This window comes from Pseudomonas sp. NPDC089569 (genome assembly GCF_050280625.1).
Taxonomy (GTDB): domain Bacteria; phylum Pseudomonadota; class Gammaproteobacteria; order Pseudomonadales; family Pseudomonadaceae; genus Aquipseudomonas.
Genome location: NZ_JBNNVQ010000035.1, coordinates 1 through 43,882, shown reverse-complemented (window position 1 = coordinate 43,882; position 43,882 = coordinate 1). Strand labels below are relative to the sequence as shown.

Annotated in this window: 44 protein-coding genes and 1 tRNA gene; 24 read left to right on the top strand and 21 right to left on the bottom strand. The window is 59.6% G+C overall.

Annotation, left to right across the window (positions count from 1 at the left end; genetic code table 11):
- The coding region (locus tag ACQKP2_RS16010; RefSeq protein WP_427577752.1) for a phage infection protein at positions 1–506 on the bottom strand (506 nt) is incomplete at its 3' end.
- Between the two features lie 337 nt (positions 507–843).
- Between ACQKP2_RS16010 and ACQKP2_RS16005 the strand changes: the two genes are divergently transcribed.
- The gene (locus ACQKP2_RS16005; protein ID WP_427577750.1) at positions 844–1,467 is read left to right on the top strand and encodes a glutathione S-transferase; all 624 of its coding nucleotides are present in this window, start codon (positions 844–846) and stop codon (positions 1,465–1,467) included.
- 66 nt (positions 1,468–1,533) lie between these two features.
- Here the strand turns inward: ACQKP2_RS16005 and ACQKP2_RS16000 are convergent, their stop codons facing one another.
- A complete protein-coding gene (locus tag ACQKP2_RS16000) occupies positions 1,534–1,974 on the bottom strand; it encodes a CBS domain-containing protein (protein WP_007944798.1) in 441 nt (146 codons plus the stop codon).
- A gap of 203 nt (positions 1,975–2,177) precedes the next feature.
- Here ACQKP2_RS16000 and ACQKP2_RS15995 point away from each other — a divergent pair, with 203 nt between their 5' ends.
- Entirely contained in the window at positions 2,178–4,538 is a 2,361-nt protein-coding gene (locus ACQKP2_RS15995; protein WP_427577748.1) for a DNA polymerase II, read from the top strand.
- Here ACQKP2_RS15995 and ACQKP2_RS15990 read toward each other — a convergent pair.
- A complete protein-coding gene (locus tag ACQKP2_RS15990; protein WP_427577747.1) occupies positions 4,503–4,973 on the bottom strand; it encodes a DUF1810 domain-containing protein in 471 nt (156 codons plus the stop codon). The genes ACQKP2_RS15995 and ACQKP2_RS15990 overlap by 36 nt on opposite strands.
- Positions 4,974–5,000: 27 nt before the next feature.
- Complete coding sequence (locus tag ACQKP2_RS15985; RefSeq protein WP_427577745.1) at positions 5,001–5,822, bottom strand: aldo/keto reductase; 822 nt, start codon at positions 5,820–5,822, stop codon at positions 5,001–5,003.
- 252 nt (positions 5,823–6,074) lie between these two features.
- Between ACQKP2_RS15985 and ACQKP2_RS15980 the strand changes: the two genes are divergently transcribed.
- The 3 genes from ACQKP2_RS15980 to ACQKP2_RS15970 all read left to right on the top strand — a co-directional run bounded on the left by ACQKP2_RS15980 (position 6,075) and on the right by ACQKP2_RS15970 (position 8,616).
- Positions 6,075–6,812: a hypothetical protein gene (locus ACQKP2_RS15980; protein WP_427577743.1), complete on the top strand. Its 738-nt coding sequence runs from the start codon at positions 6,075–6,077 to the stop codon at positions 6,810–6,812.
- Between the two features lie 201 nt (positions 6,813–7,013).
- Positions 7,014–7,799: a sulfite exporter TauE/SafE family protein gene (locus ACQKP2_RS15975; protein ID WP_427577742.1), complete on the top strand. Its 786-nt coding sequence runs from the start codon at positions 7,014–7,016 to the stop codon at positions 7,797–7,799.
- A 238-nt stretch (positions 7,800–8,037) separates the two neighbouring features.
- Positions 8,038–8,616, top strand: a complete 579-nt coding sequence (locus ACQKP2_RS15970; protein WP_427577740.1) for a DUF4174 domain-containing protein — start codon at positions 8,038–8,040, stop codon at positions 8,614–8,616.
- A 37-nt stretch (positions 8,617–8,653) separates the two neighbouring features.
- On the opposite strand, the gene ACQKP2_RS15965 is transcribed toward ACQKP2_RS15970, so the two are convergent.
- The 6 genes from ACQKP2_RS15965 to ACQKP2_RS15940 all read right to left on the bottom strand — a co-directional run bounded on the left by ACQKP2_RS15965 (position 8,654) and on the right by ACQKP2_RS15940 (position 19,305).
- Complete coding sequence (locus ACQKP2_RS15965; protein WP_427577739.1) at positions 8,654–10,675, bottom strand: autotransporter outer membrane beta-barrel domain-containing protein; 2,022 nt, start codon at positions 10,673–10,675, stop codon at positions 8,654–8,656.
- Between the two features lie 227 nt (positions 10,676–10,902).
- Positions 10,903–14,472 (bottom strand): ATP-binding protein, encoded by a 3,570-nt coding sequence (locus ACQKP2_RS15960; protein ID WP_427577738.1) that lies wholly within the window; start codon positions 14,470–14,472, stop codon positions 10,903–10,905.
- Positions 14,473–14,475: 3 nt separating this feature from the next.
- Positions 14,476–15,099, bottom strand: coding sequence for a response regulator (locus ACQKP2_RS15955; protein ID WP_427577736.1), 624 nt, complete (start codon positions 15,097–15,099; stop codon positions 14,476–14,478).
- A 155-nt stretch (positions 15,100–15,254) separates the two neighbouring features.
- Entirely contained in the window at positions 15,255–16,427 is a 1,173-nt protein-coding gene (gene ampC, locus ACQKP2_RS15950) for a class C beta-lactamase (protein WP_427577734.1), read from the bottom strand.
- Between the two features lie 172 nt (positions 16,428–16,599).
- The gene (gene gudD, locus ACQKP2_RS15945; protein WP_427577733.1) at positions 16,600–17,943 is read right to left on the bottom strand and encodes a glucarate dehydratase; all 1,344 of its coding nucleotides are present in this window, start codon (positions 17,941–17,943) and stop codon (positions 16,600–16,602) included.
- 36 nt (positions 17,944–17,979) lie between these two features.
- Positions 17,980–19,305, bottom strand: coding sequence for an MFS transporter (locus ACQKP2_RS15940; RefSeq protein WP_427577774.1), 1,326 nt, complete (start codon positions 19,303–19,305; stop codon positions 17,980–17,982).
- Between the two features lie 300 nt (positions 19,306–19,605).
- On the opposite strand from ACQKP2_RS15940, the gene ACQKP2_RS15935 reads away from it, so the two are divergent.
- Entirely contained in the window at positions 19,606–20,316 is a 711-nt protein-coding gene (locus ACQKP2_RS15935) for a FadR/GntR family transcriptional regulator (protein WP_427577772.1), read from the top strand.
- A 129-nt stretch (positions 20,317–20,445) separates the two neighbouring features.
- Here ACQKP2_RS15935 and ACQKP2_RS15930 read toward each other — a convergent pair whose 3' ends face one another.
- Positions 20,446–21,354 carry a DMT family transporter gene (locus ACQKP2_RS15930; RefSeq protein ID WP_427577732.1) on the bottom strand — a complete coding sequence of 303 codons (909 nt, stop codon included), beginning with the start codon at positions 21,352–21,354 and terminating at the stop codon, positions 20,446–20,448.
- A 95-nt stretch (positions 21,355–21,449) separates the two neighbouring features.
- Here ACQKP2_RS15930 and ACQKP2_RS15925 point away from each other — a divergent pair, with 95 nt between their 5' ends.
- On the top strand, positions 21,450–22,313 hold the full coding sequence (locus tag ACQKP2_RS15925) for a LysR family transcriptional regulator (protein WP_427577730.1): 864 nt from the start codon (positions 21,450–21,452) through the stop codon (positions 22,311–22,313).
- A 220-nt stretch (positions 22,314–22,533) separates the two neighbouring features.
- Here ACQKP2_RS15925 and yegQ read toward each other — a convergent pair whose 3' ends face one another.
- A complete protein-coding gene (yegQ, locus tag ACQKP2_RS15920; protein ID WP_427577729.1) occupies positions 22,534–23,859 on the bottom strand; it encodes a tRNA 5-hydroxyuridine modification protein YegQ in 1,326 nt (441 codons plus the stop codon).
- A 161-nt stretch (positions 23,860–24,020) separates the two neighbouring features.
- Between yegQ and ACQKP2_RS15915 the strand changes: the two genes are divergently transcribed.
- Complete coding sequence (locus ACQKP2_RS15915) at positions 24,021–25,082, top strand: AI-2E family transporter (protein ID WP_427577728.1); 1,062 nt, start codon at positions 24,021–24,023, stop codon at positions 25,080–25,082.
- Here ACQKP2_RS15915 and ACQKP2_RS15910 read toward each other — a convergent pair.
- From ACQKP2_RS15910 to ACQKP2_RS15900, 3 genes are all read right to left on the bottom strand, one after another.
- Entirely contained in the window at positions 25,079–25,270 is a 192-nt protein-coding gene (locus ACQKP2_RS15910) for a hypothetical protein (RefSeq protein ID WP_427577726.1), read from the bottom strand. The genes ACQKP2_RS15915 and ACQKP2_RS15910 overlap by 4 nt on opposite strands.
- A 115-nt stretch (positions 25,271–25,385) precedes the next feature.
- A complete protein-coding gene (locus ACQKP2_RS15905; RefSeq protein ID WP_427577725.1) occupies positions 25,386–25,580 on the bottom strand; it encodes a hypothetical protein in 195 nt (64 codons plus the stop codon).
- A 225-nt stretch (positions 25,581–25,805) separates the two neighbouring features.
- Positions 25,806–26,174 carry a hypothetical protein gene (locus ACQKP2_RS15900; RefSeq protein WP_427577723.1) on the bottom strand — a complete coding sequence of 123 codons (369 nt, stop codon included), beginning with the start codon at positions 26,172–26,174 and terminating at the stop codon, positions 25,806–25,808.
- A 244-nt stretch (positions 26,175–26,418) separates the two neighbouring features.
- Between ACQKP2_RS15900 and ACQKP2_RS15895 the strand changes: the two genes are divergently transcribed.
- Together ACQKP2_RS15895 and ACQKP2_RS15890 are read left to right on the top strand one after the other, a co-directional pair.
- Entirely contained in the window at positions 26,419–27,237 is an 819-nt protein-coding gene (locus ACQKP2_RS15895; protein ID WP_427577722.1) for a shikimate 5-dehydrogenase, read from the top strand.
- A 10-nt stretch (positions 27,238–27,247) separates the two neighbouring features.
- Entirely contained in the window at positions 27,248–27,766 is a 519-nt protein-coding gene (locus ACQKP2_RS15890; protein ID WP_427577721.1) for a cupin domain-containing protein, read from the top strand.
- A gap of 123 nt (positions 27,767–27,889) precedes the next feature.
- Here the strand turns inward: ACQKP2_RS15890 and ACQKP2_RS15885 are convergent, their stop codons facing one another.
- Complete coding sequence (locus ACQKP2_RS15885) at positions 27,890–28,537, bottom strand: YceH family protein (RefSeq protein WP_427577720.1); 648 nt, start codon at positions 28,535–28,537, stop codon at positions 27,890–27,892.
- Between the two features lie 306 nt (positions 28,538–28,843).
- On the opposite strand from ACQKP2_RS15885, the gene ACQKP2_RS15880 reads away from it, so the two are divergent.
- The 7 genes from ACQKP2_RS15880 to ACQKP2_RS15850 all read left to right on the top strand — a co-directional run bounded on the left by ACQKP2_RS15880 (position 28,844) and on the right by ACQKP2_RS15850 (position 34,783).
- Positions 28,844–29,821, top strand: coding sequence for an NAD-dependent epimerase/dehydratase family protein (locus tag ACQKP2_RS15880; RefSeq protein WP_427577718.1), 978 nt, complete (start codon positions 28,844–28,846; stop codon positions 29,819–29,821).
- Between the two features lie 45 nt (positions 29,822–29,866).
- Positions 29,867–30,607, top strand: a complete 741-nt coding sequence (locus ACQKP2_RS15875) for a glycosyltransferase family 2 protein (protein WP_427577717.1) — start codon at positions 29,867–29,869, stop codon at positions 30,605–30,607.
- Entirely contained in the window at positions 30,604–30,882 is a 279-nt protein-coding gene (locus ACQKP2_RS15870; protein ID WP_427577715.1) for a lipid-A-disaccharide synthase N-terminal domain-containing protein, read from the top strand. Before ACQKP2_RS15875 ends, ACQKP2_RS15870 begins: the two co-directional genes overlap by 4 nt.
- Before the next feature lie 3 nt (positions 30,883–30,885).
- Complete coding sequence (locus ACQKP2_RS15865; protein ID WP_427577713.1) at positions 30,886–32,400, top strand: ArnT family glycosyltransferase; 1,515 nt, start codon at positions 30,886–30,888, stop codon at positions 32,398–32,400.
- Between the two features lie 8 nt (positions 32,401–32,408).
- Positions 32,409–32,723 carry an SdiA-regulated domain-containing protein gene (locus ACQKP2_RS15860; RefSeq protein ID WP_427577712.1) on the top strand — a complete coding sequence of 105 codons (315 nt, stop codon included), beginning with the start codon at positions 32,409–32,411 and terminating at the stop codon, positions 32,721–32,723.
- A complete protein-coding gene (locus tag ACQKP2_RS15855; RefSeq protein WP_427577710.1) occupies positions 32,723–34,141 on the top strand; it encodes an ArnT family glycosyltransferase in 1,419 nt (472 codons plus the stop codon). The genes ACQKP2_RS15860 and ACQKP2_RS15855 overlap by 1 nt, the downstream gene beginning before the upstream one ends.
- 132 nt (positions 34,142–34,273) lie before the next feature.
- Positions 34,274–34,783 (top strand): DUF1993 domain-containing protein, encoded by a 510-nt coding sequence (locus tag ACQKP2_RS15850; RefSeq protein WP_427577709.1) that lies wholly within the window; start codon positions 34,274–34,276, stop codon positions 34,781–34,783.
- 189 nt (positions 34,784–34,972) lie between these two features.
- On the opposite strand, the gene sstT is transcribed toward ACQKP2_RS15850, so the two are convergent.
- Positions 34,973–36,205: a serine/threonine transporter SstT gene (gene sstT, locus ACQKP2_RS15845; RefSeq protein WP_427577707.1), complete on the bottom strand. Its 1,233-nt coding sequence runs from the start codon at positions 36,203–36,205 to the stop codon at positions 34,973–34,975.
- A 340-nt stretch (positions 36,206–36,545) separates the two neighbouring features.
- On the opposite strand from sstT, the gene ACQKP2_RS15840 reads away from it, so the two are divergent.
- The gene (locus tag ACQKP2_RS15840; RefSeq protein WP_427577706.1) at positions 36,546–37,700 is read left to right on the top strand and encodes an MFS transporter; all 1,155 of its coding nucleotides are present in this window, start codon (positions 36,546–36,548) and stop codon (positions 37,698–37,700) included.
- Between the two features lie 3 nt (positions 37,701–37,703).
- On the opposite strand, the gene nhaR is transcribed toward ACQKP2_RS15840, so the two are convergent.
- Positions 37,704–38,603 carry a transcriptional activator NhaR gene (nhaR, locus tag ACQKP2_RS15835; protein ID WP_427577705.1) on the bottom strand — a complete coding sequence of 300 codons (900 nt, stop codon included), beginning with the start codon at positions 38,601–38,603 and terminating at the stop codon, positions 37,704–37,706.
- 134 nt (positions 38,604–38,737) lie between these two features.
- On the opposite strand from nhaR, the gene ACQKP2_RS15830 reads away from it, so the two are divergent.
- A complete protein-coding gene (locus tag ACQKP2_RS15830; protein ID WP_427577704.1) occupies positions 38,738–38,980 on the top strand; it encodes a hypothetical protein in 243 nt (80 codons plus the stop codon).
- Positions 38,981–39,009: 29 nt separating this feature from the next.
- Entirely contained in the window at positions 39,010–39,759 is a 750-nt protein-coding gene (locus tag ACQKP2_RS15825; RefSeq protein WP_427577703.1) for a TerC family protein, read from the top strand.
- Between the two features lie 69 nt (positions 39,760–39,828).
- Here ACQKP2_RS15825 and ACQKP2_RS15820 read toward each other — a convergent pair whose 3' ends face one another.
- On the bottom strand, positions 39,829–39,996 hold the full coding sequence (locus tag ACQKP2_RS15820) for a hypothetical protein (protein ID WP_427577701.1): 168 nt from the start codon (positions 39,994–39,996) through the stop codon (positions 39,829–39,831).
- Between the two features lie 167 nt (positions 39,997–40,163).
- Between ACQKP2_RS15820 and ACQKP2_RS15815 the strand changes: the two genes are divergently transcribed.
- The 3 genes from ACQKP2_RS15815 (at position 40,164) to ACQKP2_RS15805 (ending at position 41,438) form a co-directional block, all read left to right on the top strand.
- Entirely contained in the window at positions 40,164–40,892 is a 729-nt protein-coding gene (locus ACQKP2_RS15815; protein ID WP_427577700.1) for a peptidase C39 family protein, read from the top strand.
- Between the two features lie 90 nt (positions 40,893–40,982).
- Positions 40,983–41,189 (top strand): DUF6021 family protein, encoded by a 207-nt coding sequence (locus ACQKP2_RS15810; protein WP_427577698.1) that lies wholly within the window; start codon positions 40,983–40,985, stop codon positions 41,187–41,189.
- Positions 41,190–41,222: 33 nt separating this feature from the next.
- Positions 41,223–41,438, top strand: a complete 216-nt coding sequence (locus ACQKP2_RS15805) for a hypothetical protein (RefSeq protein ID WP_427577696.1) — start codon at positions 41,223–41,225, stop codon at positions 41,436–41,438.
- Between the two features lie 53 nt (positions 41,439–41,491).
- Here ACQKP2_RS15805 and pbpG read toward each other — a convergent pair whose 3' ends face one another.
- Both pbpG and folD read right to left on the bottom strand, forming a co-directional pair.
- The gene (gene pbpG / locus ACQKP2_RS15800) at positions 41,492–42,430 is read right to left on the bottom strand and encodes a D-alanyl-D-alanine endopeptidase (RefSeq protein ID WP_427577695.1); all 939 of its coding nucleotides are present in this window, start codon (positions 42,428–42,430) and stop codon (positions 41,492–41,494) included.
- Positions 42,431–42,667: 237 nt separating this feature from the next.
- Positions 42,668–43,522, bottom strand: coding sequence for a bifunctional methylenetetrahydrofolate dehydrogenase/methenyltetrahydrofolate cyclohydrolase FolD (gene folD, locus ACQKP2_RS15795; RefSeq protein ID WP_427577694.1), 855 nt, complete (start codon positions 43,520–43,522; stop codon positions 42,668–42,670).
- Positions 43,523–43,797: 275 nt separating this feature from the next.
- Between folD and ACQKP2_RS15790 the strand changes: the two genes are divergently transcribed.
- Positions 43,798–43,874 (top strand) — tRNA-Arg (locus ACQKP2_RS15790).
- The last annotated feature ends 8 nt before the right edge of the window (positions 43,875–43,882 follow it).

Here is a 43,882-nt window from a genome sequence, read left to right as displayed (position 1 = left end):
TTGCCTTGCAGACGGTCGGAGCCATCGGCGGCAACGGTGTTGCCTTGCAGACGGTCGGAGCCATCGGCGGCAACGGTGTTGCCTTGCAGACGGTCGGAGCCATCGGCGGCAACGGTGTTGCCTTGCAGACGGTCGAAGCCATCGGCGGCAACGGTGTTGCCTTGCAGACGGTCGGAGCCATCGGCGGCAACGGTGTTGCCTTGCAGGCGGTCGGAGCCATCGGCAGCGACGGTGTTGCCTTGCAGGCGATCCGAGCCATCAGCGGCGACGGTGTTGCCTTGCAGGCGGTCCGAACCATCGGCAGCGACGCGGTTTTCGATCAGGCGGTCGGAGCCACCTTCAGCGACACGGTTCTGGATCAGACGATCCGAACCCCCTTCAGCCACACGGCTTTCGATCAGACGATCCGAGCCGCCTTCGGCGACTACGGGTTGAGCAGAGGTCGCGGCAAAAGCGTTAACTGCGAAGACCGAGAAAGCGATGCTGAGGAGGGTTTGGCGTTTCATGATCGTGTGCTCCAGGGTGTTATCGGTTGGTATGGAGCAGATGTTACGCCGTGCGTTTTTTAAGAGAACTTCATTGAGTCAATGGTGACTATCGACGTGGTCAATGGTGCGCTTTTCTTCTGTAGGAGCGAGCACGCTCGCGATGGACGACAGGACACCGCGGGGTGTCAGGCCGCCAGCGTTATCGTTGACGATCATCGCAAGCGTGCTCGCTCCTACAGGGGGGATGTGCACATCGATGCAATTGATGATGCAGTCGTCGGATGGTCGCGGCCTGATCGATGCCGGCTTCTACACTGATTAGCTGGCGCGGGTCGTGGCCAGTCAGGAGGTGTTTATGTATCAACTTTATGGCCATCGCAATTCGGGCGCGGCGGCGATAGAGGCGGCGCTGGAGCTTTGTGAAATCCCCTATCGCTTCATTGATGTCGAGTTATCCGCCGAGGCGGCCCAGGCACTGGAGAAACTCAACCCGCTCAAGCAGATCCCGACGTTGCAGTTACCGGATGGTGGCGTGCTTACCGAGAGCGCGGCAATCCTGATTCACCTCGGGCTGACATTTCCCCGGTCGAAGCTGTTGCCGTATGAAGCCGCCAATCGCGACCAGGTCATTCGCGGGCTGGCGTATATCGTGAGCAATTGTTATGCGGCCATTGGCATCATCGATTACCCCGAGCGCTGGCTGGCCGAGGCGGATGAAGCGTCGAGGCATAACCTCATGACCGGCGCCCGCCAGCGCCTGCACTGGAGTTGGGAAGTGTTTGCCGACCAGTTTTCCGCCGTGCTGTATCTGGGGGACGAGAAACCGGGAGCACTGGATGTGCTGGCGGCGGTGATCACGCGCTGGGCCGGAAGTCGCGAACATCTGCGCCGGACCCGGCCCGGTTTTTATACCTGGCTGGAACGAATCGACCGTCATCCGGCATTGGCTCCGGTCTTCGCCCGACACTGGCCCGCCTGACCGCCACAAAACCCAATGTGGGAGCGAGCCTGCTCGCTCCCACAGGGGCAAATGCAATGCGCAGAGTTATTCGCCGCGGATGTACTGCTCCAGCTGTCGAATCAGCTCGGCCTGTTCGGCAATGGCTTCCTTGACCAGGTCACCGATGGACAGCAAGCCGATCAACTTGCCGTTTTCCACCACCGGCAAGTGGCGCAGGCGCCTGTCCGACATGATGCCCAGGCATGTGTCGACGGTCTGGTGGGTGTCCACGGTGATCACCGGCGATACCATGATGTCACGTACCGGTGTTCCCACCGAAGAGCGTCCGTGCAGCACCAGTTTGCGCGCATAGTCGCGTTCACTGATGATGCCCAGCACCTCGTCGTTTTCCACGACCAGCAAGGCGCCGACGTTCTTTTCGGCCATTTTCATCAGCGCTTCGAGCACCATGTGATCAGGTTTGATCTGGTGCACTTCCTGGTTCTTCTGATCTTTCAACTTGAGCAGTTGCGCGACGGTTTTCATGGCGGTGTCCCGGAGGGGTTGTCGTTGTTCTTGAAGAATCGTAGACCCAGGCGCGCAGGGCAAGAGTGAAAGCGGCAGATAACACGCAAAAAACGTCATTCGGCGGTTTTTCACGCGTAAACCCCACAGGTTTTTGTTGCGCCTGCCAATGCATGCAATGACGAGTAGAATCATCGCCCTGAATCAGATTCGAGGTTGAAGTGGTGGAGTTACCGCAGGGTTTTGTCCTGACCCGGCATTGGCGCGATACCCCGGCGGGCACGGAAGTCGAGTTCTGGCTGGCGACCGACAGCGGCCCCCGGCGTGTCCGTCTGCCTCATCAGCCCTCGGTTGCGTTCATTGTGGCCAGTCAGCGCGAGCAGGCCGAGGCACATCTGCACGACGAAAAGAACGTCGAACTGCGCCCCTTGGCCCTGCTGGATTTCGAGCATCGCCCGGTGCTGGGCCTGTATTGCCGGCAGCACGGGCAATTGATGCGCCTGGAAACCGCCTTGCGCCGTTCTGGCGTCGAGGTGTACGAAGCCGATGTGCGCCCACCGGAGCGTTACCTGATGGAGCGCTTCATCACGGCCCCGGTGCGTTTCGGCGGTACGCCCGATGCGCAAGGCCTGTTGATCGATGCACAAATGAAACCCGACCCCGACTACCGGCCCAACCTGCGGCTGGTATCCCTGGACATCGAAACCACCGCCCAGGGCGAGTTGTATTCCATTGCCCTGGAAGGCTGCGGTGAGCGCCAGGTGTACATGCTGGGGCCGGCCAATGGTGACGACAGTGAAGTGGATTTCCTGCTCCAATACTGTGAGTCGCGCACTCAGTTGCTCAAGCAGTTGAACGAATGGTTTGCCAGGCACGATCCGGACGCGATCATCGGCTGGAACCTGGTGCAGTTCGACCTTAGGGTGTTGCACGAACACGCCCGTCGTTTGGGCGTGCCGCTGAAACTGGGGCGAGGCGGCGAGGAAATGCAGTGGCGTGAGCATGGCAACGGCAACCATTACTTTGCCAGCGCCGCCGGCCGGTTGATCATCGACGGCATCGAGGCCCTGCGGTCGGCGACCTGGAGCTTCCCGTCGTTCAGCCTGGAAAACGTCGCGCAAACGCTGCTGGGTGAAGGCAAATCCATCGACAACCCGTACCAGCGCATGGACGAGATCAATCGCATGTTCGCCGAGGACAAACCGGCCCTGGCCAGGTACAACCTCAAGGACTGCGAACTCGTCACCCGTATTTTTGCCAGGACCGATCTGCTCAAGTTCCTGTTGGAGCGGGCCAGTGTCACCGGTTTGCCGGCGGACCGCATGGGCGGTTCGGTGGCGGCGTTCACTCATCTGTACATGCCATTGATGCATCGCCAGGGTTTCGTTGCGCCGAACCTGGGCGGACGCCCGCCGCAAGCCAGTCCCGGCGGTTTTGTCATGGACTCGCAGCCCGGCCTGTACGAGTCGGTGCTGGTGTTCGATTACAAAAGCCTCTATCCCTCGATTATCCGTACCTTCCTCATCGATCCGGTCGGGTTGATCGAAGGGCTCAAACATCCTGAAGACGCCGATTCGGTGCCGGGGTTTCGCGGTGCGCGGTTTTCCCGTACCCGGCATTGCCTGCCCGCCATTGTCGCGCGGGTCGCCCAGGGGCGCGAAACCGCCAAGCGCGAGCACAATGCGCCGCTGTCTCAGGCGCTGAAAATCATCATGAACGCGTTCTACGGTGTGCTCGGTTCGAGTGGTTGCCGCTTCTTCGATACGCGCCTGGCATCATCGATTACCTTGCGTGGCCACGAGATCATGCTGCGCACCCGCCAGCTGATCGAAGCCCGAGGGCACACGGTGATTTACGGCGACACCGACTCGACCTTCGTCTGGCTGCGCCGCGCTCACGGCCAACAGGAAGCCGCGCAGATCGGCCAGGCGCTGGTGGATTATGTCAACCAGTGGTGGCGCGAGCATGTACGGCGCGAATACGGTCTGGAGAGCGCACTGGAGTTGCAGTTCGAGACTCATTACAAGCGCTTCCTGATGCCGACCATTCGCGGCGCCGAGGAGGGCAGCAAGAAGCGTTATGCGGGGCTGGTCACGCGCGCCGACGGCACTGACGAAATGGTCTACAAGGGCCTGGAAACCGTGCGAACCGACTGGTCGCCGCTGGCGAGGCAATTCCAGCAGGAGCTGTACCTGCGCATTTTCAATCGCAAACCTTATCAGGACTATGTCCGCGATTATGTGCGCAAGACCCTGTCCGGCGAGTTCGACGATCGCCTGGTCTACCGCAAGCGCTTGCGCCGCACCCTCGACGACTACCAGCGCAACGTTCCGCCCCATGTGCGGGCAGCGCGTATCGCAGACGAGTTCAACGACCGCCAGGGTCGCCCTCGGCAGTACCAGAACGGTGGCTGGATCAGCTATGTCATGACGGTCGCAGGTCCCGAGCCGCTGGAGATCCGCAGCGCGCCGATCGATTACGACCACTACATCACGCGGCAACTGCAACCGGTGGCGGACGCGATCCTGCCCTTTGTCGACGACGATTTCTCAACCCTGGTGGGGGGGCAACTGGGATTGTTTTGAGTCCAGCAGCGATAGCGTCCAGTCGTCCAGGATGCCATGGAAGTATTGATTCAGGGCTTGATGAAACGGGCTGTCATCGGCGGCGACCTGGGCAAACAGGGTCATCGACGAATGAAATTTCAGGTCATCGGGATGGCCGAAAATCGCCGCTACCGAACGCTGCCGGATGTTCAACACTTCCAGCGTGCAGGTGCGCAACCTGGCGCCCAGCAGGGGGTGGTCAAGGTAGGCTTGCGCTTCTTCCCGGGAACGGATGGCAAAACGTCGGGACATTTCGCTGCCACCCAGCCCGGCAAACTGCGGAAAGACAAACCACATCCAGTGACTGCGTTTGTGGCCGGCGTTCAGTTCGGCCTGGACCCGGTCGAACACCGGGTCTTGCGCCTGGATAAAGCGTTGCAGGTTAAAGGCGTCCGGTTGATCGGTGCTTCTCATGACGAAGCCCTCTGACACCGCGATGGCTCAGACCATGGCCAACCGCTGCTTGCGTTTGGGCGCGTGAAACGCTTGGTCCAGCGCCTCCAGATCCCCGGCGTCAAGCTGCAGTGCGCCAGCTTGGGCGTTGAGTCGCACGTGTTCGGGGCGGACCGCCTTGGGGATGGCGATCACGCCGTTCTGGCGCACCAGCCAGGCCAGTGACACCTGTGCAGGCGTTACGCCATGGCGGCTGGCCACTTGCTTGAGCACGGCATTGGCCAGCATCTGCCCGCCCTGGCCGATCGGGCAGTAGGCCATGACCGGCATGGATTGCTGCTGGCACCAGGGCAATAAATCAAATTCTATCCCGCGTTCCTCCAGGTTGTAGAGCACCTGATTGGTGGCGCAAGCCGGTTCGTTCAGTTCCTGCAAGTCATCGAGGTCGAGATTGGACACACCCCAACGGCCGATTTTGCCCGCCTGGCGCAGGCGTTCGAAGGCTTCGACGGTTTCTTCCAGTGGAAACTGGCCGCGCCAGTGCAGCAAGTACAGGTCTATGTGGTCAGTGGCGAGCCTTCGCAGACTGCGTTCGCAGGCCTGGGGGATGCCTTGGCGGCTGGCGTTGTGCGGATAAACCTTGCTGACCAGGAAAACCTTGTCGCGCTGGCCGGCGATGGCCTGGGCGACGATTTCCTCGGCGCCGCCTTCGGCGTACATTTCGGCGGTGTCGATCAAGGTCATGCCCATTTCGATGCCCAGGCGCAGGGCCGTGACTTCTTCCTGGCGGCGGGTACGGTCTTCGCCCATTTGCCAGGTACCTTGGCCGATAACGGGCACTTGGGTGCCGGCCAGGTGCAGGGTCTGCATGCTTGTATCCTTCTCTTGAACGGGTTGGCTTCAGGATAGACCCTTGGCCCGGACTTGGTGGCCTTTGAGGCCCCGATTCACCGGTGGGAGCGAGCCTGCTGGCGATGGCGGTCTTGTCGTCAAGGCATCCCCGCAATGCCTGCCAATGATCGATTGCCTGTCATCCACACTGCACTTTTCCACAATGCCCGGCTCTATGGATTGCCGTTGCGACGAATCCCGTCGCACAGGAATGTGCCGGCACGATGGCTTATGGTCCGAGAATTACCCTGCCTGATGATCCGATTGCGCCTGTTGGCAGGCCTGTTGCTGTTCTGCGTCAGCGGTTGCAGCCAGCAACCGGGCAATGACCTGTTCAGCCAGTTGCGCGAGGGCAAGCCCCAGGAGTTTTTGCAAACCAGTGTCGATCGCATGGCCACGCTGACCATGCGCGACAATCTCGATAGCCTGTATCTGCTGATGAGCAAGCTGTACCTGCGCAACCCCGAGGAACTGAAAAAATCAGGCTTCCTTGACGCGCGCAGTGCCGGCAAGCAGGTGCGCGTGGCCATCGAACAGCAAACGCCATTGCCCACCCTGGGCGGCAAAAAGGACCTGGCGGCGTTGCGCTTTGCCATGAGCCCGGAGTTTCTCGGCGACCGGGTAGGGGCGTTCATCTATGCCATCGGCAGCATGCTGGTCACCGCCCATGGCAATCGCCTGACGTTCTACATGACGGACACGCTGAACCCGACGTTCGTCAGCCATGCCGCGCGTAACATCGAAATCGCCACCTGGATTTTGAGCCAGCGACAAAACAAGGACGGCCAGCCCTTGCTGTTTTCCAACGAAATCACGGAAGAGGGCAGCAACCTGAGTTTTGCCGTGGAGTTCGGCAAGATCGTCGCGCGCCTGGACTTGTTGACCCAGATGCTCGACGAGCGCTACCGGCGTATCGGCCTGAACTATGCGCAAAGCCTGTTGTTCCTGAATTTCCTGCCAGTGCAATAAGAAATCCCTGTAGGAGCGAGCATGCTCGCGATGAACGTCCAGGCACCGCGGGGTGTCAGGCCGCCAGCGTTATCGTTTACGACCATCGCGAGCCTGCTCGCTCCTACAGGTATAAAGATAGATCGCATCGATATAACTGGTTATAAGAAAAATCGCTATGCTGCGGGCCATATTTTCCCTGCGGTCTATGTGGGCGTATCCATGGATTTAGTGAACATCGGGTTGGTCGTAGCCGGTCTGGTCGTCGGCTTCATTGTCGGCATGACGGGCGTGGGTGGTGGATCGTTGATGACCCCCATCCTGCTGGCGTTCGGTATCAACCCGGCAACCGCGGTGGGGACCGATCTGCTCTACGCGGCCATCACCAAGTCCAGTGGTGTGCTGGTCCACAAAAAGAACAACAACATCGACTGGTCGATTACCGGTTGGCTGACCCTCGGCAGCGTGCCGGCGGTGGCATTGACGTTGTGGTTCCTGAGCACGTTGCACTCCGCTCCCGAGGCCATGAACGCGATCATCAAGCAGGCGCTGGGCGTCGTGCTGTTTGCCACGGCCCTGGCTATCCTGTTCAAGAAACGCCTGCTCGACTTCGCCCACAAGCGCGCCGGCGGCAACTACCAGCCCAGCGGTGTGCGCCTGAATGTGATGACGGTCATCACCGGTCTGGTGCTGGGCACCATGGTTGCTCTGACCTCCATTGGCGCTGGCGCCTTGGGCACCGTGGCGTTGTTCATTCTCTATCCGCTGTTGCCGACCCGCCGCCTGGTGGGCACGGAAATCGCCCACGCGGTGCCGTTGACCCTGGTCGCAGGCCTCGGCCATGCGAGCATGGGCAACATGGACTGGCACGTGCTGGGTTACTTGCTGGTCGGTTCCCTGCCGGGGATCTATCTGGGCAGCCACCTGACAGGTCGTATCTCGGATGAGTTGTTGCGTCCTTGCCTGGCAACCATGCTGGTATTGATCGGTTACAAGCTGGTGTTCTGATTCGGCATCCGCGCCAGTGTCCCCTTGCGGGTGAAGATGTCCATCCGGTTCATCGACATTCACCCGCCGTCCTCCCGCATGATCATTTATCTCCTTCCATTTCTGCCTGCCCGGATCTGTTGCGCAATGTCCGCCCTGACCTAAGCTTTGCTCAAGGCGGATTACATTTGCGAAGCGTCACCGGAACGAACGCCGCAATGCGCAATCATTAGAGCGTGGATATCAAAAGGAGATGCGCATGCTCATCAGGTCACTGACCCTGGCTACCTTGCTGGCGATTGCCGGCCCCTTGTTCGCCAACGATGGCGATTCACCATTGGACATCGATAAGGGCAGGGCCCGACCGCTGATCGTGATTGCGCCGAGTACTGTTGATCCTGTGTGGGTAGGTCTTAAAAAGTCACTGGAAGATCCCGCCAACAAACAGGGCGTAGCCCAGCGCAATATCAAGGTGTACAGCGTGCTGAACATGTTCGGGCAGCTCGATGGCAAGGATCTTGGCCAACAGGACACCATGGCCCTGATCCGAGCGCTGAAACTGGGTGCAGGCGCGCTGCCCAAGGTGATTCTGATCGGCAAGGACGGCGAGAAGAAGCTTGAAGGCTCGGGGGAAGAATCGAAGTCGATCGATCTGAAGAAAATCTTCGAGACCGTGGATGCATTGCCAGCAGCCGAGCAGGAGTTCACGGCTACGGTTGTGACACCCGTGCCTGAAGCCGAACCGGCCACCAGCGCCAAGGCCACCAAAGGTGCCAAAGGTGCCAAGCCAGGCAAACCGGCCAAACCCGCCAAACCACCTGAAATGCCGGATGATTGAATGTGGCGGGTCATTTGTGTCGAGAGTGCGCCCGGGGTTACCAGTTGTAGCGATACCCGACCGTCACGGCCCAGGGTTGCTCGATTTCGCTTCCCCTGGTGTAACCGGCTTCGGCATACAGACTGTGGTGGGTGGCGGTCTTGAGTGCGACACCGCCGGCAAATTCAACCCGCGAACCCGGTAGACGACTGTCCAGTTTTGTCCCGCTGACCTTTACATGGCTTTTGCCTGCATGTTCGGTGACCCAACCGGCCTTGACGTACGGTTTGATGGCCAGGCCATTGTCCAGCGCAAGGTCGCGACCGACGATGCCGCCGACTCGGCTCTGCACCGAGTTCATCGAATCCTGCTTGACCTCCAGACCATTGTCGGCGGTGTAGCGTGCGCCACTGATGTGCGTTATCTGCACCCCCACCTGTGGTTCGGCAAACCAGCCTCTGTCCAGTTCGATACGCTTGCCCAGCTGTACATCGGCACTCACAGCGTGGCTCTTGAAGCTAGCCTTGGCTTTCTTGCCGACGTTGCTGGTGATGTTGATGTCATTGTCCAGACGGCTGTATTTCAACGCGCCGTCGACGTACAGCCCGCCACGTTCCTGGTAACTGGCATAAGTGCCCAGCGTGGTGCTGTCGATGGTGCCTTTGCTGGAGGCGTCGAAGGACTGTCGGGCCTTGCCCTGACCGAACAGGGCGCCGACATACAGGGTGCCGTCGACAAGGGGAATGGCCTTGTCCGCGCCGATTTCCATGCCGTTTACCTGCTGCTCGAAGGCGCGGCTGGTGCCGGTGTCCAGGTGCTGCTCGGTACCATAACCACGGGTCCATACACCACCCTGATCCTTGCCCGAACGCAGTTCAGCGAAGTGGCCGGTGGTGGCGTTCATCTGGGCATTGATCAAGGCGGCACCGGCTGCCTGACTGGCGACTGCCGCATTGGCGCCCTTGCTCAGGATTTCCGGCTGCGGGCGGTGAGTAGGCCGGGCCGGTCGTTCGGGCTCAGCAGGATCCGCAGGAAAAACCGGTTGGACCGATTCATCCTTCGGCACTGGATCCTTGTTATCGTCCGGCTGCTCGATCGATTCGGCGGTCTCGCCTGCGTTCGTCAAATACCAGTCTTCACCGACCTGTTGCAATTGATAACGAAAGGCACCGGCATCCACGGTCCCGCCATGCAGCGTGAAATCACCGCTGCCACCATTGCCGGCCACCAGCGTCAGTGGCCGTGCGTCTGCAATGGCTTTGCCCGAGTCGGCCACCACCAGCGTATGGTGGCCACTGATCGGACCTCGCACGTCAAGCAAATCGCCTTGTTGCCCGGCCAGGTCAGTGTTCATGAAGAACGTACCGTTGCCGCTCAGCGGACCTTTGATCAGCAACGTATGGAATCCGTTGATGGCCGGATCGGCGAAGCCGACCTGACCGCTGACCTGGGTGGAGAAACCCAGGATCGCATCCCCCTTGAGCTGCAGGAGACCACCCTCATTGATGGTGGTGTTGGCGGCTTCGGCACGATCAGCCATCACCATGCGTCCGCCCTGGTTGACCGTGGTGTCATGCACCGTGGTGCCTGCGTCGATTTCGAACTGGCCGCCCTGATCGACCACGGTGCGGGTGGCGGTTGCAGAGTCGAAAATCGACAATAGTCCACCGCTGTTGACCCGGGTGAGGTCTGTGCTGCCATTTTGGTAAACGGTCATCTGCGCGTTATCGATCCGGGTGTTCACGGCGCTACCGTCCATGTACACGTACATGGCGCCAGCCTTGAGCTGCGTGTCGTTTGCCACGCCGTTTTGCGCGACGTCCAGAAAGCCGGCATTGACAGTGGTGCCGTTTGCCGTGGCGCTGCCCTTGACGACCATTTGGCCGGTATTGAGAACGCTGTCAACGGCGCTTGAGTTGTCATCGATTTCCAGCCAGCCGTCTTTACCGTTGATCGTGGTGCCGATTGCGGCTCCAGTGTTCCAGACCTGCAGGTGCCCTTTGTTTACCGTGGCGTTAATGACGACGCCACCTTCGCCGACGTGTATGAAGTTGCCATCCTTGACCTCGACATTTTCCATGAGCGTGGTCAAGCATTCGGACCCGCCACAGGCTTGAGCCGCCACTTGCTCGGGTACACACCCGAGCATCAACACCGCACTCGATATCGAAGCACGAGGAAACCGCATCACAAACGTAAACATGGACATCCGCCGACTGCATGGAAAGAAGCCGCGGATTTTCAGGATTGAGGGGATAGAGGTAACGCAGGCGTTTCCCAAGCATTTGTAGGAAGGGTCCTACAAAATCAGCTATGGAGGCTGGCCCGGATACTGTTCTGCAGGTGATGCATGTGCAGGATGAACGTATCGAACAGGCGGTTCAGTTCATCCGCCGGAACCGCTTGCTGGCACGCCTGCTCGAGCTGTTCGCACGCATTGATCAACGGCATGGCCTGGATGATTCGGGCACTGCCGAGGATTTTGTGGCAGCAGCGTCCGGCGGCCTCGAGGTCACCGGCGTCATACCGCGCTTGCAGTGCCTCAAGATCTTCCTGATTAGTGCGCAGCACAGTGGCCAGCAGTTGCCGGGTCATTGCCGCATCGCCCGCCGTAATGTCCCATACCTTGGCGATATCGAAGCATGCAGGCGAGGTGTTGCGGTTGCTTTCCACATTCGCCAGGTAACGTTCGAGCTCGTTGCGGGTGACCGGTTTGAACAGGCAGTCGTTCATGCCCGCCTCGATGCATCGCTGAATCTCCTGAGGCTGGGCGTTGGCGGTCAAGCCCACGACATGCGTCGCCGGGCGTGCGTCCCGTCCTTCGAATTCACGCAGTTGCCGGGTCATCTCCTCGCCGTTCATGCGTGGCATGTTGCAGTCGGTGATGACGTAGTCGAACACCTGATCCTCGTAGCGTCGCAAGCCCGTCATGCCGTCTTCGGCACAGGTGACGAGCATGCCCAGGGACTCCAGTTGTCGCTGCAGCACCACGCGGTTGAATTCGTGATCCTCGACAATCAGGATGCGCCGCACCGGCAAGGCCACGGTGACACCGGTATGCGCCGTCGGTGTAGTCTCATCGTCTGCAACTTCGGTCACGGACATGTCCAGGGCAAAGCACGAGCCTTGCCCCGGCGTGCTGGTGCAAGACAATCGTCCGCCCATCAGTTCGGTCAATTGCCGACAGATTGCCAGTCCCAGGCCGGTGCCGACCTGCATGTCGCTATGGTTGGAGGCGAATTGCGTGTAGGGCTCAAACAAACGCGAACGCTGCTGTTCGTCCATGCCAATGCCAGTGTCCCGGACCCGAAGGTGCAGCTGCAGGCAATCCCGATCCGACTCCAGCGCCAGTTCCACGGTCACGGTACCTTGCGTGGTGAACTTGATGGCATTGCTGATCAGGTTGGAGACGATTTGCCGGAACCGCAGTGAGTCCAGCGCCACCGCGATATCGTTACCCGTGTGCACGAACTCCAGGGCGACGTTCTTTTGCCGGGCCAGGCTGGCGAAGCTCTGGATCACGGTATTGATCAGGCGTTCGGGGTAACAGATACCGGTGCGCAGCTCAAACTTGCCGGACTCGATCTTCGCCAGATCGAGAATTTCACCGATCAACTCCATCATGCCGCCGGCGGATTTTTGCGCGATGTCGAGCAGTGGCGGGTCGGAGCATTTGTCCTGCAACAGTTCGAGCACGCCAATCAAGGCACTCATTGGTGTACGGATTTCATGGCTCATGACCGCCAGGAAATGGCTTTTTCCCTGACTGGCCGCTTCGGCCTGATCCTTGGCCTGGTGCAGGGCATGTTGCAGGTTCTGTTGTTCGGTCAGGTCGATCCAGCCGCCGATGACCCCGGTCATGCTGCCGTCGGAGTCGCGGTAGGGCAGGGCCCAGTGGTGGATGTGGTAGGGCTTGCCCTTGACCGCCATGGTGAAGTTGGAAAAGGACGGCTCGCCGCTGTCGAGGGTGGCGCGATGGATGCGTTTATAGCTCTGCGCGTCCTCCAGCGGCAGGATGTCGGCTTCGATCAACCCCTTGTTCAGGACCTGTTCGAGTTCGACGTCCATCACCTGCAAATAGGCGCGGTTGCAGGTCAACAGCAATCCCTGGCGATCGCGTACATAGATCGGGTTCGGCGTGCCGTCCACCAGCACCTTCATGAACACCAGTTGGTCGTTCAAGGCTTTCTGAGCCTTCAGACGTTCGGTAATTTGCCGGCGTAGCCCGACGTTCCAAGCCAGGATCACCGCCAGCACCGCCATCAGCCCAAGCATGGTCCGGTAAAACCAGGTTTTATAGGCATTCCAGCCGCCCTGGCTTTCCTGCGGGTTTTGCCAGCGATTGACGAGGTTGGTGAGCACTTCGGGGGGAATGTCGAGCAAGGCCTTGTCGATGATCGATATCAGCAAGGCGTTCTGTCTGCCGGTGGCGAAGCCGATCAATGCCGGTTGCGAGCCGATCACCGAATCGATCTGCAGGCGCCCGCGAAAGAAACGGTTGATCAGATAGGTTGCCCCCAGCTGGGGCTGAACAACACCGTCGACGCGCCCTTCGGCGAGCAGTTCATAAGTTTCGATGGGGGTGTCGACGGCTTCGATTTGAATCTGTGGCCATTCGCGTGCCAGCCAACTGGCGGCGGCCGACCCTTTGACGATGGCCACACGTTTGCCGTTCAGCCCGCTCAGTCCCGGGTGCTCGGGTTGCACGCGAGTGACCAAGGCAAACGGATTGATGCCGAAGGGGCGGGAAAACGCCAGGTCTTGCTCACGCTGGTCGCTGAAGGTCAGGGCGCCGATCAGGCTCACAGGGTCACGCTGCGTGCGACTGGTCATTGCATCGACGGAGGTGAATTTGCTCGGTTGAAACGTCAACCCGGTACGGTCATTGATCATGTCCAGCAAATCGGTGGCCATGCCGCGCAGCTGCCCCTGTTCATTGAAAAAACTGAATGGGGGGTACAGATCGTTGACCAACAGGTCGATCTGCGGATGGTCTTTGATCCATTGCTGCTCGGCCGCAGTCAGTTGCAGTCGGGTGTAACCCAGTTTCGGATTGGCGCCGATACCCCAGTGACGGGCAATCACCACACGTTCCTGGGGCGTGATGTTGGCCAGCACACTGTTGATCAGGTTCGACAGTTGAGCGTCGTTGCGCCGTAAGGCGAAACTGAAACCCAGGCCTTCGGAATCGCGCTGAATGGTTTGTTTCAGGCTCTGCTGATAGTTGCGTTCGAGCTGGTATTGCGCGGAGATCGCGTCGGTCAGCAGCACCATGCCTGCGCCGTAGGCGACCTGTCCCAGGCCATTCTGGGTCGATGGCACGGGCTTGAGTGGCGTATCGGGGAACAGCGATGCGACTCGCTCCCGGGTGATCCAGTCCGGATCGAACAACACGGTAGTGCCCGGCGGTAGTGCATTGTGGGGGCCCAGAGTGCCGGGTCGGCTGATCAGCACGGCTTGATCGTAGGCGTAGGGCGCGCTCAGGCCCAGATCGTCATAGAGGGCAGGAAGGTGGTTGATGCGCGGTACCAGATCGATGTCGGCGTTGCGCAATGCCGTGAGTGCCTGTTGCTGAGTGGCGAAATGTTCAATCTGCAAACGCACGCCCAGGGTTCGCGCCAGTATGTCCAGATAATCGGCGCAAAGGCCTTCGTAGTCGTTCTGATTGACGGTCATGTCCAGCGGTGGACGGTCAGGCAAGTACACCCCGACCCGCAAGGTCGCCTTTTCCTTGAGCCACTGGCGTTGCTGGGCGCTGAGGGTCAGTTCTACTTCAGTGTCACCGGCGCGGCTGAGCAGCGTCAACGATTCGGCCCGGGTCGTAAGCGTAGTGGATAGCGCGAGTGCGCCCAGCATCAGGCAGCAGATCCACTTCATGGCTCAGACCAGATGGTTGCGTTTGGCGAAGTCGATCAGCTCCAACAGGGTGTTGGCATTGAGCTTTTGCATCAGGCGGGTTTTGTAGGTGCTGACGGTCTTGTTGCTCAACAGCATGTCATCGGCGATTTGCTTGTTGCTCTTGCCCAGGGCCAGGCCGTGCAGCACCTTGAGTTCACGGCGTGATACGCCTTCGAGCAGTTGAGCGTCGTCTTGCGCGAAGTCGCTGTGTCGAACGGAGTTGAGCGTGTCGAGCGGGAACCAGGTCCTGCCGCCGGCCACGGCCTTGAGCGCGGTAGTGATTTCTACGGGGTCATCGATTTTCGAGACAAACCCTGACGCCCCGGCCCGCAGGCATTGAGCGGCATACGCCTGGCTTTTCAGACCGGTATGCACCAGTACACGAGCGGTGCTGCCGCCGACGCGCAAGCGGTCGATCACGGCCATACCGTCGAGTTGCGGAATGTCGAGGTCGAGCACAATGGCATCGGGCTTGAGTTCGAACGCCTTGCTCAGGGCATCCACGCCGTTGTCGCTTTCGCCGACGACCTCATGTCCTTCACGGCTCAGAATCATCCCGACCGCCATGCGAACGACCGCGTGATCATCGACCAACAGCACTTTCATCGATCAGCCCTCATGCCCTGTTTCAGCATAGTCTCGCCGCCGACAAGGAAGTGCCGGACCGGATACATGGTGCGGCACAGTAAAAAAGAGGCGCGAATCCTACATGTTTTGTGTGGGTATGCAAGGTCGGTCGACGGGAACCTGGGCGATCTGACCTATCGGATCAGTGCGTCCAGAATCCGATGTGCAATCCTGACCCGCTCCTCATTCGGGTAATTCTTGTTGGCCAGAATCACGATCCCGACCTCTTTCGACGGTACGAACGCGACGTAGGCGCCAAAGCCGCCGGTGGAGCCGGTTTTGTTGAGAAGCAGGTTTGCCGTTGGCGATTGCGGCGGGGTCAGCCATTGGACTTCATGGGCATCCATGGCCATCGCCGTCGAGTTGCCGGCCAGCAATCTTTCCAGTGACACCGGGTAGCCATACAACTCCCAGCCCAGCCCCTGGGTCATGTCGCCCACGCGGTAGTAGCCGGTGTGGGTCAGGGCAATGGCCTGTTGCAGCGGTTTTTCCAGCGATACCGGTTTCATGTTCACTTCGACAAAACGAAGCAGATCCGCCGCGCTGGTTTTTATGCCGTAGGCTTCGTCATCGAGTGCCCCCGGCCCGACGCGTACAGGCTTGTCGTCCTTGTTGTAACCCTGGGCATACAGCCCCATCTGCTCCTGCGGCACTTTTAGAAAGGTGTGCTTGAGGCCGAGTTTGGGCAACAGGGTGTTTTCCATGACTTCATCGAACGGCTGGCCCAGGCTCTGCGCGGCCAGGTAGCCGAACAGTCCCAGGCTCGGGTTTGAATAGAGTCGGTGGGTGCCGGGAGCGTAGCGCGGTGTCCACTGCCGGTAGTAGCCGAGCATCTTGTCCGGGGCATCGGCTTCGCTGGGGAACTGCAGGGGCAGGCCGCCGGCGCTGTAGGTGCCCAATTGCAACAGGCTGATGATGTCGAAGGCGCTGCCGTGCAGGGCAGGCCACAGCTGACTGGCCTTGTCGGACAACGACAGCTTGCCGGTGGCCTGGGCGTAAGCGGCGAGGGTGGTGGTGAAGGTTTTGCTCACCGAGCCGATTTCGAACAGGGTGTCGCGGGTGACGGCTTGCGCCGTTTCCTTCGACGCGACGCCGTAGTTGAAGTAATGCGCCTGACCATTGACCGTTACGGCCACGGCCATGCCGGCAATGCCTTGGGTCTTCATGACGGGACGCACAGCGTCATTGACCGTCGACTCGATATCCAGCGCCAGGCAAGGGCTTGAGGCAAACAACGCCAGGCAGGCCGCGAGCAATGCTGGCCGGGCGAGGCCGGTGTGGTCCTTTATCGTTTCATGGGATTTCATTGGGCTGACCGTTCGATTCAGAACGGTCATTAAACCCTGTCATCGATGGCCAGGCAAAATGTGGGAGCGAGCCTGCTCGCGATGGCATTCTGTCAGTCGGCGATGGCGCCAACCGAGAGTCCGCTATCGCGAGCAGGCTCGCTCCCACATGGGGTCGTTGTTCGACAGAGGACTAGCGCACCAGACACGGCCGCTTGTTGTCGAACTTCCAGCCTGGAATCAGAAATTGCATCGCCACGCTGTCGTCCCGCGCTCCCAGGCCCATGCCTTTGTACAGCTCGTGGGCTTTGGCGAGCTGGTCCAGGTCCAGTTCCACGCCGAGCCCGGGTTTGCGTGGCACCTGCACGCAGCCATCGACAATTTGCAGCGGTGCCTTTGTCAGGCGCTGGCCGTCCTGCCAGATCCAGTGGGTGTCGATGGCGGTGATATCGCCCGGTGCGGCGGCTGCGACGTGGGTAAACATCGCCAGGGATATGTCGAAGTGGTTGTTGGAATGCGAGCCCCAGGTCAGGCCCCATTCATGGCACATCTGGGCGACGCGCACCGAGCCCTGCAGGGTCCAGAAATGCGGGTCGGCCAAGGGGATGTCGACCGATTGCAGCTGGATTGCATGGCCCATCTCCCGCCAGTCGGTGGCGATCATGTTGGTTGCGGTTTTCAGGCCCGTGGCACGGCGGAATTCGGCCATGACTTCGCGGCCCGAGTAACCGTTTTCGGCGCCGCACGGATCTTCGGCGTACGCCAGTACCTTGTGCTGATCGCGGCACAGGCGAATGGCTTCCTTGAGTGACCAGGCGCCGTTCGGGTCGAGGGTGATGCGTGCATCGGGAAAGCGTTCGGCCAGGGCCGTCACGGCTTCGATTTCCGCATCGCCTGCGAGCACGCCACCCTTGAGCTTGAAGTCCTTGAAACCGTATCGCGCATGGGCGGCTTCGGCCAGGCGCACCACCGCATCGGCGGTCATGGCTTTTTCGTGCCGCACGCGAAACCAGTCGTTGTTGGCATCCGGCTCGCTGCGATAGGCGAGGTCGGTTTGCTGGCGATCGCCGACATAGAACAGATAACCGAGCATCTTCACTTCATCGCGTTGCTGGCCTTCGCCCAGCAGGGCGGCGACGGGAACCTCCAGGTGCTGACCGAGCAGATCGAGCAGGGCGGCTTCCAGGCCCGTGACGGCATGGATGGTGATGCGCAGGTCGAAGGTCTGCAAACCGCGACCGCCGGCGTCGCGGTCGGCGAAGGTCTGGCGCACCTGGTTGAGGATCTTCTGGTAAGTGCCGATCGGGCTGCCCACCACCAGGCTGCGTGCGTCTTCGAGGGTCTGGCGGATGCGCTCGCCGCCGGGTACTTCACCGACGCCGGTGTGGCCGGCATTGTCCTTGAGGATCACGATGTTGCGGGTGAAAAACGGGCCGTGGGCGCCGCTGAGATTGAGCAGCATGCCATCGTGACCGGCCACGGGAACGACCTGCATGCTGGTGATGATCGGGGCTTTGGCGGTGTCGTGTGCAGTCATTTTCTTGTCCTTTAAACCGTGTTCTGAAATCAGTACTCAGGCGTGGTGGTGGGCAGGTGCGGTTGTTGCGGCGACGGGTACGGCCCTGGGTTTGTTGCGGGCGGCAAAGACGATGATCGCGGCAATGATCGAGGTGACGGCCAGGCCGTACAGCCCACCCTGGATGGAGCCGGTGCGTTCTTCCAGCAGGCCGAAGGTGGTCGGCGCGACGAAGCCACCGAGGTTGCCCACTGAGTTGATCAGTGCGATGACGCCTGCGGCGATGCGTGCATCCAGATAAGCCTGGGGAATCGGCCAGAACAGCGACGATGCCGATTTGAAGCCCAGGGCCGCGAAGCAGATGGCGACGAAGGCGAAGACCGGCCCGCCGGTGGTGGACATGAACATCCCTGCGGCTGCAATCAGCAGGGCGGCAGCAACCCAGGCCTGCTGGTGCTTCCACCTGGCTGACAAGGAAGCGAAGGCGTACATGCCGACAATCGACAGCAACCAGGGGATCGAGTTGAACAGCCCGACCTGGAAGTCGTTCAGGTCGCCCATCTTCTTGATGATGCTCGGCAGCCAGAAAGTGGCGGCGTAGATGGTCAGCTGGATGAAGAAGTAGATCACGCAGAACAGGACGATCTGCCGGTCCTTGAGCAGCGTGCCCAGTGACGGCTTGACCGACGCTGCGGCTTCGCGGGCCAGTTGCTCGTCATCGATGGCCTTGACCAACGCATCCTGTTCGTCGCGGGTCAGCCACTTGGCGTCGTGAGGATGGGAATCCAGCCAGCACCAGACGAAGACACACAGCCCTACCGAGAACATGCCTTCGATGAAGTACATCCATTGCCAGCCGTGCATGCCCAGACCATTGATTTGCAGGAGCAAGCCGGACAGCGGGCCGGAAATCAGCGAGGCCACCGCCGAGCCGCTGAGGAAGATCGCGATGGCTTTGCCGCGCTCCGCGCCAGGCAGCCAGCGGGTGAAATAGTAGATGACGCCGGGAAAGAATCCGGCTTCGGCTACGCCCAGCAGGAAGCGCAGGATATAGAAGTGGGTTTCGTTCTGGATGAAGGCCATGCCCGCGGCCACCAGACCCCAGGTCAGCATGATGCGGGTCAGCCAGATGCGTGCACCGACTTTTTGCAGGAGGATGTTGGAGGGCACTTCGAACAGCGCATAGCCGATGAAGAACAGGCCGGCACCGAGGCCGTAGGCGGCAGCGCCAATGCCAAGGTCATGTTCCATATGGGCACGGACGAAACCGATGTTCACGCGGTCGATGTAGTTGACGATGAACATGATGACGAATAGCGGCAGGACATGGCGTTTGACTTTCGAGATCGCGGACCCCAGGGCCGAACCGGCGCCATTGTCCATTGCGCAATTGGAGTTTTTCACTGCGTTTTCTCCCACTGATTATTTTTATGCGGGTATGACAAGGTTTGCTTTGTTGATAGACATCATACAACTAGATTTTTTTGATGTGCAAGCTGCCATGGTCAACGAATTAGCACTTGTTGTGGGTTCTGTTATTCTTTTCGTTGAGTTTGTTGGGATATCTCAGTGCTGGAGATTTCACTTTTGTTGAGTGTTGTCATACAAGTTAAGATGACTTCCATGAGATTTCAGGCGCGTGGGGTGCTACGATTTCGCTAGCTCCGCCTTTGGAAGAACATGATGCAAGAAGACCTCGACCTGCCTGCCCGCAAGCGCAGTCATAACCTGGCCCACGATCTGGTGGCCAAACTGACCCAGAGCATCCTGCTCGGGCAGATGGCGCCTGGCGACAAGTTGCCGTCGGAAAACACCATCGTTCAGGAGCACGGGGTCAGTCGCACGGTGGTGCGCGAGGCGATTTCCAAGCTGCAGGCCTCGGGGCTGGTGGAAACCCGTCATGGTATCGGCACCTTCGTGCTTGAGCGTGCGCCGGAGCAGGGGCTGCGACTGAACGTCGATACCGCGCTGGGGGTGCGCAGCGTTCTGGAGTTGCGCATGGGCCTGGAAACCCAGGCGGCGGCGCTGGCGGCCATGCGCCGTACCGACCAGCAATTGGCGCAAATGCGCCAGGCCCTCGATGACTATCAAAGCCTGTTGGCCAATAACGACAGTTGCGTCGAGGCCGACCGGCGTTTTCACCTGCTGATCGCGGAAGCCACCGGCAACCTGTGCTTCAGCGAAATCATGCAGCACCTGGGGAGCGCCATGATCCCGCGGACCCGGGTCAACGCGGCCGAACGTGGTGCGGTGGACCTGAGCAAGCTCGGGCAACTGGCCAACCAGGAACACGAAGCGATCCTGAACGCCATCAAGCGGCAGGACCCGGATGCCGCGCGGGCAGCGATGTGGCTGCATTTGACCAACAGCCGTGATCGCTTCGCACCGTCCTGATCCCCGCTGATCCCCTGTAGGAGCGAGCATGCTCGCGATGGTCGTCAACGATAACGTTGGGTGTCTGACTCCCCGCGGTGGTCTCTGGTTCTTCGCGAGCATGCTCGCTCCTACAGGGATCTACGGTCATCAGGCGCGAGCTGCCTGAGCCGCCGGCCGCCGTTCCAGATTCAAGGCCAGCACACTGATCAGCACCACCATCGCACCAGCCGCCACCATCAAGGTCGGTTGTTCGCCCAGTTCAAAGCATGCAATGGCCATCGCCATTGGCGGCACCAGATACAGGGTCATTGTCGCCCGGCTCAAATCCACATGCGCCAGTACATAGGCCCAGGCCAGATACGCCAGTGCACTGGGGAAAATGCCCAGGACAATCACTGCCCGTTGCGCGTGCGGCGGGGCATTCAGCATCTGTTCCAGCAACCCCGGCAGATAGACCAACAGCAACAATGTCCCTGACCAGACCGTGTAGCACACCAGCGTCAACCCGTCGTAACGTCCGCTGTGATGCTTTTGCAGAGCGAAGTACACACTCCAGGACAGTGCCGCCAACAGGATCAACAGGCCGTGGGCGTCAATACTGCCCAGTCCATGATCACCGGTTACCACAATCACCACGCCAACCATCCCCATCACCACGCAGCCCCAGCGCCAGGTACTGATCCGATCCTTGAAGACAAAACGTGCCAGCAGGGTGCTGAACAGCGGCGTCGATTGCGCCAGCACACTCGACGCACCGGCGCTGACGCCCTGTTGGCCGAAATTGATCGATACGTGATGCAGGCTCACGGCAAAGAAACCCAGGGCCATCAGCAGCGGTACATCGTGCAGGGTCGGCAGGCGAATGCCCCTGAAAACCGCCACTACGGCCATGACCAGGGATGCCAGCAAAAATCGCAGCAAGGCGAGGTGCGCGGGATCATAGGCCTTCAGGCCGATGTGAATGCCGGTTGGAGAGTAACCCCAACAGATCACGACAAATGTCATGGCCAGGATGATTTTCAAGGGCGAGGAGGGTGAAGGCGAGAATGATTTCATGGTTGTGCACCGTCAGAAGGTGCCTTGAGTATCGGAACCTGAATCATTCGCCACAACTGACTTATACTGCGCTGATTATTCACTTTGGGTGATGTATGGAGCTGGCACAGATTCGCATGTTCAAGACCGTGGCCGAGGTGGGCAGCATTGCTCGCGCGGCGGAGTTGTTGCATTGCGTGCCGTCGAACATTACGGCCCGCATCAAGGCACTGGAGGCGGAACTGGGCGTCGCCCTGTTTCTGCGCGAGGGGCGTGGGCTGCGTATCAGTCCATCGGGCCAGACCTTTTTGGCTTATGCCGCGAGAATCCTGGCCCTGACCGCCGAAGCCAAACGCGCAGTGGACCCTGGCGCCGAACCTTCGGGGCTGCTGCGCATCGGCGCCATCGAGTCTTCGGCCACCGGTCGCCTGCCACGCCTGTTGGCGAAATTCCACAAGCGTTACCCGGCGGTCGCGCTGGAGCTGACGACTGGAACCTGGGGCCAGTTACTGGATGACACCCTGAGCCATCGACTCGACGGCGCCATCGTCGCGGTGGACGTCGAACGCTCCCATCTCAAGCGCACGCCGATGTACCGCGAAGACTTGTTGCTGATCGCTTCGACATCGCTCGGGCCGGTGCGCGACATGACGGACTTGCAGGATAAAACCGTGTTCATGTGGCCGCAGGGCTGCCCGTATCGGGCGGCGCTGGAGCATTGGTTGCTGCGCCAGGGTCAGGCCTTGCCGATTGTCAGCCTGGCCAGTTACGGCGCGATAGTCGGCTGCGTCAGCGCCGGGGCCGGCGTGGCGCTGGTGCCCAAGGGGGTTTTCGATCAATACGCCAAGGGAGCAGGTTGCGTGGGCTACGAATTTCCCGAGCTGACGGCCATCGACAACCTGTTCTACTGGCATGAAAACGCCGGGGTACACCCGGCGCGAGAGGCGTTTGTGGCGATGTTGCGCGAGGAATTCGCTTAGCAGGCGCCATCGAATACGCCTTTTGCTTCGTAGGAGCCAGGCTTGCCGGCGAAGGCGCCATCGAATACGCCTCCGCCTGTAGGAGCGAGGCTTGCCGGCGAAGGCGCCACAGAATGCGCTTTCGCCTGTAGGAGCCAGGCTTGCCGGCGAAAGCGTCATCGAATACGCCTTCGCCGGCAAGCCTGGCTCCTACGAAGCAATCAGCATTGCCTGTTCAGGTTTACGTCAGGTTCACATCCCGCATCAACAACCCGAAATCCAGGTCCACCGCATCCGGTATCGGCAAATACACCGTGTGTCCATCCCCGGGTGCCACCTCCAGGGTGTCGCCCTTGGCGTTCTGCAGCTGATGCAGATCGAAGTGGAAGTTGCCCTTGGGGGTCATCAGTTCCATGTGATCGCCCAAAGCAAAGCGGTTTTTCACCTTCACCTCCGCCAGTCGGCCTCGGCGCTTGCCGGTCAGTTCGCCAACAAACTGTTGCCGTTCCGACACCGAACTGCCGTTCTGGTAGTTCTGGTATTCGTCATGCACGTGTCGGCGCAGGAAGCCTTCGGTGTAGCCGCGCTGGGCCAGGGATTCGAGGTCCGTCATCAGGCTGCGGTCGAACGCCCGTCCAGCTACCGCGTCGTCGATGGCGCGGCGGTAAACCTGTGTGGTACGTGCGCAATAGAAGTGCGATTTGGTCCGGCCCTCGATCTTCAGGGAGTGCACACCCATCTGCGTCAGGCGCTCGACATGCTGTACGGCACGCAAGTCCTTGGCGTTCATGATGTAAGTACCGTGCTCGTCTTCAAAGGTCGGCATCAATTCGCCCGGACGATTGGCTTCCTGCAACAGAAACACCTCTTCGGTGGGGCTGCCCACGCCCAGAGTCGGCTCCGGCCGGTACTGTTGGACGATCTCGCCGAGCAGGTTTTGCGTGGCCTCCTGCGCTGAATATTTCCAGCGACAGGCGTTGGTGCAGCTGCCCTGATTGGCATCGCGCTTGTTGATATAGCCCGACAGCAGGCAGCGACCGGAATAGGCCATGCACAAGGCACCATGGACGAACACTTCCAGCTCCATCGCCGGAACCTGCTGACGGATTTCGGCGATTTCTTCCAGGGACAGCTCACGCGACAGGATGATGCGACTCAAGCCTTGCTGTTGCCAGAACTCGACGCTTGCCCAGTTCACGGTGTTGGCCTGCACCGAAAGATGTATCGGCATGTGCGGGAAGTGACGGCGCACCAGCATGATCAAGCCAGGGTCGGACATGATCAGCGCATCGGGGCCCATGGCGATGATGGGCGCCAGGTCCTTGAGAAAGGTCTTGAGCTTGGCATTGTGCGGCGCGATGTTCACCACCACGTAGAAGCGCTTGCCCTGAGCCTGAGCCTCGTCGATGCCGACTGCCAGATTGGCATGGTCGAATTCATTGTTGCGTACCCGCAGGCTATAGCGCGGCTGGCCGGCATAGACCGCATCGGCGCCATAGGCGAAGGCATAACGCATGTTTTTCAGGGTGCCGGCAGGGGCGAGCAGTTCCGGGGCAATCAGGTTCATGGCGGCTCGATCGTAAAAGCCGCGCAGGGTAAACGCCCCGGCCCGAAGTTTTATTGATCTGGATCTATGCCGGGTGAACGAACGGATGGCACTCGCGCGAGCCGTAGCGGCCTAAGCATCAGGACGTACTGTTGCGTCCTTGTGCACGGGCAGGATCAGACATGAACGAAGAGACGGTACATGACAAATCGCTGACGGTCCTGCTGGCGCTGGTGAGCCTTGCGTTCATCTGGATTCTGCTGCCGTTCTACGGTGCGGTGTTCTGGGCGGTGATCCTCGGCATCCTCTTTGCGCCCCTGCAGCGTCGACTGCAATTGAGGTTCGGCTGGCAGCGCAATCTCACGTCTTTGCTGACCCTGGGCATCTGTTTGCTGATTGCGATTCTGCCGGTCATCGTGCTTGGCATCTTCCTGGTCCAGGAAGGTACGGCGCTTTACAAAAGCGTGGAAAGCGGCGAGCTGGATATCGCCGGTTATGTCGCGCACTTCAAACACAGCCTGCCACCGTATTTCCAGCATTTGCTCGACCGCTTCGGCGTGGGCGAACTGAACGGCCTGCGCGAGAAGATCATCAAGAGCGCAATGACCGGCAATGAGTTCCTGGCGACCCAGGCTTTCAGTTTCGGTCAGGGGACGTTCGAGTTCGTCGTCAGTTTTTTCATCATGCTGTACCTGTTGTTCTTTTTCCTGCGCGATGGTGCGGAGCTCGCCCGCAAGGTACGCATGGCCACGCCATTGCAGGAACATCAAAAGCGCCGATTGCAGCTCAAGTTCAATCGCGTGGTACGGGCGACGGTGAAAGGCAATCTGTTGGTGGCGATCACGCAAGGCGCATTGGGTGGCCTGATCTTCTGGTTCCTGGATGTTCCCAGTGCGTTGCTGTGGGCGGTGCTGATGGCATTTCTGTCGCTGTTGCCAGCAGTGGGGGCAGGGATCGTCTGGGCGCCGGTGGCGGCGTTCTTCCTGATGACCGGGGCGATCTGGCAGGGTGTGGTGTTGGGATTGTTCGGCGTGTTCGTGATCGGTCTGGTGGATAACCTGCTGCGCCCGATTCTGGTGGGCAAGGACACGAAAATGCCGGATTACATGATTCTGATCTCGACCCTCGGGGGCCTGGCGATCTTCGGGCTCAACGGTTTTGTCATCGGACCGTTGATCGCGGCCCTGTTCATGTCGAGCTGGGCCATATTCATTGAAACCAAACCACGGGTTCAGTTGCCTTAGGCATCGAATTTACCCGTCTGTGCGGCGCTGACACGCTTGGACATTGCCTGGGCGTCAGGCAGAGAAGTGAGCGGGCCGCTGATCTGTTCGCCGTCCAGTACCAGATACCAACATGCCAGCAGGCCGGAGGCTCTGAGCGAGGCAGGAACGGCGCTGCCGATAACGGACATGATTTGAATCTGAGACATCACAAGTACCTCCCTCGAACGATGGAGATACCTTACGGGGCCGAAAAAATTTCCGACAATCACCGTTTTCGATAGTGGTCATTGACGCCGTTGAGACCAGGAGACTGTCTGTGGTTCAGTCCACCACCTGGTCGAGCATATGAATCACTTCCTGCTCGTTGAGCAAACCCTTGCGCACCAGTGTCTGGGTCAGTAGCGAGAGGAACTTGGCGCTGCGATGACCTTCAAGTTGCTTGAGTTCGGTCAGGGCGTTGTACACCTTGCCGGAGGTGCACAGTCCGACTATGCGGTGCGGATTCTGTGTGGGCATGCGGGCGTCCTTGTTGTGATCAACCTGTTGTTGGCGGACAGGTCCGAGCTTGCGGGTCTGATATGACAAAAATATGACGATTTCCCTCGACGGGAGGGTCGTCCCATCTTGCCTGCTTGAATGACCGGCACTGTCCCGAGAGCGACGCTGACGCGATTTATCCAGACCTGTACCGACGAGTGGTCAAAAAAAAGCCCCGCTGGCGGGCGGGGCTTCTTGCATTCGTTACCAGCGGCCATAGCCATGGGGCGGGCCGTAGTAACCGCGTGGTGGGCCGTAATAGCCGCGGGGAGGTCCGTAATAGACAGGTGCCGGTTGGTAGTAAACCGGTTGCTGCACATACACCGGTGCCGGCTGGTAATAAACCGGTGGCGGCGCGGCATATACCGGTGCAGGTTGGGCATAGACCGGCGCCGGCGCGGCATATACAGGGCGATTGCTCTCGATGATGGCCGAGCCGATGATTGCCGAGCCAACGAGCGCGCCAAATACCGCCGGGCCTTGCCAGTAGTTACCACCACCATGGGCTTGTGCCTGCCCTGCGATAGCCAGAGCACCGATGAGCAAGGCAACAGCGGGGATTTTACGGATCATGATAATTCCTCGGTTCTTCGACCCGGCGCTTGCGTCTGCTATAGACCCAAGGATCGACGCGGGGATACTTCTAAGACAACGTATTTCTGAAAATCAGCACAGCCGCCAGGTAAATTTTGTGTAAGGTCTGTACCGTCTTGCTTACGGTGGTGTGATGCCGCCTGTAAACACGGGACTATGATCGATCAGAACACGATGGACCGGCTAAACCGTCCATCCGAAAGTGCATTGCAAGGAGATTCACATGCAGATGAACCCGAACAAAGACACCCGTTTGTGCATGTCCCTGTCGGGGCGCCCCGGGAACTTTGGTCTGCGATTTCACAATCATCTGTATGAGCAACTGGGGCTGAACTTCTACTACAAGGCGTTCAGCAGCCAGGATCTGCCCGGGGCAGTGGGCGGTATTCGGGCCTTGGGTATACGCGGTTGCGGCGTTTCGATGCCGTTCAAGGAGGCCTGCATCGCCCTGGTCGATGAGTTGGACCCGTCCGCCGCAGCCATTCAGTCGATCAACACCATCGTCAATACCGATGGCCATCTCAAGGCTTACAACACCGATTACATTGCGATTGCCCAGTTGCTGCAAACCCATGCGGTGCCCACGGACATCACCTTTGTCTTGCGTGGTAGTGGCGGGATGGCCAAGGCCGTGGCCAGCGCCTTGCGCGATGGTGGTTACAAAAACGGCACGATTGTGGCCCGCAACGAGCAAGCAGGGCGCGCGCTGGCCGATTCCGTGGGATACCCGTGGTTGTCGGAGCTGGGCTCGCAGCGTCCACAAATGCTGGTAAATGTCACGCCGATCGGCATGACAGGCAGTGCGCAGGCCGATCAATTGGCATTCGAGGCAGAAGCGATCATGGCGGCGGATATTGTCTTCGATGTGGTGGCAGTACCGGCGGAGACGCCGTTGATCGTGCGCGGGCGCGCCGAGGGCAAGCGTGTGATCACCGGTCTGGAAGTGATTGCGATCCAGGCGCTGGAGCAGTTTGTGCTGTACACCGGTGTGCGGCCGACCGAAGAGCAGTTTCAAAAAGCAGTGGCTTTTGCCCGCAGTTAGGAGATTTTCCATGCATCCTCCCATTCTCAATCTGAATCAGGTCGAGCTTGAACCACTGCCTTCGGCGTTTACTCCGACGGGGGAGGCCGCCGGGCGTTATCGGCAACGTTTGGCCCGTGTCGGTCAGCAATTGGGGGCACAAAAACTCGGCTATCGCTTGTATGCCCTGGAACCGGGCATGCGCGGCAGTCCGTTTCACAGTCACCGGGTCAATGAAGAGATGTTCTATATAGTGGCCGGGGAGGGCGAGGTGCGTCTTGGCGATGAGCGCTTTGCGATTCGCGCCGGTGACGTGATTGCCTGTCCGGCGGGCGGGCCGGAAAAAGCGCACCAGATCATTAACACCAGCAACGCTGAGCTGCGCTATCTGGCCGTCAGTACCCAGCAATCGCCGGATATCTGCGAGTACCCTGATTCCGGAAAATATGCGGTGATGGACGACTTCAAGGTCGATGCCCAAGGCAATGCTTCAGGCTTCGTCGCCGTGGCCCGGCAGGTGGATGGGGTGGATTACTGGGACGGTGAGTAACCGCATGCACCCCAGGTTCATTGTGGGAGCGAGCCTGCTCGCGATTGCAGGCTGTCAGTCGCATGGGGGCCAAGGTGTCACCGCAAGCAGGCTCGCTCTCACCGTCGGTCGATAACCGCCAGGTTATTCAAGCCGCGCCAGGCGTTCTTCCAGCGCCGCAATCCGCGCTTCCAGCTCTTCGATCCGCTCGACGGACACTGCGCTGCCGCCACCACGTTCCACCGGGTTTTGCCGTGCGGCGAGGATCTCCTCGATGTCCGCCGGATCACCCAGGGCATGCATGTAGCGGTCTTCCCGCTGTCCGGCCTGGCGCGGAATCAGCAACGCCAGGTCCCGTGCAATCAAGCGCTCCAGTTGATGGACGACTTGCTCTGCGTCTTCGAAGTCATGCATGCGTGCACTGCGGGTCAACAGTTCGTTGATGGTTTGCGGTCCACGTAGAAACAGCAGGCCCATCAGGGCCACCTGGGCCGGCACCAACTCCAGCGCCTTGTCCACCTTGTGTTCCCATCGATCGGCTCGACTCCCCATTACCAATCGGGTCATGCCGCGCCCTTCCAGGGAGCGCAGGCTCTGGCCGACCTGGCCCTGGGTCAGGTTCATCACCGGTTCGCGGCTGGTTTTCTGGTTGCAGGCGATCATCAGTGCATTGAGGGTCAGCGGGTAGGTTTCCGGGCTGGTGGCCTGTTTTTCGATCAAGGAACCCAGAATACGGACTTCCGTGCTGGTCAGACGTGGTTCTTCGAGGGGCTGTTCTTGCTCGTGGTTCATGGCTCTGCGTCCTTATCCGGATTCGGGTTTTCGCTGCGTGGAGGCACTTTAGTTCGGCAGGTGCCGATGGCAACAGGAATCGTTGCTATTCACTGTGTTTTTTTACAAATTTTCCTTGAGTTGATAACGTTTTTTTTACAATTCACCGGGCACCGTATGCACGGCCGCTGTCTGCCCCTAAAATGGGGAGTCGCGCATGACCTTCATGAACGCGGATATCGGCCTAAATAAAGAAAAAGTGGAGCAAGGGATGAGCTTGAGTTTGACATTGACTCAACAGGATGTGCTGATCAGCGTATCAGTGACATGACGATTCTTGTGACCGGCGCAGCCGGCTTCATCGGCTTTCATACCGCCCGGCGCTTGTGCCAGGACGGTCATGAAGTAGTCGGTATCGACAACCTGAACGATTATTACGATGTAACGCTCAAGCAGGCGCGACTCAAAGAGTTGGAGTCTTTGCCGGGCTTTCGCTTCCGTAAGGTCGACATCGTCGATAAACCGGCGTTGCTGGCATTGTTCCGCGAACACCAGTTCACGGAAGTGGTGCATCTGGCGGCGCAGGCCGGCGTGCGCTATTCCCTGGACAACCCGGATATCTACGGGCAGTCGAACCTGGTGGGTTTCCTCAATGTACTGGAAGCCTGTCGTCAGCATCGTCCCGCGCACCTGATTTACGCGTCCAGCAGCTCGGTGTACGGCAGCAACAGCAAGATGCCCTTCAGCATCGAAGATGCCGTCGATCACCCCATTTCGCTCTATGCCGCCACCAAGCGCGCCAACGAGCTGCTTGCCGACAGTTACTGCCATCTCTACGGCCTCAAGGCCAGTGGCTTGCGCTTCTTTACCGTGTACGGTCCGTGGGGCCGTCCGGACATGGCGCTGTTCAAGTTCACCGAGGCGATTCTCAAGGGCCAGCCCATCGACATCTATAACCAGGGGCAGATGGCGCGAGATTTCACCTACGTCGACGATATCGTCGAAAGCATCGCCCGCCTGCGCACGCGTGCACCGCAGGCGGATGCGCCCGACAAGGGCTGCAACCGATTGTTCAACATCGGTCGCGGTGAGCCAATGGCGCTGCTGGACTTCATCGAGTGCCTGGAGACCGCTCTGGGCATTCAGGCCCGGCGCAATTTCATGCCGTTGCAGGACGGCGATGTGATCAAGACCTGGGCCGATGTATCGGCCCTGACCGAGTGGATCGATTATCGCCCGAAGGTGGCGGTATCAACCGGCGTGGCAGAGTTTGTGAAGTGGTATCGCCAGTTCTATCAGCTATGAACCATTCGCCCTTGAAAATAAAGAGCAAGGCCAAAGAGGGCTTTTATGAGCAATGACATTTTTGTATCCGTAGTGATCCCCGCGAAAAACGAAGCGAACAACCTCAAGCCCCTGCTTGAAGAGATTCGCGTGGCGCTGGCCGATGAAGCTTACGAAATCATCGTGGTCGACGATGGCAGCACCGATGCCACCATGCACGAACTGCTGCAGATCCGGAACAACGGCCTGAGTGCCTTGCGAATCCTGCAGCATGACCGTTCGCTGGGGCAGAGCACATCGCTGTACCACGCGGCACAAGAGGCGCGTGGGCAGTGGCTGGCAACACTCGATGGCGACGGCCAGAACGATCCGGCGGACATCCCCGGTATGCTGGCGCTGGTGCGCGGCATGCACGGCAGCGCCAATATTCAACTGGTGGCGGGGCACCGGGTCAATCGCCAGGACACCGCAAGCAAGCGCTGGGCCTCGCGTTTCGCCAACGGCCTGCGCAGCCGCCTGCTCAAGGACGCGACGCCCGACACCGGTTGTGGCTTGAAGCTGATCCAGCGGGAAGCGTTTTTGCGCCTGCCGTACTTCGACCATATGCACCGCTACATTCCGGCCCTGATCCAGCGCCATAACGGCCGAATGATCGTTCATCCGGTCAATCACCGGCATCGTACGGCCGGCGTCTCCAAATACGGCAACCTTGATCGTGCCCTGGTGGGCATTCTCGACCTCTTCGGCGTCTGGTGGCTGATCAAGCGCACGCGTTTGAACACCCAGGCACAGGAGATCCAAAAATGAATTTGTCCCGTGAAGCCTTGTGGCTGGCGGTTGGCTTTGCCGGACAAATTGCGTTTACCGGTCGTTTCGTTCTGCAGTGGCTGTACAGCGAATACAAGAAACGCAGCGTGATTCCGACCAGCTTCTGGTACTTGAGCATCGTCGGCAGCGCCTTGCTGCTGGCGTATGCCATTTATCGGCAGGACCCGGTGTTCATCGCCGGTCAGGCGTTTGGTTTCATTGTGTATCTGCGCAACTTGCAATTGATTGCAAAAAGCAAACACCTGAAGGAGTAATTCATGCGCAGATCATTGTCGCCCAAGGTCGAATGCCTGGGGTTGATGCTGCTTGCCCTGCTGTTGATCGGCGCAGGGCTGGGATTGCGTCAGGCCCAGAACGTCGATGAAGAGCGTTTCCTCGGCGTCGCCCTGGAGATGCTGCACAACGGCTCGTGGCTGATTCCCCATCGAGCCGGGGAAATCTACGGCGACAAGCCGCCGATCTTCATGTGGGCGGTGGCGTTTTTCGCCTGGTTGACCGGCAAGCCCAATCTTGCCCTTTACATCCCCGGGCTCTTTTCGGCGGTTACGGTCACGGCGATGGTCTATGACCTGGGGCGGCGGCTGTGGAACCAGCGCATCGGGCGCACGGCTGCGCTGTTGTACCTGGCGACTTATCAGACCTACAGCATCCTGCGTACCGGGCAGATCGACAGCTTCCTGATTCTGTTCACCAGCCTGGGCCTGTACGGCCTGGCACGACATCTGCTGCTGGGACCGGCCTGGCGCTGGTTCTACGTGGGCTGTGCGTCGATGGGGATCGGCGTGATCACCAAGGGCGTGGGCTTTCTGCCGGTGTTGATGCTGATTCCGTATGCCTACGCAGTGCGCAAGGACTGGGACGGCGTGGTGGCCATGCCGGGTCAGAAGCGCAAGTGGTTCCTCGGGTTTGTCGTGATGCTGGCGGCCATCGGAGTCTGGCTGGTGCCCCTGGCGTTGTCGATTGTGCTCAACGGCACCGCCGATGAACTGGCCTACGCACGGGAAATCCTGCTGCGCCAGACCGCGGGACGTTATGCCGCGTCCTGGGATCACCGTGAACCGTTCTGGTACTTCCTCACCAACGTCATCCCGCAGTACTGGCTGCCTTTGGTCCTGACGCTGCCCTGGCTGGTGCCGGCCTGGCGCCGTCAGCTGCAAAAGCGTGACGGTCGGGTTCTGGTGTTTCTCGGTTGGGTGGCGCTGGCTGTGTTGTTCTTCAGCATCAGTGCCGGCAAGCGCAAACTCTACATCTACCCGGCGCTGCCTGCCCTGGTACTGGCGGCCGCGCCGCTGATTCCATGGCTGCTCAAACGCTGGTTTGCCGGGCGCCCGCGTTTGCGTCGGGCATTCCCGGTGCTGGTGGCGGCCTGGTTCGCGCTGTGGTTCGCCCGCGGCTTCATCGAGCCGATCAAGGACGGCCCCAATCCCCACGAGCCGATCATGGCGCAAGCGGCAGCCATGACCCACGGTGCCGACCTAGTGCTGGTCAATTGGCGCGAAGGGCATTGGCTGTTTGCCCGCCAGCCGATCGTGCATTTCGGTATGGCCGACTCGACGGTCGAAGAGGCCGCGCAATGGTTGCGCGAGCATCCAAAGGCTTACGCCCTGGTACCGGACGAATTGCTGGGCAAATGTTTCAATCCGGATAGCGCCCATGAATTGGGTGAGACATCCCGTGCCGAATGGTCGATCGTCGGCGCCGATGCTGACAATGGCCAATGCCATTCCGGCACGCCTGCCCAAGTCTATCGTTTCGATTGGGGTCGAAACTAAGGATGAACATGGCAAGGAATGCCGGACTATTCGTCGTTTTCATTGCTTCAGCGCTGGTTTTTGCCAGGGGTGCCCGGACTGACGGGCACCCTGCGCTGCTCAGCGATGTATCTGCCAACATCACCGAACTTGAAGCCAAGGGGCGCTTCGTCAGTAGCCGCTCCCTGTGCAGCCAGGCGTGTGACCTCAAGAACACCGTGCCGCAAGCCGAAGGAATGACCAGGGATCGCGATGGCGAGCTCGATGTCGTCGGCGGGCCGAATCCGTTCTATCGCTTCAGCAAGTCGATCAAAGCGTCGGTAGCCAGTTTGGAGACATCCTGATGAAGTTGAGCCTCGGTCATTTGTCGAACCGCAACCTCGGCCTGCTTGCGGCGGTGGCCATTGCGCTGCTGTTTTTCTGGGGGCTTGGCAGCGTGCCGTTTCTCAGCGTCAACGAAGCCCGCCGCGCTGTCACCGTGCGGGAAATGCGGGACGCGGGAAGTTGGCTTTTGCCTTACATGAACGGCGACTTGTACCTGTCCAAGCCGCCGTTTTTTTATTGGGTGGGCCTGGTGTCCACTGCAGTGCTGGGCAGTCTGTCCGAATGGAGCGTGCGCTTGCCTTCGGCCATGGCTGCAACATTGTGCTGCATCGCTACCTACATGTACGGCGTCAGGCAGGCAGGGCGGCAGGCGGGTTTGTTCGCCGTGGTGTTCCTGGCCGCGAACGGGGGCTTCAGTCTTTTCGCGCGGCGCTCGGAAATCGAGATGCTGTTGACCCTGTTGTGTTTCGGTGCGTTGTTGACAGCCTGGCACTTCATCTTTCGCCAGGGCCGCGTCGTCTGGAGTCGACTCAGTTACGTGCTTCTGGGTTGTGCGCTGCTGACCAAGGGCCCGGTGTGCCTGCTTTGGGTCACGGCACCCATTCTGGTCTATGCCTTGATCTACCGCGATGCCCGGGCCAGGGCTTACCTGAGTGACGGTTGGGGCTGGTTGATTGCCGTGTTGCTGGGCAGCTCCTGGTATGCGGCCGTGTCACTGGATCAGGGTTGGGGCATCTGGGGTTCGATCATCAACGAAGACATCGTGAAGAAGATCGACGGGCAGGGCGCCGAACCCTGGTATGCCTACCTGCTGTACCTGGCCGGCGATTTTTTCCCGTTCTGGCTGATTGTGTTTGTACGGCCGCGTGCGTTTTGGGCAATGATCCGTTCGCGTCGCGAGGCGGCCATGCTGTTGTGTTGCAGCCTGCTGCCGCTGCTGGTTTTTTCGTTTTTCACCGAAAAACACGGCAAGTATCTGTTGCCGATCTACCCCTCCATGGCGTTGTTGCTGGCGATGCATTGGAGCGCGGTGCTCGAAGGTACGAAGGGCCGCTGGCGAGCATGCCTGGCAACGATTCCTTGCGTGATGCTGGCCGGGTACGTGGTGTTCTATGCATTTGTAGAAGCTCGCGTACTGGCTCACCGCGTCGGCGGCCTTGAGCAGGTCGCGGCACTGGCGGCCGGGCAGTCGGGCCAGAAGGCCTACAGTGTCGGCGAGCCGGATATCCGTCTGGTCTACTACATGGGGCGGCCAGTGGAATCGCTCACGGTTGCCCAGTTGCAAGGTGAATCCCGCCCGACGGGGCTGTTGTTCGTGCAGGAGCCGCTTGAGCCGCAACTGCAGGGGCTGATCTCTTGCGAGGTGGGAGAGGTCAAACCGTACCTGAGTCCCAAGCGCGCGGCACTGCTGGTTCACCTGGGGGCGGGCTGCCATTGACCTGTTTCCCACGCCGCCTGCTCACGCCGGCGGCGAGGAGAGGCTGCTGCAACTGAAAAAGACCCGTCTCGCAACGGCTGCACGTGGCTATAATCGGCCGACGTTTTCCATCGTCACCACATGAGACCTGCCATGACCATTTCCCTGTACGAAGCCTCTGTCCCTGTTTTCCAGCAAATGCTCAACGCCCTCAGTGATGTGCTGAAAAAGGCCGAAGCCCACGCCACCGAAAAAAACATCGACCCGAACGCTTTCCTGCAAGCCCGTCTGTTCCCCGACATGTTCCCGCTGGTGCGCCAAGTGCAGATCGCTGTTGATTTCAGCAAAGGCGTGACCGGTCGCCTGGCACAAGTGGAGTTGCCGAAATACGACGACAGCGAAACCACCTTCGCCGAGTTGCAGGCGTTGATTACCAAGGCGCTGGGCTTCATCGGCAGCATTAAGCCCGAGCAGATCAACGGCAAGGAAGGCATCGAAATCGTGACCCGTCCGGGCACCCCAAAAGAGAAGCGCTTCTCCGGCCAGGCTTATCTGCTGACCTACGGTCTGCCGCAATTCTTCTTCCACGTCACCACGGCCTACGCGCTGCTGCGCCACAATGGCGTGGAAGTGGGCAAGCGCGATTACATGGGCGCGTTCTAAGCCGTCGAGGTACAAAAAAGCCCCCGCAACCTCAGGCTGCGGGGGCTTTTTCATGGGTACGATTTTTTCAGCCGCATCATCAATTCTTGTGGGGGCGAGCCTGCTCGCGATGACGGACTTTAATTCAACACCAATATTGACTGTTATGGCTCCATCGCGAGCAGGCTCGCTCCCACAGGGGCCGCAGTGTTATGCCAATCGTTCGGATTTCCGCTTTTCACCCAGGCACGCCGCGGCCGTGAACAGCACGTCGGTGGAGGAGTTCAGGGCGGTTTCCGCCGAGTCCTGCAAGACGCCGATGATGAAGCCCACCGCCACCACCTGCATGGCGATTTCGCTCGGGATGCCGAACAGGCTGCACGCCAGTGGGATCAACAGCAGCGAGCCACCGGCCACACCCGAGGCACCACAGGCGCAGATCGCCGCGACGACGCTCAGCAGAATGGCGGTTGGAATATCGACGACTATGCCCAGCGTATGGACCGCCGCCAGTGTCAGCACCGTGATGGTGATCGCCGCGCCGGCCATGTTAATGGTGGCGCCCAGTGGGATCGACACCGAGTAGGTGTCTTCGTGCAGGCCCAGGCGCTTGCTCAATTCAAGGTTGACCGGGATGTTGGCCGCCGAACTGCGAGTGAAGAACGCAGTGATGCCGCTCTCGCGCAGGCAGGTCAGCACCAGCGGATACGGGTTGCTACGCAGTTTCCAGAGCACGATCAGCGGGTTCATCACCAGCGCCACAAACAGCATGCAGCCCAGCAGCACGACCAGCAGGTGAGCGTAGCCGATCAAGGCGCTGAAACCGGAAGTGGCCAGCGTCGACGCCACAAGGCCGAAAATCCCCAATGGTGCAAAGCGGATGACCAACCGGACAATAAGCGTCACACCGTTGGACAGGTCGCCGAGCACTTCGCGGGTGTTATCGCCGGCATGGCGAATGGCAACGCCCATACCGATGGCCCAGGCGAGAATGCCGATGAAGTTACCGTTCATCAGTGCGCTGACCGGGTTGTCGACCACACTGAGCAGCAGGCTTTGCAGGACTTCACTGATGCCGCCAGGCGCGGTGACGGCCATATCCTGGGTGGACAGGACCAGGCTTGACGGAAACATCATGCTGGCAATCACGGCGACCACGGCGGCGGCGAAGGTGCCCAACAGGTACAGGAACAGAATCGGGCGAATATGCGTCTGTTGACCATGCTTGTGGTTGGCGATCGACGCCATGACCAACACGAACACCAGAATCGGAGCGACAGCTTTCAGGGCTGAAACGAATACTTTGCCGATGAATGCCGTGGACTTGGCTGCTTCAGGCGCGAACAGGGCCAGGGCAATGCCGATGATCAGGCCAATCAGGATCTGTGTGACCAGGCTGGTGCGTTTCAGGCGTTGCAATAGAGAAGGGGGTGAAGCGGTCATAAATAACGGCGTCTCTGAATGGAGTAAGTGCAGGTTCCCGGGCTGGCAACAACAAGCGGGGGCGAAAGCTGTCGGCGCACACCAGAAACTGGAATGCGCAATCAAGGTCCTGAAGGGATCGATCAGCACAGGGTGTACGTATCGCGGGGGCGCGGACTTTATCACAGCGCCTTCGAGATCCTTCAATGCTGTGACGATCTGCCACTTCGGGCTGAATGCGATTTGCAGGTTCGTGCAACTTTGTTCGCAAACACTCTGTTAAGCTTCGCCATCCTCATTTTCTGTACTGCCAGTGAGCCTTCGGGCTATCGCTGGTGCTGTCGTTTTTTTGGAGTTTTGCATGCTGTTGCCCATCTTTCTGTTGTCAGCCGCCGGTTTTACGGTGCTGACCACTGAGTTCATCATCGTCGGCCTGTTGCCGGCCATCGCCCGCGATCTCGAGGTCAGCATCCCGCAAGCAGGCTTGCTGGTGACCCTGTTCGCCTTTACGGTGGCAGCGTTCGGGCCGTTTCTGACGGCGTACTTCGCCCGTTTCGAGCGACGCAGACTGTTCATCTCGGTGCTGATCATGTTTGGCCTGGCCAATACCCTGGCGGCCTTGGCACCGAACATCTGGGTCATGGCGTTTGCAAGGTTGATACCGGCGCTGGGCCTGCCGGTGTTCTGGGCATTGGCCAGTGAGACGGCGGTGGACATCGTCGGCCCCGACTACGCCGGCCGGGCCATCGCGAAGATCGGTTTTGGCATTGTCTGCGCCACGGTGTTTGGTATCCCGGTGGGCACGCTGATTTCCGATGCCTTCGGCTGGCGCAGTGCCTTCGCCATTCTGGCGTTCATCGCATTTGCCAAGGCGCTGCTGCTGTTTGTCTACCTGCCGAAAACCAGCCTGCACCAACATCAGGTCAGCTTCCTCTCGCAGTTCAGGATCCTGCGCAGCCCGTTAATGGTGGGTCATGTATTGCTGTCGATTGTGGTGTTCAGCGGCATGTTCACCGCCTACACCTATCTGGCGGATATCCTGGAGCGCCTGGCCGGGTTCAACGGCACTGTGGTCGGCTGGTGCCTGATGGGTTTCGGTGCGGTGGGGCTGATCGGCAACTCCCTGGGCGGCCGCGCGGTCGATCGTCATCCGCTGGTTGCCTCGATGATGTTCTGCGCGTTCATGATTGCCGGTCTGGTGGCATTGGTGCCGAATATTCATTCGCCTGTCGGCCTGGCGGCGGCAATGGGCATCTGGGGTGTGACGCAGGCGGCGCTGTTTCTGGTCAGTCACGTGCGTCTGATCAAGGCCGCGCCCGATGCGCCGGCGTTCGCTGCGTCATTGAACATTGCCGGGGCCAATCTGGGGATTGGCCTGGGCGCCATGATCGGTGGGCGAGTGATCGACGGTGTGGGCCTGCAAGGTGTGGGTTTCGCCGCGGCCGGACTTATCCTGGCTTCGATCCTGCTGGCAATCGCGTTGATGGCCCTCAAGCCCCGCGAAGTCTGCGCCTGAGCCTCACAATTCGGTAAACAACTCGCGTCGGGCACCTTCGGTAATGGCGACAATGCCGGGGTGCTTGACCTTGCGTTCCACTGAAATGGCATAGAACGACTCGCTCACCGCCGTGGTCTGGCCAATCACCTGCACGCCATATTGGCGCTGAACTTCATCGGCGATCACGCTCGGGCCGATGAATATGCCGCTGCCGGACTGCCCGAACGCCTGCATCAAGGCGCTGTCGTCGAATTCGCCGACAATTTGAGGCTGGATCTGCTGTTCGGCGAACCATCGCTGCAAGCGATTGCGAACCACGGTTTCCGCTCCGGGAATCAGCAGGGGCGCGCCCTGCAGATTGCGCGGGAAATCCTGACCATAACGTTTGGCCAGTTCGGGAGTGGCAAAGAAACTGATCCCGCATTCGCCGAGTTTCTGACTGTAACCCTTGATGTCCAGGTGCGAGGGCATCGGGCTATCGGATATCACCAGGTCCAGGCGCTGAATCGCCAGGTCGGCAAGCAGGCGTTCCAGTTTGTCTTCGCGGCAGGTGATGCGCAGTGGCTCGCTCAACTCCATGGTCGGCGCAATCAGGCGATAGACGATGGATTTGGGCACCACATCGGCCACGCCCACGCGAAACAGAATCTGCTGTTCGTTAGGTTGTGTCCGTAACATCCGCTCCAGTTCGCCGCCCAATTGAAACATCTGCTCGGCGTAGGGCAGGGTCTGTCGACCGGCCTCGGTGAGCTCCAATTGCCGCCCGACACGACGGAACAACTCAATGCCGTAGGTTTGTTCGAGCAACGATATCTGCCCGCTGATGGTCTGGGGTGTGAGGTTCAGCTGCTCGCAGGCGCGCACGATACTGCCGGTCTTGGCCACCACCCAGAAGTAATGCAATTGTCGATAATTGAGCATGCTGATCTTCTATTCGAATAAACCGAAGTATAACCGCTGAAAATACGAATTTTCCTGAAGTATTCATCTCCCTAGAATGCATCGCTATCAACGGGCCATCGTCGCGGCGCGTTCGTTATATCGAGGGAAGCATCATGAAGTTCAAAGCCACGGTACTGCTGGTCGCCTCTTTAATGGTCCTGGCCGGATGTGATCAGGCCGAAAAGAGTGCCCAGCAATTGATGGGCAAGGCTGCCGAAAGTGCCAAGCAAGCGATCGACGATACCCACAAGGCTGCCGAGCAAGCGCTCAGCGAAGCCACCAGCGGGTTGACCGGAAAAAAAGAATCGTCGGAACAGGAAGCGGAAAAATCCGAATCTTCCTCCCAGGAAATCTAAACCGTCTTACAGCGAGTCAGGACTGACCCATGGAATACCTTTTACAGCTAGCTGCCAGCCCGACCGCCTGGATCGCCCTGGCCACCCTGGTGGTGATGGAAATCGTGCTTGGCATCGATAACCTGATCTTCATTTCGATCCTGACCAACAAATTACCCGAGAAGCACCGGCAGAAGGCGCGGCGCATCGGTATCGGCATGGCGTTGATCCTGCGATTGGGCCTGTTGAGTACCATCGCATTCATCGTCCAGTTGACCGAGCCTGTGATCGACTTTTTCGGCCACGCGTTTTCCTGGAAAGACATGATTCTGATCGCCGGCGGCCTGTTCCTGTTGTGGAAAGCCACCACCGAAATCCATCACAGCATGGACCCGGCTCCGGAGGATCCGACATCGGCGACTTCGACCGTGACCCTGGGCTTTGCTGCGGCAATCGGTCAGATCCTGATGCTGGACATGGTGTTCTCCATCGACAGCATCATTACCGCTGTCGGCATGACCGAGCATCTGCCGATCATGATCATCGCGGTGGTGGTGTCGGTGCTGGTGATGTTGTTGGCGGCAGATCCTTTGGCCAAGTTCATCAACGACAACCCGACGGTGGTGATGCTGGCCCTGGGCTTTTTGATCATGATCGGCATGACGCTGATCGCCGAAGGCTTTGGCGCCCATGTGCCGAAGGGGTACGTGTACGCTGCCATGGCGTTCTCGGCTGCCATCGAAGTGTTGAACATGATGTCTCGCCGGGCGAAGCAGAAGCGCGTAGCCGCTGAAGCCTGATAGACCCTTGCGAAAAGGCCGCCTGCGCTCCAGGGAGCGCAGGCGGCCTTTTTTTCGGTGAGAAATCGGTCAGTGGGCGGAAGCGTGATGTGTGGTGGCTTTTTCCGTTTTCTCCAGGGAGGCTGGAGGGACAGGGTGGTGATGGCGACGGCTGATACGCAGTACACCCCATAACATCGCGGCTGCGATAGCCAACCAGCTGAAAATCAACACCACAATCGTCATCGTCAGGCTCATCGCTGCCTCCTCTTTGCCCTGCGGCGGGCGCACACGCCTTGCAGGTGACAGTCTAGTCGTTGCCGTATTGCAGGCTATTGACCAAAGGTCGATTGTCACCAACCAGTTCTCTCTATCGAATGCACTGGACTACCGGTTAAGGCTATACCGCAGCCGCGCGGCGCCCTATGATCGACGGCCAAGCCGGGAAGCGGATTGCCCGGCGCCTGAACAAGAGAGTGACAATGGTGCGGGTAATTTCTCGAATGGTATCGGCGGCGATGATTCTGGGTTGTGTCGCCAGTCTGGCCGGTTGTGCCGGTAACGTGGCGCCGCAGATCCAGCGTCTGCCCGAGCGGGTCGAACTCAGTGGCCGGTTCTATCGTGGCGTGGCCAATCAAAGCGGACCGCAAGTGCTGGCAAGCATGCTGTCGCAGCAGGGTGTCGTGATTACGCCGGGGTTGCTGGACAAGCCCCTGCACTTGCCCGGTGCCGAGGCTCAGCTGCAGCAAAACATGCAGAACCTGGCGCGAGAATACGGGATGATGGTTTATCCCCTGGACAGTAATCTGCCATCCCTGTTGACCCAGGTAGCGGCGGGGTATCCGGTGATGGTGCGCTTTACCGAGGGCTCGGCGCTCTGGGCCGAGCCGCGTTATGCGATTCTGTCCGGTTACAACCGTCGCAAGCAGACTGTTCTCTTGCGCTCGGGGATGGAGCAACGGTTGTCAATGAGCTTCAGCGCCTTTGAGTCAGCCTTCAAGGATGCCGGTGGCTGGGCCGTGCTGATTCAAGCGCCCACGCAGATCCCGGCCGAGGTTGATCGGCAGCGTTGGCTGAAGGCGGCTGGCGATCTTGCCCAGGCCGGTCAGGAGCAGGCGGCTGCAAAAGCCCGCAAATCACTGGGTGGGCAGTAAGCCCGTTCGTCATCTTTCAGGCACCGCGGTGCGTTGAAGGTATCTGATAGTAGAGGCCCGCTGATTCGGGTCTGAGATCAGGAGACGGCCATGGCAGATTCCGAAACCCCTCGCGGTCCGCATTCTTCCGAGCACTCCTCAGGTGAGGAGCTGGGGTTCGATCCCGACTCTCCAGACCTCAGCGACCCTCAGGTCGACCCTGTGGGGCCGGCCCGGGCGCCAAGGGATGTCAAGCCGGGGGACAATCCCGGGGCCCCGGTCAAACCCTACGATCCGCTCGGTGATCTGAAACCCTAGAACGCTTGTCCCCAGGTTTTCTTGGAGGTGCGTATGTCCACTGATTCGAGCTTCGATGACAAAGGTCCGGAAAGCGTTCCCACCACGCCCGAAGAAGACATCGATCCGGTACTGGATCCTGGCAGCCCGCTGCGCGATCCCCTGGCCCGACCCATGGTGGTGCCTGCCGAGCATTCACAGGGATGGAGAGATCCTTGTGCCGGCGATGGCATTCCGGATGATGACCAGATGCCGTTGCCCAACGATTAACGGATAGACGAAAAAGCCCCGAGAAATCGGGGCTTTTTCATGGGTTTGCGCGGTTACTTGGATGCTTCGATCACACCGCTCTGGCGGTGCTTGAGGTTCTTGTCCGATTTGTACTGCATGGCAACCGACGGCACGTTGGCGCTCTTGCCGGTCTCGACCCAGTTACGGATACGAGTGGCATCGGCAAAGTGGGTGTATTTGCCGTAGGCATCGAGGATGACCATGGCTACGGGACGATTGGCCATGTGCGTCACCAGCACCAGGCAATGGCCGGCTTCATTGGTGAACCCGGTTTTCGTCAGCTCGATATTCCAGTTGGGTTTGTTGACCAGATGGTCGGTGTTACGAAATCCCAGGCTGTAGTTGGGTTTGCGGAAAGAAACGGTTTTTTCCTTGGTGGTGCTCAACTCCGTCAGCAGCGGATATTTGTGCGCGGCAATCAAGAGTTTGCTCAGGTCGCGCGCGGTAGACACGTTGCGTGGTGACAGGCCGGTTGGTTCGACGAAATGGGTGCTGGTCATGCCCAACGCCTTGGCCTTGGCGTTCATCGCCGCGATAAACGCGGCATAACCGCCCGGATAGTGGTGGGCCAGGCTCGCTGCCGCCCGGTTTTCCGACGACATCAGCGCAATCAACAGCATTTCCCGGCGGGGCATTTCGCTGTTGAGCTTGACCCGGGAAAACACGCCTTTCATTTCCGGGGTGTCACTGATGTTGATGTTGATGTACTCGTCCATGTTCTGTCTGGCCTCAACCACGACGAGGCCGGTCATCAGCTTGCTGACGGATGCGATGGGGACAACCACGTCAGGATTGCTGGCGTAGATGACCTTGTTGGTCTGCAGATCCAGCAGCAGTGCACTGCCGGAAGCGATTTTGAGTTGCGAGGTGTCTCTAGGCGCTGCGGTGGTTTCGCCGGCGCTGGCAATTGGCGTGATGAAAGTCCCTGTAACTGCAAAAATTAGGCTCAGGATCGAAAGACGGATTTTCACGCTGGCAGACTCGTAAAGTGTTGGTACGCCGTTTTGTAACGGGCTATTTCTTAAAAAGCGCGACATTCTGGAGTATGGCTGAATAACTGTCGATGGTTGTTCGAAGTCGGAGTGAAAGTCCTTCAAAACATGAAAAAAAAGTTATTTTCCGTTAAGTGGTCAACCCTGTTTCAAGAGCAAAAAAGAACCCCGCATGGGCGGGGTTCCTTTCGACGCTGAATGACTTTTTCGCTGGATTCAGCTGTGCAGGGTTTCGGCTGCGTACAGCGTGTTTTCCAGCAGGCAGGCACGTGTCATCGGGCCTACGCCACCCGGAACCGGAGTGATCCAGCCGGCGCGGGGCAGGGCGGTTTCGTAGATCACGTCGCCGACCAGTTTGCCGTCGTCCTGGCGGTTGATGCCGACGTCGATCACGATGGCGCCTTCCTTGATCCACTCACCCTTGACCAGGCCGGGTTTGCCCGCGGCTACGACGACCAGGTCGGCACGACCGACGTGCCCCGCCAGGTCCTTGGTGAAACGGTGGGTGACGGTCACGGTGCAGCCGGCCAGCAACAGCTCCATGGCCATCGGCCGTCCAACGATGTTGGAAGCCCCGACAACCACTGCGTTCATACCGTACAGATCGACACCGGTGCTCTCCAGGAGGGTCATGATGCCCTTCGGGGTGCATGGGCGCAGCAAGGGGATGCGTTGGGCCAGGCGGCCGACGTTATAAGGGTGAAAACCGTCGACGTCCTTGTCCGGACGGATACGCTCGAGCAATGTGGAGGCGTCCAGGTGCTCAGGAAGAGGAAGCTGCAGCAGCACGCCATCAATCGCCGGGTCGTCGTTCAGGCGATCGATCAGCTCGGTCAGTGCTTGCTGGGTGGTGTCGGAAGGCAGGTCATAAGCCTGGGAAAGGAAACCGACCTCTTCACAGTCTTTACGCTTGTGCGAGACATAAACCTGAGAGGCGGGATCGCTGCCGACCAGGATCACCGCGAGGCCGGGCGTGCGCAGGCCTTGCTGGCGACGCTCGGTGACGCGTTGGGCGATCTGCTGGCGAAGGCTGGCGGCGATTGATTTGCCGTCGATTAGTTGTGCAGTCATTGCGCGTGGTTAACCATCGAGAGGGGAAAAAAAGAGCGAGCATTCTCGCATGTCATGAGGTGAGGGCAAAGGCGCTTGGTCTGCAAATTCCCCTAAGCCCTTTAATTAAATGAATTTTTTTAAAAAATGATTTGACGGCCTTCAGGGGGCTCTATACTATTCGTCGCACTTGTCGGGCACAGCCTAGCACTGGTTAAGAAGGTCGAGCGAAATCAAGGTTTCGCAAGGCTGAAAAGCAATTAGTTTGTAGTCCTCCAAGAGTACAGATTAATAAGGCGCCCGTAGCTCAGCTGGATAGAGCATCCGCCTTCTAAGCGGATGGTCGCAGGTTCGAGTCCTGCCGGGTGCGCCATTAGGCAG

What these genes read in the sequence shown, in the direction of transcription:
- ACQKP2_RS15865 (WP_427577713.1), top strand. Translation starts at nt 30,886, where the DNA reads ATGCGCAGATCATTGTCGCCCAAGGTCGAATGCCTGGGGTTGATGCTG.
- ACQKP2_RS15885 (WP_427577720.1), bottom strand. Translation starts at nt 28,537, where the DNA reads ATGAACCACGAGCAAGAACAGCCCCTCGAAGAACCACGTCTGACCAGC.
- yegQ (WP_427577729.1), bottom strand. Translation starts at nt 23,859, where the DNA reads ATGAACCTGATTGCCCCGGAACTGCTCGCCCCTGCCGGCACCCTGAAA.
- gudD (WP_427577733.1), bottom strand. Translation starts at nt 17,943, where the DNA reads ATGACTGCACACGACACCGCCAAAGCCCCGATCATCACCAGCATGCAG.
- ACQKP2_RS15805 (WP_427577696.1), top strand. Translation starts at nt 41,223, where the DNA reads ATGTCCACTGATTCGAGCTTCGATGACAAAGGTCCGGAAAGCGTTCCC.
- sstT (WP_427577707.1), bottom strand. Translation starts at nt 36,205, where the DNA reads ATGACCGCTTCACCCCCTTCTCTATTGCAACGCCTGAAACGCACCAGC.
- ACQKP2_RS15875 (WP_427577717.1), top strand. Translation starts at nt 29,867, where the DNA reads ATGAGCAATGACATTTTTGTATCCGTAGTGATCCCCGCGAAAAACGAA.
- ACQKP2_RS16000 (WP_007944798.1), bottom strand. Translation starts at nt 1,974, where the DNA reads ATGAAAACCGTCGCGCAACTGCTCAAGTTGAAAGATCAGAAGAACCAG.
- ACQKP2_RS15905 (WP_427577725.1), bottom strand. Translation starts at nt 25,580, where the DNA reads ATGCCCACACAGAATCCGCACCGCATAGTCGGACTGTGCACCTCCGGC.
- ACQKP2_RS15890 (WP_427577721.1), top strand. Translation starts at nt 27,248, where the DNA reads ATGCATCCTCCCATTCTCAATCTGAATCAGGTCGAGCTTGAACCACTG.
- ACQKP2_RS15935 (WP_427577772.1), top strand. Translation starts at nt 19,606, where the DNA reads ATGCAAGAAGACCTCGACCTGCCTGCCCGCAAGCGCAGTCATAACCTG.
- ampC (WP_427577734.1), bottom strand. Translation starts at nt 16,427, where the DNA reads ATGAAATCCCATGAAACGATAAAGGACCACACCGGCCTCGCCCGGCCA.
- ACQKP2_RS15930 (WP_427577732.1), bottom strand. Translation starts at nt 21,354, where the DNA reads ATGAAATCATTCTCGCCTTCACCCTCCTCGCCCTTGAAAATCATCCTG.
- ACQKP2_RS15870 (WP_427577715.1), top strand. Translation starts at nt 30,604, where the DNA reads ATGAATTTGTCCCGTGAAGCCTTGTGGCTGGCGGTTGGCTTTGCCGGA.
- ACQKP2_RS15855 (WP_427577710.1), top strand. Translation starts at nt 32,723, where the DNA reads ATGAAGTTGAGCCTCGGTCATTTGTCGAACCGCAACCTCGGCCTGCTT.
- ACQKP2_RS15810 (WP_427577698.1), top strand. Translation starts at nt 40,983, where the DNA reads ATGGCAGATTCCGAAACCCCTCGCGGTCCGCATTCTTCCGAGCACTCC.
- ACQKP2_RS15860 (WP_427577712.1), top strand. Translation starts at nt 32,409, where the DNA reads ATGGCAAGGAATGCCGGACTATTCGTCGTTTTCATTGCTTCAGCGCTG.
- ACQKP2_RS15895 (WP_427577722.1), top strand. Translation starts at nt 26,419, where the DNA reads ATGCAGATGAACCCGAACAAAGACACCCGTTTGTGCATGTCCCTGTCG.
- ACQKP2_RS15985 (WP_427577745.1), bottom strand. Translation starts at nt 5,822, where the DNA reads ATGCAGACCCTGCACCTGGCCGGCACCCAAGTGCCCGTTATCGGCCAA.
- ACQKP2_RS15925 (WP_427577730.1), top strand. Translation starts at nt 21,450, where the DNA reads ATGGAGCTGGCACAGATTCGCATGTTCAAGACCGTGGCCGAGGTGGGC.
- ACQKP2_RS15910 (WP_427577726.1), bottom strand. Translation starts at nt 25,270, where the DNA reads ATGTCTCAGATTCAAATCATGTCCGTTATCGGCAGCGCCGTTCCTGCC.
- ACQKP2_RS15815 (WP_427577700.1), top strand. Translation starts at nt 40,164, where the DNA reads ATGATCGACGGCCAAGCCGGGAAGCGGATTGCCCGGCGCCTGAACAAG.
- ACQKP2_RS15840 (WP_427577706.1), top strand. Translation starts at nt 36,546, where the DNA reads ATGCTGTTGCCCATCTTTCTGTTGTCAGCCGCCGGTTTTACGGTGCTG.
- ACQKP2_RS15850 (WP_427577709.1), top strand. Translation starts at nt 34,274, where the DNA reads ATGACCATTTCCCTGTACGAAGCCTCTGTCCCTGTTTTCCAGCAAATG.
- ACQKP2_RS15915 (WP_427577728.1), top strand. Translation starts at nt 24,021, where the DNA reads ATGAACGAAGAGACGGTACATGACAAATCGCTGACGGTCCTGCTGGCG.
- ACQKP2_RS15825 (WP_427577703.1), top strand. Translation starts at nt 39,010, where the DNA reads ATGGAATACCTTTTACAGCTAGCTGCCAGCCCGACCGCCTGGATCGCC.
- ACQKP2_RS15820 (WP_427577701.1), bottom strand. Translation starts at nt 39,996, where the DNA reads ATGAGCCTGACGATGACGATTGTGGTGTTGATTTTCAGCTGGTTGGCT.
- folD (WP_427577694.1), bottom strand. Translation starts at nt 43,522, where the DNA reads ATGACTGCACAACTAATCGACGGCAAATCAATCGCCGCCAGCCTTCGC.
- ACQKP2_RS15980 (WP_427577743.1), top strand. Translation starts at nt 6,075, where the DNA reads ATGGTCCGAGAATTACCCTGCCTGATGATCCGATTGCGCCTGTTGGCA.
- ACQKP2_RS15960 (WP_427577738.1), bottom strand. Translation starts at nt 14,472, where the DNA reads ATGAAGTGGATCTGCTGCCTGATGCTGGGCGCACTCGCGCTATCCACT.
- ACQKP2_RS15990 (WP_427577747.1), bottom strand. Translation starts at nt 4,973, where the DNA reads ATGAGAAGCACCGATCAACCGGACGCCTTTAACCTGCAACGCTTTATC.
- ACQKP2_RS15965 (WP_427577739.1), bottom strand. Translation starts at nt 10,675, where the DNA reads ATGGAAAATGTCGAGGTCAAGGATGGCAACTTCATACACGTCGGCGAA.
- nhaR (WP_427577705.1), bottom strand. Translation starts at nt 38,603, where the DNA reads ATGCTCAATTATCGACAATTGCATTACTTCTGGGTGGTGGCCAAGACC.
- ACQKP2_RS15940 (WP_427577774.1), bottom strand. Translation starts at nt 19,305, where the DNA reads ATGGACAATGGCGCCGGTTCGGCCCTGGGGTCCGCGATCTCGAAAGTC.
- ACQKP2_RS16005 (WP_427577750.1), top strand. Translation starts at nt 844, where the DNA reads ATGTATCAACTTTATGGCCATCGCAATTCGGGCGCGGCGGCGATAGAG.
- ACQKP2_RS15975 (WP_427577742.1), top strand. Translation starts at nt 7,014, where the DNA reads ATGGATTTAGTGAACATCGGGTTGGTCGTAGCCGGTCTGGTCGTCGGC.
- ACQKP2_RS15830 (WP_427577704.1), top strand. Translation starts at nt 38,738, where the DNA reads ATGAAGTTCAAAGCCACGGTACTGCTGGTCGCCTCTTTAATGGTCCTG.
- ACQKP2_RS15955 (WP_427577736.1), bottom strand. Translation starts at nt 15,099, where the DNA reads ATGAAAGTGCTGTTGGTCGATGATCACGCGGTCGTTCGCATGGCGGTC.
- ACQKP2_RS15900 (WP_427577723.1), bottom strand. Translation starts at nt 26,174, where the DNA reads ATGATCCGTAAAATCCCCGCTGTTGCCTTGCTCATCGGTGCTCTGGCT.
- ACQKP2_RS15970 (WP_427577740.1), top strand. Translation starts at nt 8,038, where the DNA reads ATGCTCATCAGGTCACTGACCCTGGCTACCTTGCTGGCGATTGCCGGC.
- ACQKP2_RS15880 (WP_427577718.1), top strand. Translation starts at nt 28,844, where the DNA reads ATGACGATTCTTGTGACCGGCGCAGCCGGCTTCATCGGCTTTCATACC.